Consider the following 53,952-nt stretch of genomic DNA (forward strand, 5'->3'; position numbering starts at 1 on the left):
GCGCACGGCTCGGGGCCGATGTGGTTCGCTATTCCTTCATCGCAGTGGACTTGCACCACCTACTCCTTGCCGGTCTCCCGGCGCACCGACAACTATTCTGACGCGGGGGGAGTTCGCGAAGGCTGAAGAAATTCGGACAGCCGTACGCAGAGGACGCAAAGGCTCCGCGAAAGTCGCGAAAGGAACCCCAAATCTTTCTTTGAATTCTTTTGCGACTTCCGCGGAGCCTTTGCGTTCTCTGCGTTCGGCGCCCGCTTTCGCTTTTGAGGCGCAATGAGCCCCACCGAACCCCAAAAGAAAACCTGATTAGGTAGCAAGTTCAGCCGGGCTCACGCAGTGAGCCTGTGATGCTGGACGATCAAGGCATTGCACACGGAGGTGCGTATGCCGATGAATCGAGTCCAGTTCCAGCGAGGGATGCTATCGCACCGCTTGGCTGGTCAAGCACAAGCTCATGCTGGTGATGTTCGAGCAAGAGCGCGACCGACGGCTTGGCGACCTCGTCCAGATTGACGATGCTTTCATCGGCGGCGAACGTACTGGCGGCAAGCGCGGCCGCGGCTCGGAGAACAAGGCGCCGCTTATCGCGGCCGTCCAGACGACACCTGACGGCCAAGCCATTTACGCCCGGCTGGACGTCTTGCCAGACTGGAGAGTCCCCACGGTAGCGCGCTGGGCAGTAAAGGCGTTGTGGACCTCGACGCACGTCGTCAGCGACGGGCTGTCGGGCTTCGTGGGCGTGAAGTCGGCCGCGTGCAGTCACGAGCCCATCATCCACAACACAGGTACCGCCAAGGCGAACGTCCAACACGCTCGCTTCAAAGCGATCAATACTTTGCTGGGCAACCTGAAGATGTGGATGAACACTACCTTCCGTGGCTTCAAGACCGATCACTACGCCACGCGTTACCTCGCCGAGTTTCAGTACCGCTTCAATCGGCGCTTCGACCTCACCCAACTCATGCCAGCGTTGCTGGCCTCGTGCGCCGTCCAGTTACCGGCTCGTGAGGTCAGTATGCGCACGGCCATGACAGCTGAATTTGCTACCTAATCAGGAAAGAAAAAAGCCCCTGATTCGAAAATCAGGGGCTTTTAAATTGGTTGCGCGAGCAAGATTTGAACTTGCGACCTTTGGGTTATGAGCCCAACGAGCTACCAGGCTGCTCCATCGCGCGGCAAGATGGAATTATATACTATTTATTCGCCGGCTGCCTGATCTTCAGCAGCTTCTTTCACTTCGGGGCGATCGACCAGTTCGACGAGCGCCATCGGAGCGTTGTCGCCCACGCGGAAGCCCATCTTCAGGATGCGGGTGTAGCCGCCCGGACGCGTCGCGAAGCGCGGGCCCAGGTTGTTGAACAGCTTCACCACGCTGTCGCGGTCGCGCAGGCGGTCGAATGCGAGGCGCTTGTTGGCGACCGTCGGCTTCTTGGCCAGCGTGATCATCGGTTCGATGACGCGACGCAGTTCCTTGGCCTTGGGGACCGTGGTCTTGATGGCCTCGTGCTCGATGAGCGAGTTCATCATGTTCTGCAGCATCGCGAGGCGGTGCGAGCTGGTGCGGTTGAGTTTGCGGAGGCCGTGACCGTGACGCATTTTTGATTTCCTTTTTCGAGGTTTGTAATAAAGGCAGCCGTGTCAGGTACTGCCCTTTGCGGTTCAGCGCTGAATCAGCGCTTGTCGAGGCCGGCCGGCGGCCAGCTTTCGAGCTTCATGCCCAAGGTGAGGCCGCGAGAGGCGAGCACTTCCTTGATTTCGTTGAGCGACTTGCGACCCAGGTTCGGGGTCTTGAGCAGCTCGTTCTCGGTGCGCTGGATCAGGTCACCGATGTAGTAGATGTTCTCGGCCTTCAGGCAGTTGGCCGAACGCACCGTCAGTTCGAGTTCGTCGACAGGGCGCAGCAGGATCGGATCGAATTGCTGTGCGCTGCGCGGTGCCGGTGCATCGAATGCAGCCAGTTCGCCGCCCTCGAGCTGCGCGAACACGGCGAGCTGTTCAACCAAGATCTTGGCCGAGGCGCGGACTGCGTCTTCGGCGGTGATCGCACCGTTGGTTTCGATCTCGACCAGCAGCTTGTCCAGGTCGGTACGTTGTTCCACGCGGGCGCTTTCGACCGTGTAGCTCACGCGCTTGACCGGCGAGAACGACGCGTCGAGGACGATGCGGCCAATCGACTTGGTCGGCTCGTCCGCATAACGGCGCATCGTGCCGGGCACATAGCCGCGACCCTTTTCAACCTTGATCTGCATGTCGAGCTTGCCGCCTTGCGACAGGTGCGCGATCACGTGATCGGGGTTGATGATCTCGACGTCGTGCGGCGTCTGGATGTCGGAGGCCAGCACCGGGCCTTCGCCGTCCTTGCGCAGGCTCAGCGTGACTTCATCGCGGTTGTGGAGCTTGAACACCACGCCCTTGAGGTTCAGGAGGATGTTGACGACATCTTCCTGCACGCCGTCGATCGACGAGTACTCGTGCAGAACGCCAGCGATGGTGACTTCGGTTGCCGAATAGCCAACCATCGACGAGAGCAGAACGCGACGCAGCGCGTTGCCGAGCGTGTGGCCGTAGCCGCGCTCGAAAGGCTCGAGCGTGACCTTGGCCTTGTTCGGCGCCAGTTGCTCGACCTGGATGGTCTTGGGTTTCAGCAGGGTGGTTTGCATGCAGGACTTCCTCTCAATACCCCCGGTTCGTTACACCGGTAAGGCTGGTGAAGCGCCCGGCGCACTGTGCGGGGCACGCCGAGAACGGGATAACTAAAAAACAGCAACCCGCACCACACGGTGCGGGCGGGGGCTTAACGCGAATACAGTTCGACGATCAGCGATTCGTTGATGTCGGCTGCGAATTCGTCGCGATCCGGCACCTTCTTGAACGTGCCTTCGCCCTTGTCGGCGTTCACTTCGACCCATGCCGGCATGCCGACTTGCTGGGCCAGTTGCAGTGCTTCGGCGATACGCGTCTGCTTCTTCGACTTGTCGCGGACAGCGATCACGTCGCCGGTCTTGACCAGGTACGACGGGATGTTGACCGACTGGCCGTTCACCGTGATCGCCTTGTGCGACACGAGCTGACGTGCTTCAGCGCGGGTCGAGCCGAAGCCCATGCGATAGACGACGTTGTCCAGGCGCGATTCGAGAATGAACAGCAAGTTGGCGCCGGTGTTGCCACGTCGACGGTCGGCTTCTTCGAAGTAGCGGCGGAATTGCTTTTCCAGCACGCCGTACATGCGCTTGACCTTCTGCTTTTCGCGCAGTTGCAGGCCGAAGTCGGAAGTGCGCTGACCCGAGGTGCGACCGTGCTGGCCGGGCTTCGAGTCGAACTTCGACTTGTCCTGGATCGAACGACGTGCGCTCTTCAGGAACAGGTCGGTGCCTTCACGGCGGGAAAGTTTGGCCTTGGGGCCGAGGTAGCGTGCCACGTGATCTTCCTTTGTGTCATCTGCCGCAGTGGTTTCCTGCGGGAGCCGTCAGCGGCGTGCCAACGGCGGTGGGCTTGTTGAAAAAACAAAATGCGCAGCCGCCGTGAAGCGGGCTGCGCCGGGCGTCAGCGCTTAGATGCGACGACGCTTTTGCGGACGGCAGCCGTTGTGCGGCACGGGCGTCACGTCGGCGATCGAGTTGATGCGAATGCCCAGTGCGGCCAGGGCGCGCACCGACGATTCACGACCAGGACCGGGGCCCTTGATCTCGACGTCGAGGTTCTTGATACCTTGCTCGACCGCAGCGCGGCCAGCGACTTCCGAAGCGACCTGGGCTGCGAAAGGCGTCGACTTGCGCGAGCCCTTGAAGCCTTGGCCACCCGACGAAGCCCACGACAGGGCGTTGCCCTGGCGATCGGTGATCGTGATGATGGTGTTGTTGAACGACGCGTGCACGTGGGCGATACCGTCGGCAACGTTCTTGCGAACCTTCTTGCGGACGCGCTGTGCAGCGTTGTTTGCAGGTGCTTTAGCCATGCTGTTCTATCCTTATTTCTTCAGGGACTGCGCAGCCTTGCGCGGACCCTTGCGAGTACGGGCGTTGGTGCGCGTGCGCTGGCCGCGCATCGGCAGGCCACGGCGATGACGGAAGCCGCGATAGCAGCCGATGTCCATCAAACGCTTGATGTTCATCGTCGTCTCGCGACGCAGGTCACCTTCGATCGTGAAGAGAGCGATCTGGTCGCGGATCTTTTCGAGATCGCTGTCCGTCAGATCCTTGATCTTCTTGGAGTAGTCGATGCCGGTTGCTTCGCAGATCTTGCGAGCGCGCGTGCGACCGATGCCGAAGATGGCCGTCAGGCCGATTTCAGCGTGCTTGTGCGGCGGAATGTTGATGCCAGCAATACGTGCCATGTGCGTCCTCTTGTGTTTCTCTAATCAACCCTGGCGCTGCTTATGGCGCGGGTCGGTACAGATCACACGCACCACACCCTTGCGGCGGATGATCTTGCAATTGCGGCAGATGGTCTTGACCGAAGCCGAAACTCTCATTTGAATTCTCCTAAAACTTTTCGTTAACCTGGCTTACGACGTCTTGAAGTTGGCCTTCTTCAGCAGCGATTCATACTGCTGGGACATCAAGTAGTTCTGCACCTGGGCCATGAAGTCCATGGTCACCACAACGATGATCAAGAGCGACGTGCCGCCGAAATAGAACGGCACGTTGTACTTGAGGATCAGGAACTCGGGCAGCAGGCAGACGAAGGTGATATACACCGCGCCAGCCAGCGTCAGGCGGACCAGGATCTTGTCGATATAGCGAGCAGTCTGGTCACCCGGGCGGATACCCGGAATGAACGCGCCACTCTTCTTCAGGTTGTCTGCCGTTTCGCGGCTGTTGAAAACCAACGCCGTGTAGAAAAAGCAGAAGAACACGATGGCTGCTGCGTACAGCAACACGTAGATGGGCTCACCGGGGCGCAATGCACTGGCCACGTCCTTGATCCAGCGGAAGCCGCCTTCACCGGTGCTGAACCAGCCGACCACCGTTGCAGGCAGCAGGATGATCGACGAGGCGAAGATCGGCGGGATCACGCCAGCCATGTTCAGCTTCAGCGGCAGGTGCGACGATTGACCGCCATACACCTTGTTGCCAACCTGTCGCCGCGCATAGTTCACGAGGATCTTGCGCTGGCCGCGTTCGACGAACACCACGAAGTAGGTCACCAGCACGACCACTGCCACGATGAACAGGGCCACCAGCGGATTCATCGCACCCGTCGACACCAACGAAGCCAGGCCACCGATCGCACCCGGCAAGCCGGCCGCGATACCCGCGAAGATCAGGATCGAAATGCCGTTGCCCAGGCCACGTTCAGTGATCTGTTCGCCGAGCCACATCAGGAACATCGAGCCAGCCGTGAGGCTGACCGTTGCCGTGATGCGGAAGCCGAAGCCCGGATTGACCACCAGGCCAGCGGACGATTCGAGCGCCGTGGCAATGCTGAACGACTGGAACAGCGCCAGGCCCAACGCACCATAGCGCGTGTACTGCGTGATCTTGCGGCGGCCTGCCTCGCCTTCCTTCTTCATCTGCTCGAAGGTCGGCAACACGTAGGTCATCAATTGCATGATGATCGACGCGGAGATGTACGGCATGATGCCCAGCGCGAACACGGTGAAGCGCGACAGCGCCCCGCCCGAGAACATGTTGAACAGGCTCAGGATGCCGCCTTGCTGGCCCTGGAACAACGCCGCCAACTGGTCCGGGTTGATGCCCGGAACAGGAATGTGCGCGCCGATCCGATAGACCACAAGTGCGAGCAGCAAAAACACGAGCCGGCGACGCAGGTCACCGAACTTGCCAGTCTTTGCGAGCGTTGCCGCGTTGGTTGCCACTACAGCCTACTTTCCAATGCCGTATTAAGCGACACTGCCGCCGGCTGCTTCGATCGCAGCCTTGGCACCCGCCGTTGCACCGATGCCGGTCAGCTTGACGGCCTTGGTGAGTTCGCCCGTCTTGATGATCTTGACGACCTTGGCGATCTGGCCGACGAGGCCCGCTTGCTTCAGTGCCAGCAGGTCGACTTCGGCCAGGCCGAGGGCTTCCAGAGCAGTCAACGTGACTTCGGCGTTGTACTTGAGCGTTTGCGACTTGAAGCCACGCTTCGGCAGGCGACGCTGCAAAGGCATTTGACCGCCTTCGAAGCCCACCTTGTGGAAACCACCTGCGCGCGACTTCTGGCCCTTGTGACCGCGACCTGCGGTCTTGCCGATGCCGGAGCCGATACCGCGGCCGACGCGACGCTTGTAGTGCTTCGCGCCGTCTGCCGGCTTGATGCCATTGAGTTCCATATCAGTCTCTCTTACAGAACCTTGACCAGATAACTGATCTTGTTGATCATGCCGCGCACTGCGGGCGTGTCCTGCAACTCCGACACGGAGTTGAGCTTGCGCAGGCCGAGGCCGCGCACGGTGTCGCGGTGAGCCTGCTTGGTGCCGATCGGGCTCTTCACCAGCTGCACCTTGACGGTTTGTTGTTGCGTCATCATGAGCTCCTTAGGCGAACAGCTCTTCGACCGTCAGGCCGCGCTTTGCAGCGACTGCCGAAGCGGTGGTCGAGTTCTTCAGGCCGTCCAGAGTGGCGCGGACCATGTTGTAGGGGTTCGACGAACCATGGCTCTTGGCCACGATGTCGGTGATGCCCAGGACTTCGAAGACAGCGCGCATCGGGCCGCCGGCGATGATGCCGGTACCCTTGGGGGCCGGGTACATCACGACCGACGAGGCACCGTGGTGACCGGTCACCGCGTGGTGCAGCGTGCCGTTCTTGATCGAGATCTTGAACAGGTTGCGACGGGCTTCTTCCATCGCCTTCTGCACGGCAGCAGGCACTTCCTTCGACTTGCCCTTGCCCATGCCGACCTTGCCGTCGCCGTCACCGACCACGGTCAGTGCTGCGAAACCGAGGATACGACCACCCTTCACCACCTTGGTGACGCGGTTGATCGCGATCATCTTCTCGCGCAGACCGTCCTCGGGTCCTTCGTTCTGCGTTCTTGCTTGAATCTTTGCCATTTTGTAATTCCTTAGAACTGCAGACCGGCTTCGCGAGCCGCATCAGCCAGCGCCTTGACGCGGCCATGGTATGCAAAACCTGCGCGGTCGAAAGCGACCTTCTCGACGCCGGCAGCCTTCGCCTTTTCAGCGATGCGCTTGCCGATCAGCGTGGCGGCGGCGGCATTGCCACCCTTGCCCGACGCGCCGAGCGAACTGCGGACTTCGGCTTCGGCCGTCGACGCAGAGGCGAGCACCTTGGCGCCGTCGCCGGAGATGACGGTGGCGTAGATGTGCAGGTTGGTCCGGTTCACGGTCAGGCGTGCGACGCCTTGGGTTGCGATCCGGATGCGGGTCTGGCGCGAGCGGCGCAGACGTTGTGCTTTTTTGGTCAACATCATTTTGCTGCCCCTTACTTCTTCTTGGTCTCTTTGATCACGATCTTCTCGTCCGAATATCGGATCCCCTTGCCCTTGTAGGGCTCGGGCGGACGAACAGCGCGGATCTCGGCGGCGATCTGGCCAACGCGTTGACGATCGGCACCCTTGATCAGGATTTCCGTCGGCGTCGGGGTGGCGACCGTGATGCCTTGCGGCATGTCGATGTTCACCGGGTGCGAGTAGCCGACCTGGAGGTTCAGCTTGGCGCCCTGGGCAGCGGCCTTGTAGCCCACGCCGACCAGGTTCAGCTTCTTCTCGAAGCCCTTGGTGACGCCGACAACCATGTTGTTGACCAGCTGGCGCAGCGTGCCGCTCATCGCATTCGCTTCACGCGAATCGTTGGCGGGCACGAAGCTCAGCTTGCCTTCTGCGTTGGTGACGTTGACCAATGCGTTGCGGGTCAGTGCGAGCGTGCCGCCCGTGCCCTTCACATTGATCTGGTCATCCTTGATCGACACATCCACGCCTGCGGGGATGACGACCGGTGCTTTACCTACTCGGGACATTTGTTCAGCTCCTCGATCAGGCGACGTAGCACAGGACTTCGCCACCAACACCGTTGGCGCGGGCCTTGCGGTCCGTCATCACGCCTTGGGGCGTGGTCACGATGGCGACGCCAAGGCCGTTCTGCACTTGCGGGATCGCAGCGCTGGCCTTGTAGACGCGCAGGCCGGGGCGGCTCACGCGCTCGATACGCTCGATGACCGGGCGGCCAGCGTAGTACTTCAACGAGATTTCAAGCTCGTTCTTGCCGGCTTCGGTCTTGACCTGGAAACCGTCGATGTAGCCTTCGTCCTTCAGGACTTGTGCGATCGCGACCTTCACCTTGGAAGACGGGACCGACACGGTGGGCTTCGCCACCATCTGCGCGTTACGGATACGCGTCAGCAGGTCGGCAATGGGATCACTCATGCTCATGTTGTTTGCTCCTGCCTGGCTTACCAGCTGGCCTTGGTGACACCGGGGATGTCGCCGTTGAATGCCAGTTCGCGGATCTTGGCGCGGGCCAGACCGAATTGGCGGAAGGTGCCACGGGGACGACCGGTGATTTCGCAACGGTTGCGCTGGCGCGTGGGGTTCGCGTTGCGCGGCAGCTTTTGCAGGCCGAGGCGTGCAGCGGCGCGTTCTTCGTCGCTCTTCTTGAAGTCGTTCGCGATCGCCTTCAGTTCGGCGTGCTTTGCAGCGTACTTGGCGACCAGGTTGTCGCGCTTGAGTTCGCGCTGGATCAGGGATGCTTTAGCCATGGTCGCCTCAGTTCTTGAACGGGAAACGGAAGCCAGCGAGAAGCGCCTTGGCTTCTTCGTCGGTCTTGGCCGTCGTCGTGATGCTGATATTCAGACCGCGCAGGGCATCAACCTTGTCGTACTCGATCTCGGGGAAAATGATCTGTTCCTTGACGCCGATGTTGTAGTTGCCACGGCCGTCGAAAGCGCGACCGGAGATACCACGGAAGTCACGGACGCGCGGCAGGGCCACGGTCACGAAACGGTCCAGGAATTCATACATCTGGACGCCACGCAGCGTGACCATGCAGCCGATGGGCTGTTGTTCACGGATCTTGAAGCCGGCGATGGCCTTCTTCGACTTGGTGACGACGGGCTTCTGGCCAGCGATCTTGGTCAGGTCGCCGACGGCGTTGTCCAGAACCTTCTTGTCGGCGACAGCTTCGCCCACACCCATGTTCAGGGTGATCTTGGTCAGGCGAGGAACTTGCATCGGCGACTTGTAGCCGAACTTTTCCGTCAGATCCTTGGCGACCTTTTCGCGATAGTGTTGTTGGAGACGTGCCATGTGATTACTCCTCAGGCGATCTTGATTTCTTCGCCGCTGGACTTGTAAACGCGCACGCGCTTGCCGTCCGTGACCTTGATGCCCACGCGATCGGCCTTGCCGGTCGCGGCATTGAAGATCGCCACGTTGGATTGATGAATCGGCATGGTCTTCTCAACGATGCCACCGGTCGTACCCTTCATGGGGTTCGGCTTGGCGTGCTTCTTGACGATGTTGATGCCGTCGACGAGCAGATGCGAGTCGTCCTTGCGCGACGACACGACGCCGCGCTTGCCCTTGTCACGACCGGCCAACACGATGACCTGGTCGCCTGTGCAAATCTTGTTCATGGCGTTGATCCTTTAGAGAACTTCGGGAGCCAGCGAGACGATCTTCATGAACTTCTCGGTGCGCAGTTCGCGGGTCACCGGTCCGAAGATGCGGGTGCCGATCGGCTCCAGCTTGGCGTTGAGCAGCACGGCGGCATTGCCGTCGAACTTGACGAGCGAACCGTCGGCGCGACGGATGCCCTTGGCGGTGCGAACCACCACGGCGCTGTAGATTTCGCCCTTCTTGACGCGGCCACGGGGTGCAGCTTCTTTGATGCTGACCTTGATGACATCGCCAACGCTGGCGTAGCGACGCTTCGAGCCGCCAAGCACCTTGATACACAGGACGGATTTCGCGCCCGTGTTGTCGGCCACTTCGAGCCGGGATTCAGTTTGGATCATTGTTCGTAGTTCCCAACTTGTACCGTTGCTTCACCAGGATGGTTCAGCGCCAGTCAGTCTTGGGCCCGTCGTCCGCACCTCAAACCACTTGAGATGCATCCGTATGGGCGGAAAGCCTCGCCTTTTCAAGCGAAGCCCATGATTGTGCCATGGCCTGATTGGGCTGTCAACTCACCTGCATCGAGAGTTTTGAGAACCCCTAAACTTGCGGGCGTGCCGTCGCATCCAGATCTTCCCTTGCTCACGCGCCGGCGCCTGCTGGGCGGGGCCGCGGCGCTGGCGGGAGCGCTGGCCGGGTGCAAAGCCGACGCCATCCAAGCCACCCAGGCACCGGCAGGAACGCTCGCCCCGCGCCTGAGATTGCGGGCCGAAGCCCGGCTCGCGCATTGGCAACGCTTCGACGGCACCACCATCGGCGGACTCTCCGGGATCGACTTCGATCCAGTACGAGGTGAGTACCTGCTTCTGTCGGATGATCGATCAAATCTGGATCCCATTCGATACTACAGTGCGAGTTGGGCGGTCGACATTGCCTCCGCGCCCGTGATTTACAGAATCACCACCCTGTTACAGGCTGACGGATCAACCTGGCCGAACCGCCGCAACGCCCGCAGCGGCGTGCCGGTGTCCGATCCCGAAGCATTGCGCCTGCGGCCCGACACCGGCACGCTGCTCTGGGCGTCGGAGGGCGACGAGGCACGCGGCTTCGGCCCCGCGCTCTACGAGAGCCGGCGCGACGGCAGCCTGCTCCGCCAGTTCGCGCTGCCCACGATGTTCGAGCCCGGCAACGACGGCCGGCGCGGCGCGCGCGACAACCTCGCCTTCGAAGGGCTGGCGCTGACGCCGGACCACCGCACGGCCTGGCTCGCGATGGAAGGCCCCCTGATCCAGGACGGCGCGATACCGACCCTGGCTTCGCCGGGCGGCCCCTGCCGCTTCACGGCGCTCGACGTGGACAGCGGCCGGGTGCTGCGCCAGCTTGCCTACCTGAACGATGCCGTCCCGGTACGGCCGCTGGTGCCGGGAACGCATGCCGAGAACGGCGTGAGCGAGATCCTGATGCTGGATGCCCACCGGATGCTGGTGCTGGAACGCGCCTGGGCGGCGGGCACGGGCAACTCGCTGCGACTCTATGAGATCGATACGCGGGGCGCCACCGACGTGCTCGCCATTGAAGCGCTGGCGCCGGGCAATCACCGGCCGGTGGCCAAGACGCTGGTGGCCGATTTCTCGACCCTGGGTCTTTCGCGCCTCGACAACACCGAAGGCATGTGCTGGGGGCCCACGCTGCCCAATGGCCATCCCCTGCTGGTCGTGATCAGCGACGACAATTTCAATCCGCTGCAGATCACGCAGTTCGCCGCATTCGAGTTCATTGACCGACCATGACCCTCCAATCCACCCCCACCTCCAACACCGCTCTGCCGCCCATCGGCTTCATCGGCGGCGGCAACATGGCCAGCGCGATCCTCGGCGGCTTGATCCGCCAAGGCGTGCCGGCCTCGGCGTTCGAGGTGGTCGAGCCTTTCGAGGAAGCGCGCGAGCGGTTGGCGCGTGACTACGGGATCGCGGCGATGGCCCAGGCAGGCGCGGCGCTGGCACGCTGCGAATTGCTGGTGTGGGCCGTGAAGCCACAGATGTTCGCCGAAGCCGCGCAACCTGTGCGCGCGCATGCCGCGGGCGCGCTCCACCTAAGCGTCGCGGCTGGCATTCCCTCGCAGAGCATCGCGCGCTGGCTGGGCAGCGAGCGCATCGTCCGCGCCATGCCCAACACGCCGGCGCTCATCGGCCAGGGCGTGACCGCCCTCTACGCCCGAGATGCGGTCGCAGGCGATGCGCGCGCGACGGTGGAGCAGGTGCTGGCACCCACCGGCCAGTTGCTGTGGGTCGACGCAGAGTCGGACCTGGATGCGGTGACGGCGATGTCTGGCTCCGGGCCGGCCTATGTGTTCTATTTCATCGAGGCGATGACGGAGGCCGGCATCGACATGGGCCTGACGCCGGCGCAGGCGCACACGCTGGCGGTCGGCACGTTCAGCGGCGCTTCCGCACTGGCGAGCGGGTCGAGCGAGCCGCCGTCGGTGCTGCGCCAACGGGTGACTTCGAAGGGCGGCACCACCTACGCCGCGATCACCTCGATGGAAGGGGCGCAGGTCAAGGAGAAGTTCAAGGACGCCATGCGCGCAGCGCAGGCGCGGGCGCGGGAGCTGGGCGAGGAGTTCGGCAAGTAATTCGCCGGATGCGCCCGGGCTCTCCGCCCGGCGTCGGAATTCGCGCCCTTTTCAGCGCAATGCGTAGCCGACTGCGATGCCGGCGAACACCGAGAAGCCCAGCCAATGGTTCAGGCGGAAGGCCTTGAAGCAACCTTCCCGTGTGCGGGTGTGAATCAGTCGCCAGTGCCAGAGGGCTTGCCCCGCAGCCACGGCGATCGCAAGGAAGAAGGCGACGCCGAGTTGATGGCTGTAGCCGATCCACCCCCAGATCGCGATGAACACCGCATAGCTGATCATGACCGCCGTCACGTCGAAGCGGCCGAAGGTGATGGCCGAGGTCTTCATGCCGATCTTCAGGTCATCGTCGCGGTCGACCATCGCGTATTCGGTGTCGTAGGCCAGTACCCAGAACAGGTTGCCCGCGAGCAGCCACCAAGCCAGCGCCGGCACGCTGCCCTGCACAGCCGCGAAGGACATCGGAATGCCGAAGCTGAAGGCAATGCCCAGCACCGCCTGCGGAATCGACACGAAGCGCTTGGCGAATGGGTATATCAGCGTGATCGCCAGCGCGCCGAAGGACCAGAGCACGGTGATGCGGTTGGTCGTGAGCACCAGCGCGAACGCCGCCAACGCAAGCAGCGCGCCGAAAATCAGCGCCTGCTTGACCGAGATCGCGCCGCTGGTCACCGGGCGCCGCGCGGTGCGCTTCACATGCCGGTCGAAGTCGCGGTCCGCCACGTCGTTGACGCAACAACCCGCGCTGCGCATGAGGATGGTGCCAAGCACGAACACGATGAGCAGGTGCCAGCCCGGCCAGCCATCCGCTGCGAACCACAGCGCGCCCAGCGTCGGCCAGAGCAGCAGCAGCCAGCCTGCGGGGCGGTCCCAGCGGATCAGGTCCAGGTAGAGAGAAAGGCGACCACGCGCCGGCGGAGGTGACGACATCTCAGTCATGGCGCAGGACGCTACGACAGTCGCCGCACGCCCGGCAGCTCGCATGCATAGATCGCATTGCGCACGGCGGCGATCGCCTCGTAGCGCGTGAAGCTGCGTCGCCAGGCCAGCACCACGCGCCGTGTCGGCGGTTCGCCACCATGGGCATCGACGATGGGCAAGTAGCGCACGATGGGGTTGAGGTCCCGGGCGCGGGTCTTGCCCTTCGCGGGCAGTGCATCGGCCGGCACGGACAGGCGCGGCACCAGCGTCACGCCCATGCCCGCGGCCACCATGTGCTTGATGGTTTCGAGCGAGGAGCCCTCGAAGCTCTTGCGGATGCCTTCGGCGTTGCTCGAGAAGCGCGCGAACTCGGGGCACACCTCCAGCACATGGTCGCGAAAGCAATGGCCGGTGCCGAGCAGCAGCATGGTCTCGTTCCTGAGCTCGTCCGAGGTGATCGATGCGCGCGAGGCCAGCGGATGGTGCGCCGGCAGCGCGGCCATGAAAGGCTCGTCGTAGAGCTGCGCCATGGCCAGGCCGGTGTCGGGAAAGGGCTCGGCCATGATGGCGCAGTCGATCTCGCCGGCGCGCAGCATCTCCAACAACTTCGCGGTGAAGTTCTCCTGCAGCATCAGCGGCATCTGCGGCGTGCGCGCGATGTTCTGCCGGACCAGGTCGGGCAGCAGGTAGGGGCCGATGGTGTAGATGACGCCCAGCGTCAGCGGGCCGGCCAGCGGATCCTTGCCGCGCTTGGCAATCTCCTTGATGCTGGCCGCCTGGTCGAGCACGCTCTGCGCCTGCTGCACGATCTGCTCACCCAGCGGCGTCACGGTCACTTCGCCAGCGCTGCGCTCGAAGAGCTTGACCTCCAGTTCGTCCTCCAGCTTCTTGATCGCCACCGACAAGGTTGGCTGCGACACGAAGCAGGCCTCCGCCGCCTTGCCGAAATGCCGCTCGCGCGCGACGGCGACGATGTACTTGAGTTCTGTCAGGGTCATGGGTCTCGCGATTATGCGCAGGGCACGGGGGCCGGAATTCGGACAGCCGGGCGCAGAGGACGCGAATGAACAAGCGAAAGAATTCCTTGGTATTCCTTTCGCGACCCGTTACGCATCCTCGCGTCCGGTCAAGTCCTGTCGCGTGACTCGCGACGCATGAGACCAAGGCGAGCATGGCCTGTTCGCGGGCACCAGCGGAACCGGCTGCGCCGGCCGCTGGGTGCGCCCCTCGAAGGGGGAGCGCCGCAGGCGCTTGGGGGTGGGGGTGATTTCACGCCTTGAGGTACTCCGACTTGCTGCCCAGCCAACGATCGACGTGCCGCTGCGCCAGCTCGGGGTGCTGGTCGAGCATGCGGGGCGCCAGTTCGCGCGCCCAGTCGAGCAGCAACGCGTCCTGCGTGAGATCGGCGAAGCGCAGCAGCGGGGCACCCGACTGGCGGGCGCCGAGGAATTCACCCGGGCCGCGGATCTCCAGGTCGCGTCGGGCGATCTCGAAGCCGTCGCTGGTCTCCGCCATGGCCTTGAGTCGCGCACGCGCGGCCTCGCCGACGCGGCCGCCCTCGTTGGGCGCATAGAGCAGCACACAGGCCGATGCCGCCGCGCCACGGCCGACGCGGCCGCGCAATTGATGCAACTGCGAGAGGCCGAAGCGCTCGGCATGCTCGATCACCATCAACGACGCGTTGGGCACATCGACGCCGACCTCGATCACCGTGGTGCTGACCAGCACCTGCATCTCGCCCTTGGTGAAGGCCTCCATCACGGCCTGTTTCTCGGCCGTGGGCATGCGCGAATGCAGCAGGCCCACGTTGGCGCCTTCGCCCAGCGTCCCAGCGAGTTCGTCGCGCGTCTCGGTGGCATTGCGCAGGTCGACGGCCTCGCTCTCCTCGATCAGCGGGCAGACCCAGTAGACCTGCCGGCCCTGCTCCAGCTGCGCCTGGATGCGCGCGATGACCTCGTCGCGACGGTGGTCGGCCACGAGCTTGGTGACGATGGGCGTACGGCCAGGCGGCAGCTCGTCGAGCGTCGAAACATCGAGGTCGGCGTAGTAGCTCATCGCGAGCGTGCGCGGGATCGGGGTGGCGCTCATCATCAGCAGATGCGGCTCCTGCCCTTCGACTGCCTTGCCGCGCAACGCCAGTCGCTGCGCCACGCCAAAGCGATGCTGCTCGTCGATGATGGCCAGCGCGAGGTTCCTGAAGCGGACCTTCTCCGATATGACCGCATGCGTGCCGATGACCAGCGCGGCCTCGCCGCTCTCGACGGCGGCGGCCATGGTGTCGCGTTCCTTCTTCTTCTGGCTGCCGGTGAGCCAGGCCACGCGCATGCCGCGTTCGAGCAGCAACGGATCGAGCCAGCCGACCAGCTTGCCGAAGTGCTGCGATGCGAGGATTTCGGTGGGCGCCATCAGCGCGCATTGATGGCCGGCGTCGATGCACAGCGCGGCGGCGAGCGCGGCCACCACGGTCTTGCCGGAGCCGACGTCGCCTTGCAGCAGGCGGTGCATCGGCACGGAGCGGGTCAGGTCCCTGGCAATCTCCTCGCCGACGCGGGCCTGCGCGCCGGTCAGGGCAAAGGGCAGCACGCCCATCAATTGCGCATGCAGCGACGTGGGCGACTGGACGGCATCGAGCTTGGGCGCGCGCTGCGATGCACGTTCGCGCCGGGCCTGCAGTTGCGACAGTTGTTGCGCCAAGAGCTCCTCGGCCTTGAGCCGTTGCCAGGCGGGATGGCTGTGGTCTTCCAGCGTCGCCATGGCCACGTCGGGTGTCGGGTAGTGCAGGAAGGTCAGCGCATCGCGCAGGGGCCAGGCGCGATGCGGCAGGTGGTGGTGCGGAACGGTCTCGTCCAGCACGGCCCGCGCGAGCCCGGAACGCACTTCGCGCCGCAGCACCGGCTGCGCCAGTCCGGCGATGGTGGAATAGACCGGCGTCAGCGCCTGCGGCAATTCGGTGCCCGCAGCCTTGACGTTGGGCTGCATCATCTGCCGGCCGAGGAAGCCGCCCTTCATCTCGCCGCGCACGCGCACACGCGCGCCGACTTCGAGCTGCTTCTGCTGCGAAGGGTAGAAGTTGAAGAAGCGCAGGATGCAGGTCTCGCTGCCATCGTCGAGCGTGACCAGCAACTGGCGGCGTGGTCGATAGGTCACTTCGCTCGCGACCACCGCGCCCTCGACCTGCGCCAAGTCGCCTTCGCGGGTGTCGACCAGGCGCACGATGCGCGTCTCGTCCTCGTAACGCATCGGGAGGTACAAAGCGAAGTCGATGTCGCGCAGGAGGCCGAGCTTGCGCAGGGCGCGCTGCACGGCGCTCAGGCCGGAACCCGGCGGCGCGGCAGCGGGCAACGGAGCGGTGACGGACTTGGCGGCGACGGGCATGGGACAATTCTGCCCTTCACTTGGAACGGGCTTGTCCAGCCCTCAAGCGCATGCGCAATTTCACCCTCTCCCACTTCGATTTCCATCTGCCACCCGACTTAGTGGCACAACACCCCGCCTCTGAACGCACGTCTTCGCGACTGCTTGATGGCACCGGGCCAGAGCCCGTCGACCGCATCTTCAAAACCCTGCCCTCGCTGTTGCGCGAGGGCGACCTGCTGGTATTCAACGACACGCGCGTAGTCAAGGCACGCCTCTTCGGCGAGAAGCCGACCGGCGGCAAGCTGGAACTGCTGGTCGAGCGTGTGCTGACCGGCCACGAGGTCGTTGCCCACATGAAGGTCAGCAAGAAGCCGCCAATCGGCACAGTGCTGCAGATGACTGGCGGCTTCCACGCCACTCTGATCGGACGCTGGCCCGATGCCAACGGCGCGCTGTTCCACTTCGTATTCGAAAGCGACGCGGGCGAAGACCCGTACGCGTTGATGGGCCGCTGCGGCCATGTCCCGCTGCCGCCCTACATCACGCACACCGATTCGTCCGAGGACGAGAGCCGCTACCAGACCGTGTTCGCGCGCGTGCCCGGTGCAGTGGCCGCGCCGACCGCCGCGCTCCACTTCGACGAGGCCCTGCTCGCCGAACTCGATGCATGCGGCGTGCAACGCGCGAGCGTCACGTTGCATGTCGGCGCCGGCACCTTCCAGCCGGTGAAAGTCGAGGACATCGCCGAGCACGAGATGCATGCCGAGCGCTATGAAGTGCCGCTGTCCACGCAACAGGCCATTGCCGATTGCAAGGCGCGCGGCGGCCGCGTGGTCGCGGTCGGCACCACGACCGTTCGCAACCTGGAGTCGTGGGCGAAGAGTGGCGAGGCCACTGGCGACACGCGCATCTTCATCACGCCGGGCTTTGCCTTCGCGCATGTCGACCTGCTCATCACCAACTTTCACCTGCCCAAGAGCACGCTGATGATGCTGGTCAGCGCCTTCGCGGGCTACGAACGGGTGATGGGGCTCTATGCGCATGCCATCCGCGAACGCTATCGCTTCTTCAGCTATGGCGACGCGATGCTGTTGGCGCGCGAAGCCACGCTGCCGCAATCATCCACGACGCCCGCGGTCGCGCCGGCTCGCACGCCTGGAACACAACCATGACAGACACCACCACCTTGCCGCGCCTGAAGTTCGACCTGCTGAAGACCGACCCCGACAGCCACGCGCGCCGCGCCACGCTCACGCTCAACCACGGCGTGGTGCAGACGCCGATCTTCATGCCCGTGGGCACCTACGGCACCGTCAAGGGCGTGATGCCACGCAGCCTGGAAGAGATGGGCGCGCAGATCATCCTGGGCAACACCTTCCACCTGTGGATGCGGCCGGGCCTCGACGTGATGGCCAGCTTCGGCGGGCTGCATCAGTTCGAGAAATGGGACAAGCCCATCCTCACCGACTCGGGCGGCTTCCAGGTGTGGTCGCTCGGCGCGATGCGCAAGATCAGCGAAGAAGGCGTGAAGTTCGCGTCGCCCGTCAATGGCGACAAGCTCTTCCTCACGCCCGAGGTCTCGATGCAGATCCAGACCATCCTCAACAGCGACATCGTCATGCAGTTCGACGAATGCACGCCGTACGAAACCAAGGGCCACCTCACCACCGAGCGCGAAGCACGCACCTCGATGGAACTCAGCCTGCGCTGGGCCCAACGCTGCCAGCACGAGTTCGCGCGGCTCGAGAATCCGAATGCACTGTTCGGCATCGTGCAAGGCGGCATGTTCGAGAACCTGCGCGAGGAGTCGCTCGCGCAGCTGGTCGACATGGACTTCCCCGGCTATGCCATCGGCGGCGTGAGCGTCGGCGAGCCCAAGGAAGAGATGCTGCACATCATGGCCCACACGCCGCACAAGTTGCCCGCGAACAAGCCGCGCTACCTGATGGGCGTCGGCACGCCGGAAGACCTGGTGCAGGGCGTGGCCGATGGCGTCGACATGTTCGACTGCGTCATGCCCACGCGCAACGCGCGCAACGGCACGCTGTTCACGCGCTTCGGCGACCTGAAGATGCGCAATGCGCGCCACAAGAGCGACCCGCAACCCATCGATCCCAGTTGCACCTGCCATGCCTGCGCAGGCGCATCCGGTGTGTCATGGAACGATGGCGGACGCGAGGGCTTCAGCCGCGCCTACCTGCATCACCTCGATCGCTGCGGCGAGATGCTCGGCCCGATGCTCACGACCATCCACAACCTGCACTACTACCTGAACCTGATGAGCGAAATCCGCGCGTCGCTGGAGGCTGGAGAGTTCACCGCCTTCCGTGTCCGCTTCAAGGCCGAACGAGCGCGCGGCGTTTAGCCACCTTTGCAAGACACAAAAAAGCCCGGGCCGCGCAAGGCGAACCGGGCATCGACGTCGCAGCGTCAGTGGACTGCGATCAATCGCGCAATTCAGCCGGCACGGTGCCGCCGTTGGCCGCGAGCTTGGTCATCACCTGCCGATGCAGCCAGATGTTCATCTTGGCGCTGTCGCTGGTGTCCTCGGCGTAGCTGAGTTCGGCCGCGAGTTCCTTGCGTGCGGCCAGGCTGCTATCGAGGCCGAGAAGCTTCATCAAGTCGACGATGGAGGTGCGCCAGTTGAGATTGGCTGCTCCCGGCATGGCATCGAGGATCGCGGGCACGTCGCCCAGCGAGATCGCGGGCGGCGGCGCAGGCACGGCGGGTGCCGGCGGTGCGCCGGGCGCGGGCGCCGCTGCAGCAGGCGCGGGCGGCGGCGCTTCCGCGGCCTTGGCGGAGGGAAAGATCTTGGAAAAGATGCTGCCGAAAATGCTCATGGGTAGGTTCCCGGAAATGGTTGGTCAAGCAGTTGAGCGCCGCGGGTCTTGGCGCCCCCGGTTCGAGTTGCGCGCGTCTCGTCTTGCGCGCACACCAAGGTTCTATCACGCGATGGCCGGCACGGATGTGACGGGATGTGATGGCGGCCCGGGCGGCTGCGCCGATGTGCCACAGGCGTGGCAGTAACGCGAGAACGCGCTCTTGCGTGTCTCGCACGCGCGGCAGTTGTTGAACAGGCCGATGCCACAGTGGGAGCAGAAATCGATCTTGGGATCGTTCAGGTCGACGGGACGCTCGCAGCCGGGGCACACGTTCTTGGCGAGGCGCACCAGTGCCGTGTCATAGCTCAATTCTTCGCGCCGAACCTGGTCGGGTTGCGCCTCGGCCAGCTTCTGCCGTGCGAGATAGCGATTCAGCGCGAGGATGGCATGGCGCCCGACCAGCACGGTGATCACGACGCCCACGATGTAGCGCACATAGCCGCCGTAGCTGGGCAGGTAAGGCACGAGCTCCACGAAGAACGCGAACAGCGCGAAGAAGATGAAGCCCCACACGAAGGGCCAGTACGTGCCCTTGCGCTTCTTCGCGAACAGCCAGCCGGCCACCACCAGCAGGGGCAACGTGAGCGCCAGCCGATAGCCGAACACCCGCAGTTCGACGCGGCGGTATTCGGCGTGGAGCTTCGAGCGCGCGTCTTCTTCCAGGATGCCAAGCTTCTGGCGCTCCTGCTCATGCGCCTGACGCGCGTTCAGTGCGATCTGCCGCTGCGCATCCACCCTTTGCTGCTCTTCATCGACCTTGGCCTTGAGCGCATCGAGCGACTTGGTGCGCGCAATGAGTTCTGCATCCTGATCCGGCTGCTGCGTCGCATGCCGCGTGGACAGCCAGTTGGAGAAGGTCTCTCGCGCATTCGAGTTGGCCTGGTCTGCGGCGTGCAACTTGAGTTCCGCCTGTTCCAGGTCTCGCCGGGATTGCTGGCCCGCACGGTCGGCCTCCTCGATCGCCGCGCGCAACGGCTCGGCTGCAGCCTTGTCGATGAAGTCCTCGGTGGTGAGTTGGCGCTCGACATTCGGCAGGTCGCCAACAAGCGTTCCGCCCAGCCCGATCAGGAAGCCCGCGAACACCAGCGCCACCAGCCACAAACCCCGGCGAAACCATTTTTCCGACAAACGCAATGACTTGCTCATGAACCCTCTGCTCCTGTTGTGTTGTGATGAATCAAAGCTTCAGCCGCACCGGCTGCGAGCCAAGTCCGGCCCGCGGCAGCCAGGCGAACACTGAATCCACGGTGACCGTCTCGATGCGGTCATTGAAGCGCTTCTCGTTGGGGTGGTCATCGAATGCCACGTTGGCCGAACTCAAACGGCCACCGAGCCGCGTCAGCGCGCCCAGGCGCAAGGTCGTCGGCTCATAGCCCTTGAACTGCAGCCAGGCCTGCGCCTGCGCGCGGCTGCGGATGGTCGCAGGCTCCATCGCCGCAGCGAGCGTCTCGATGGCCCACTGGTTCGACTGCTGGTACTTCTGCCCCCACGCGTAGCTCACGATGCTGTAGGCCGGCGTGTTCAGTCGCAAGATGTCGGCCGACGGCCCTTGCAGCAGCGCCAGCAGTTGCGCCTGCACGGCGGGCGTCGGGATCTCCCAGGCGGCTTCATGGCGCCAGAGGTCGTCAAGAAAGAACTCGCCAAGGCCTTGACGGTAGAGCGTCGCGACAGCGGTGCCGCAGTGGTTGAGCTTGTGCACCACGCGCCAGGCGCCATCTTTCGTCTTGTAGGCCAGCCCGAGATGCGAGTACTGCAGGCCATGGCGTTGGAGGTCCTGCCCGGCCCGGGCCAACAGCACTGCGCGCGCCCCGCTGGCGTCCAGCGCAGCGGAAGTGCGCTCGGCCAGTTGCATGCCCCGGGTGATGACGTCGGGGGTCGGCTTGCGCGATTCGCATGACCGGCCGGCATGGGCATGCAGCGGGAACAGCAGCAACGCCACGACCACGGTGATCGCCGCGATGGCGGCCCAGTTGGCGAGACGCATGAAAACAGAGCGCGCAAGACGCGGCTGGTTCGGGGGCACCTGCGGAGCCGGTTTTACCGGGCCGCTGGGTGCTCCCCCTCGAGAGCTGAGGGCCACGGCTCCAAGCCTGCCTGCGAAGGCTTGGACGGCCCGCCAGAGCAGCCGCCTCTGGCCGCCGCCAGGAGCGCCGAAGGCGCATTCAGGGGTGGGCTTCACTTCAGCTCATCCTCTCGTTGTAGAGCAGGGCTCGCCCCAGCGCATTGGGCACGAAGGCCAGAACTTCGCCCGCGGCGGAGAGCACCACGCCACTGGCGATCACCGTGACGACAACCGTGCTGCCCACCACCAGCGATGCGCCGCCCACCACACGGCCCGTCACCTTGACGCTGGCACGCGCACCGTCGGCGGCGCGCTCAAGCAGGTAGACGGTGCCGTCCACCGAGGCTTCCACAGCCACCACCGTCAGCACGGCGCCACTGACCGACAGCGCCACCGGCACCGCGACCACCGCGGCGGCAGCCGTGCTGGCCACTGACGCGGTGCCGACCACTGAGGCGATCGGCAGCATCGACAGCGCCAGGGAAGCTTCGCTCTGCGCATGTGCTTGCACCGGTGCGGCCAATGCAGCAAGGGACACGCAGGCAGCTGCCGCCAAGGTCACGACGGACTTGTGGAGCCTGGACAAGGGGAGGAGATTCATGAGGGCCTCGCGGCGTAGTGAAGGTGTGCGGATGTTGTTCCGCACGAACTTCAGAAGCTGCAAATTACTGCACCGGTGGCGCAGCTCTGCGCCAGAGGTATCGCTTTTCGATACCCATGCTCAAAGCTTCCACCGCCTGGATTCAGCCAGGTTTGAAGCGGCTGCGACGCGCACTGCCGGATGGCCGGAAGTACCGCCAAGCCACCGCCAGCGAGACAAGAAAAGTCAGGGCGAGCGAAGAGGCGATCCACCACCAGAGCCCCGCGAACATGGCGGGACCGTCAAGGATGTTGGCGTAGTACGTGCGATCAAGGAGCGTCAAGCCGTGCGGCACCAGCACGGTGATGATCGGCGTTGGAACTGGCGCAACGCAAAGCGAGAAAGCCAATGCAAGCGCTGCAATGGCCCAGGCAGAGCGAACCGACCTGCGGCGCATGGAGCGCGCCATCAAGAAGAATGCCAGGACCATGGGGGATGCAATGACGGCCCAAAGGGGCAGCAGCACCGGGTACATCACGCCGCTTCAACGCCCCTGCAGCAGGTGCTCCCGCGTGTACACCTGATCGGTACCGGCCATCCACTTTGCAATGACCTCGAGCGCATCTTGCGTGGGTGCAGGCGTGCCGGGCGACAGCATGGTCAGCGGCAAGAGCAGGCCCAGCGCGATGAGGACTGCCGGAATGCGCGAGTGCGGCCGCCCCTCCTGCAACAGCAGGAAGGCCGCGCTGGTCGCGACGCCCAGCATCAACCCCGCAATCACTTCGGAGGCCGAGTGCGCGAACAGCGCCAGGCGCGACACGCCAATGGCGAAGGCCAGCCCCCAGCCGGCAAACGCCGCCGCGACCCGCACCGGGTGACTGCGGCGCGACGCCATCAACCAGAACACCACGGGCCAGACACTGCCCGACAGCGACGTATGGCCGCTGAAACCGGTGAAGTTGAAACGCGCGCTGCCGATGCCCCAGCCCATGAAAGCGAGCTTGGAGCACATGACGATGAAGCCCGCCGTGCCGAACAGCAGCACCCACAGCCGCGCGGTCGGCCAGGTGCGGCGTGACAGCGACAGCCACAGCGTGACCGACGCTGCTGCCGGTAGCAGCAAGCCACTGTCACCCAGCCAAGTCAATGCAAGCCAATACGATTGGGGAATCCGTTCGATGAACGCCCAGGTCAGATCACGAAGAAAACCCATCAGGTAGCGAGCAGCGCGCGGACGCGTTGCTGAAGTACGTCAGGCTGCACCTCGGCAGCCACCATGGCGGGACCCACATTCAGGCCCACGCTGCTGAAAAACCCTCGGCGAAACGGCTTGGCCATCGCGATGGGCTTGCCGCCGCGCTGCTCGACACGGCTGAAGAAGGAACCCCAGAGATTGCTGAGCGCCATCGGGATCACCGGCACCTCGATGCCCTCCGAACGCGCACGCTCGACGATCTTCACCACGCCGCCCTTGAAGGGCGCCATCTCGCCGTCGCGCGTGAGCGCACCCTCCGGGAAGATGGCGAGCAGGTCGCCCTCGCGCAGCACCTGCGCTGCCTGGTCGAAGGCCCGGTCATAGGCTGCCGGGTCTTCCTTCTGCGGCGCGATCGGGATCGCCTTGGCCAGCTTGAACAGCCAGCCCAGCACCGGCACCTTGAAGATCTGGTGGTCCATGATGAAGCGGATCGGCCGCGGGCTGGCGGCCATCAGCAGCACCGCATCGACCATGCTGACGTGGTTGCAAACCAGCACCGCGGCGCCTTCGCCGGGGATGTGCTGCTGGCCGCGCACCTTGAAGCGATAGATCAAGTGCGACAGCACCCACGACACGAAGCGCAGCAGGTACTCCGGCACCAGCAGGAAGATGTAGGCAGCGACCAGCGCGTTGGCGATGCCGGTGAACAGGAAGATCTGCGGAACGGTGAAGCCGGCCTTCAAGAGCGCGCCGGCGATGAGCGAACTGCCGATCATGAACAGCGCATTCATGATGTTGTTGGCCGCGATGATGCGGGCCCGGTGCGTCGCCTGGCTGCGCAACTGGATCAGCGCGTACATCGGCACGCTGTACAAACCTGCAAACAGGGAGAGCAGCCCCAGGTCGGCCAGCACGCGCCAGTGCGCATGGATGTGCATGAAGGCGCCCAGCCCCATCTCCGCGACCGGCGGCAGGGACCGCGAGGCGAAATACAGGTCGATCGCGAACACGCTCATGCCGATCGCGCCGAGCGGCACCAGGCCGATCTCCACCTGCCGGCGCGACAGCGTCTCGCACAACAGCGAGCCCACGCCGATGCCCACCGAGAACACCACCAGCAGTATCGAGGCCACATGCGCGTCGCCATGCAACACGTCCTTGGCAAAACTCGGGAACTGGCTCAGGAAGGTGGCGCCGAAGAACCACATCCAGCTGATGCCGAGCAGCGAGCGGAACACCACGATGTTGCCGTGCGCCAGCTTCAGGTTGCGCCAGGTCTCGCTGACCGGGTTCCAGTTGATGACCAGGTTCGGGTCGGTGGCGGGCGCCTTCGGAATGGCCTGCGCGATGCCGCGGCCGATCAAGGCCACCAGCACGCAGCCCACTGCCACCGTGGTGTGGCCGATGCCGGGGATCGCGACCAGCAGGCCACCCGCGACCTGGCCCAGCAGGATCGCCACGAAAGTCCCCATCTCCACCATGCCGTTGCCGCCGGTCAGCTCGCGCGAATCCAGCACCTGCGGCAGCAAGGCGAACTTGACCGGGCCGAACAGCGTGGAATGCAGGCCCATCAGGAACACGCAGCCCAGCAGCACGACGGCATCGGCCCGCATGAAGCCCCAGGCCGCGATCAGCATGATCACGACCTCGAAGTTCTTGACGAAGCGGATGATCTTCGTCTTGTCGAACTTGTCGGTGAGTTGCCCCGCCGTGGCCGAGAACAGCAGGAAGGGCAGGATGAACAGTGCGCCGATCACGAGGCCGGCCAACGCCGGCGACATCCAGCTCAGTTGCAACTGGTAGGTCACCATCACGGTGAAGGCGAACTTGAACAGGTTGTCGTTCGCGGCGCCTGCGAACTGCGTCCAGAAAAAGGGCGCGAAGCGACGCTGGCCGAGCAGTGCGAACTGGTTGGTGTGAGTTTCTGCCATGGCTGAGCCGGCAGGCGTGGCGGTAGCGACGGATGTGGTCATGCAAATGTCCCTTCCGGGCTTTTCAGGCCGTCGACACGGCGGCGCCCGGATTGTGCCGCACGGTTTGCATTCCCACTGCCTGCAAAGCCATCAGCACAGGCAAGCCAGCCAGCGCTGCCGTGAAGTGTTTCAGGGTGTGACCGGAAATCAGGTGATGCGTGGCCTCGTAGATGGCGTGGTCGCCCAGTTCGAACAGCTTGGCCAGCGCATAGAAGAAGATGACCCAGCCCAGCTTGAGGCCGACGGCATGCGCCATCGGCTTGGCCAGCGCCAGCGTGAGCACCAGCGCCATGCCACCGAACTGGACCACGGCCCAGGGTGTGACGTTGCCGGTTTCGTGCCATGTCGTCACCGCCAGCAAGCCTGATGCCAGGGTCGCCCAGGCGGCCACCCAGCCGGCGCGCGGGCTCACCTTTTCGCAAACCGCAAGACCCATCAACCCGGCGAAAGCGATTGCCATGCCGGCCCGGTCGGCGGCCAGTCGAAGAACGTCGGGTTGCAGGTGATAGAAGGCCGAACCCGCAGCGCAGGCCACCAGTCCGGCGAAGAAGATCCAGGCACAGTCCAGGGCGTTGGCATGCGGTTCCTGCGCGACACTAGCGGCGGGATCATTCGAGCGATCGAGCTGATGCAGCCAGCGCAAGCCCCACAGGCCGATGGCCAGGAAGGGCAGGTTGCTCAGCACATCCATGGCGTTGGGCAACTGGTGCCAGGCGCGGTCGTCGGCGAACTGCGCCACGCCGGCCTCGGCACCGGTCAGTGCAGGGGCGAAGATCGCAACCAGCAGGAGCAAGAGATAGACGGACAAGAGTCCGCGTTCGCGTCGACTGAGGGTGGGCAGGTGCATGGCAAGCTCCGGGGTGGTGGCAGAGGTGCGCAATTTAGGTTGGCAACCGCCCCCGGGGCATCGAAAATTGATACGGAGCATTTTCGCACGCCCATCGGTACCAGATTCCTATACCTATCACTGAGCATGAGCACGACTGTCGACCTGGTCCTCGCCCTGAAGGCCGAACTCAAGAGCGCCAAGATGACCTACGCCGACCTGGCGCGGTCCCTGGACATGGCTGAATCCAGCGTCAAGCGCATGTTGGCCAAGGGCGACATGCCTCTCTCGCGGGTGGATGCGATCTGCCGCGCACTGAAGCTCGACTTTGCCGAGCTGGCACGCCGCGTGGCCGATGCGCAACCGCTCATCAAGGAGCTGACGCACGAGCAGGAAAAGGCCGTCGTTAGGGACAAGAAGCTGCTGCTGGTGGCCATCAACGTCCTGAGCCAGTGGACGCTGGAGCAGATCACCAGCGCCTACCGCATCAGCGAGGCCGAATGCATCGGCTGCTTTGCGCAGCTGGACCGCATCGGCATCATCGAACTGAAGTCGATGAACCGCTATCGGCTCAAGCTGGCCAAGACCTTTCGCTGGCGACCGAACGGGCCGTTCATGGAGTTTTTTCGCGACCATGTGGTGCTCGACTACTTCCGCGGCGGCTTCGACGGGCAGGCGGAGGGGTTGATGCTGGTGCACGGCACCGTGAGCCGGGCGCTGGCGCCGTCGTTCCGCGAGCGCCTGCAGCGGGTGGCGCAGGACTTTGCACAGCAGCACCAGATGGACCAGAAGCTGGCCGCGAAGGACCTGGAGGGTTACACGCTGGTGCTGGGAATGCGCAACTGGGAGTTCGAGGGGTTCACGCGACTGCGTCGCTGAGGTAAACCCACCCCGCAGCGCCTGCGGCGCACCCCCTCCAGGGGGCGCACCCAGCGGCCCCGCAAAGGTTCTATGGTTTCTGTCCAGCACCCGGGCTGAATCGATGAGCCTCAAAAGGTTTCTCAGAGCGCCAGACGGCAAAGGCAATGCGCAACAGCTTGCGCGCCGGGATCACCAATGCCTCCGTGGCCTGCAGTCCTCGCGCGCGCTGCACCTGGTAAGTCGGCGCAAAGGTTTTGGTTGTGGGTCTTCGCGAATGCCTGGCCGCTCGTTCCGGGGTGGGCGCAGCTACTCTGTCGTGAAGACCGTCAGCACGCCGGTGTAGCCATACAGGTGATGCCGGGCGATTTCGCCGGCGGCGAAGAAACCGACCAGCGGGACGTCGCCGAGCGCGTGCCGCACGATCTGCAATTCCGCGCCAGGCGCGCCGAAGTGCGGGCCGCCGCGCCCCGAGCAACTGACGTACACCGCGCCCGCAATGCCGCGCGCCGGATGCGGTGCGGCGTCGGCCTCCCCGGCCGCAATGGCGGTGGCGGTTTCGAGCGTCTGTTCCTCGGGTTCGAGTTCTTCGCGGATTTCCGCGCAGATGCGCATCAGGTCGGCCCGGGCCGCCTGAGCGCTGCGGCGGCAGAAGCTCATGCGCATGCCCGCCTCGACCTGGTCGGCCACGGCTATGCCGCGGCGGCTGGGGTCGAGCCCGATGATGTGGCGCACCACCACGTCCGCTCCGAGGTCGCCAGTGCGGCGCACGCCGTCGCTGCCCGCGTCGACCAGGCCGACCAGCGTCGCGCGCACGGCGTCGATGGCCTCCTGCGGCTGGTCCAGCGACACGGCGAGTTCGGCCAGCAACACGTCGAGCGCCGGCTCGCCGTCGAGCATGAAGATCACGTTGCCATCGGCCTTGGTGATCTCGCGCTCACGTCCGGCGCCGCCGCCCAGTGGCTGGCAGCCTTGCGTCACGCGCGACACCACGCGCACGCCCTGGCCGAACACCACGCCGGACAGGCCGCCGCTGAACACGCCGCCCGCCGCGCCGTGGCCCTTGATGTTGCCATTGCCACTGATGGCGAATTGGAGCGAGCCGGCGCGACCTGAGGACAGGCCGCCGAACAGATAACCCGTGTCGGTGCGAACCGCGAGGTCACCGATCAGTTCGGGCAGGTCGGGCGTCTCGGGGTCGGCATGCACCAGCGCGGTGTGCGCCTCGAAGCCGGCCATCTCGGAGCCGGCCAAGGGCGCCACGCCGGAGAACACCCGGTACTGGTCGCTGGGTAACTCGCACAGCATCACGCTCAGTGCCGGTTCATCGAAGTACTCGGCGTTGTTGGCCGAAATGCCGACGCCGACGGTGCCAGCCCAATCGGTGACCTCGGGCAGTTCGGCGCCGAGGTGATCGAGGATGTCCTGCGCCTCGGCGCTGTAGTGGTCAGTGATGTAGAGCAGGCCCAGCGTCGGCGACTGCGCATAGTCGCCGAGGGCCATCTGCGCGCGCACCTGGGCCAGTACGAGGCCGGCCGCCATGCGCCATTGAGGGTGGGTCGCGTGACCGGATGGAAAGAGCTTCATGTCAGTGCTCCACGACGCCGAGCGTCATTCGCAACGCCTGAAACCCACTGCCGAGGTGAACCCCATTCGCAGGCACCCGCGAAACCGGCGTTGCCGGGCCGCTGGGTGCGCCCGCTTGAGGGGCCCGAGGGCCCCGCGGCGCCTAGGCTGCCTGCGCAGGCTTGGATGGCCCGCAAGAGCAGCCGCCTGTGGCGGCCGCGCAGACGCCGTAGGCGCATTCGGGGGTGGGCCATCCTCGACGCGCGCGGCTTCAGCGTCTGTTGGAGGCAGCGCGCTTGGCAGGGGCCACAGCCTTCTTCTTCGTGGCGGCCTTCTTCGATGCGACGGCCTTGCCGACACCCGCAGCTTTCTTTGCCGCGCCGGTGGCCAGGTCGACCGTCGACTGCAGCGTGCCAGGCACCTTCATGTTGGAGGCCTCGCGCATGGCGCTGCTGGCAATCTGCTCGAACTGCTGCGTGAGCGCACCCCACCACTGCAACGGGTCGACAACGCCGACAGATGGCGTGGCCGCCTTGGCCTTGGTCTTCCGGGCGGGGGCCGCGTCCTCTGCTTCTTCTTCCACGTCCTCCTCGAACTCTTCCTCCTCAGGTTCGGGCTCCGGTGCGGCCCTCTGGGCGGGGGGCGGCGGCGGGGGCGGCGCGGAAGGCGTGGGGGCCGGCGTCATCGAGGGAGTCATGGTGGCGGCGCGTGTGAAAGCGCTGGTCAGGTCCTCCATGCGCACATTCATCCCGCGCAGGGTCGACAAGGTCATCTTCTGGACTTCAAGCGCCTGGATCGTGGCCTTGAGTGCGGTGAGGTTCTGTTCGAGCCAGAACTGCACCGTCTTCAGTTCCCGGATGCGCTTGTCGACTTCCTCGACGCTCAGCGTGGGCGCGACCCAACTCGCAAGGCCTTGCAATCCGGGCACGGCGCTGGACGCAGTGCTCGCGCTGCCGGCCGCGAGGCTCTTGAGAAAGTCGAAACCGGGAACAAAGCTGCCGAAGTTGAAGGGCTTGCCTGCGTCGCTCATTGGGGCATCTCCTGAAGATGGTTTTCTTGTGTGGCGTCAGCTTACTCCAAGCAAGGCGCGAATTGGCCGCGCGTCAGTGCTTGTGCCCTGGCGACTCCGCCCCGGCGCCAGCGGCTCCAGCCGGCACGCCGACGGGTACCTGCAGCATGAGGCTGCTTTTCGCGCCCTTGGCGTCCTCGAACTGCAGCGTCATCGGCACGACGCTGCCGGCGGCAACCGGCTGCTTCAGGTCCATCAACATCAGGTGGTAGCCGCCGGGCTTGAGTTCGACGGTCTGGCGCGCGGGCAGTTCAAGGCCGCCGGCCACGGCGCGCATCTTCATCATGTCGCCTTCCATCTTCATCTCGTGGACCTCGGCGACGCCGGCCACGGCCGTTTGCACGCCGACCAGGCGCGCGCCCGACGGTGCGCTGAGCTTCATGAAGGCGCCGGTGCCGCTCTGGCCGGGCACCGCCGGGCGCACCCAGGCGTCCTTGACGTCGACGGCGGCGACGCCGGGCGCGAGCACGTCGAGCCGCGCGGCCGGGTATTCGAGCTTCTCGCCCGCAGCGCCGGTGGGCAGCTGGGCCCAATCGGCGCTGCCGTTGTCGCAGGTCTGCAGCACCTTGAAGTACAGCGGGCCGGGGGCGGCGGCGAGCTTGCCGCGCAGGATGAATTCGGTGCGCTCGGCGGTCGGCAAGGCGGTGTCGGCGCTGTCGGCCGTCCAGCGCACTTCGGCGTCGCCGGACTTCTGCACGTCGAGCTTCCAGCCCTTGCGCGCCTGCGCATCGGAAAGCGTAAAGCCCTTGGGCAGGCGCACCGTCACGCCAGTGGTGGCCTTGGCGCCGGCGCAGGCATGGCCGACGCGGAAGGCGGCCTCGTAGTCGCTGCCGGCGGTGGCGCCGCCCGGCGGCAGGGTGACATGTGCGAAGGACGCCGAAGCGCCGGCGAGGGCCGCGACGGCGGCGAATGTCTTGAGGGTGAAAGTGGTGTTCATGATGGCCTTTCTTGCGAATGTCAGAGGTCGAACTTCAGTTCGGCCACGAAGGTGCGTTGCGGGTACGGGTGGAAGGCCCAGTACTTGTTGTTGTTGAGGTTGTCGATGCCGACGGCGGCGCTCCACTGGCGGTCGATGCGGTAGTGCACACGGATGTCGGCGACGAAGTACTTGCTGAAGCCGGTGTAGGTTGCGCCGTTGGGGTCGCTGTTGTCCAGCGTGCCGTATTGCTTGCCGCTGTAGCGGGCGCCGAGGGTGTAGGCCCAGCGGGCATCGGGCTTGTAGGTGGCCAGCAGCGCGGCACGCACGCGGGGCACGCGCGGCTGCTGCTTGCCGACGCTGGCCGGGAAGCCGGTGTTGGCGACGATCTTCGAATCGGCCAGCGTGAGGCTGCCGCTCAGCTCCAGGCCCTTGATGCCGACGTCGTAACCGTTGGCCGCCAGCTCCAGTCCCTTGGTGTGGATGGCGTCGACGTTCTGGATCGTGGTGATGTTGTTGGCCGAGGTCTGGCTGTAGAGCGCATCCTGGGTGCGCTCGAAGAACAGCGTGGCGCGCAGCAGGCCGTCGACGCCCCAGGTGCGGGTGTCGCGCTCGGCGGTCAGCTCGGTGGTCCAGGACTTCTCCGGCTTCAGCAACGGGTTGTTGTTGATGATGGTGTTGCCGAGGATCTGGCCCTGGTAGAGCTCGCTCACCGTGGGGTAGCGGACGGCGCGGCCGACGGAGGCCTTGAGCAGCCAGTCGCCCGTGGCCTGCCATGCGATGGCGGCCTTGGGGGAGATGTCGTTTTGCTTGCGCTCTCGGAAGTCGAGCACGGTGGTGGCGTTGCCGAGTTGGCCGTCGTAGGCCTTCCAGTGCTCGTAGCGCAGGCCCAGCGTGGTCTTCCAGTCGGGGGCGAAGCGCCAGGTGTCCTGTGCGTAGAGCGATTGGAGCCGCGTGTTGCCGTTGAATTGGGAGAAGGGCGTGAGCGCGGGGCCGGAGAACCAGTCGGCCGTGTTGCTCGCCTGCGTGCGCAGCTTGGCGGTGTCCTGTTGCGCGCCGAAGTCGACCACGTGCGCGCCTACGCCTTCGGCGCTGCCGGTCGGCCGCCAGGTGCCGGCGAGCTTGAGGGTGTTCCAGCCGGTGCCGTTCATGTCGGTGGTGCGGCCGGGGGCGCCGAAGGTGCTGGTGGGTGCTCCGAGCGGGAGCCAGTACGGCGCGGCCGTGCTCGGATTCGTCGACACGGTGGGCGTGCGCAACTTGTCTTTGGCATAGTCGTAGAGGCTGCACGATACCTCCCAGTCGAACACACCGCCGGTGTGGCTCTTGACCGACAGGCCCTGCATCGTGTGCGTGAGGTCGTTCTGCGTCGGCGCCAGCGCGGGGCTGGGCGAATCGAGGTTGTAGACGCGGCCGGCGATGTTCACGCGCCCCCCGTACACCGGCAAGCCGTTGCGGTCGCGCAGGTAGCTGTCGACCGCGCCGTAGGTGCTGTTGTTCCAGGCGCCCAGCACGTAGGTGGCGCGCACGGTGGGCGTGAAGTCGTAGGCCAGCTTGAGCTTGGCCTGCTCCTGCGTGGTGTCGTAGATCGTCGCGCCGCCGACCAGCCACCAGGGCTGGTTGCTCGGGTTCAGGTCGAGCACGGCGCCGGTGACGGGCGTGCCCGCGTTGCCGACCGTGCCCGCGCTCAGCAGGCGGTTGCCGAAGGTCAGCGCCTGCCCCTTGCTGTGCGTGCGGCTGGCGCTGAGCCACCAGGACCAGTCGCCATTGCGCCCGCCGAGCGACATGTCGAGCTGGTTCGCCGTGGGCGACGAACTGCTGCTGTACTGGTCGAACTGGCTGTACGCGCCGCCGAGCTTGATGTGCGCCTCGAACTTCGTCGGCATCCGCGTCACGTAGTCGACCACCGCGCCGACCGAGTTGCCCGGATAGGCGGCGGAAAACGGCCCGTAGAGGACGTCGACGCGATCGATCTCCTCCGGCGACACCATGCCCCAGCGCGGCGCGAAGGTGGCGCCGTTGCCCAGCAGGTTGGACAGCGGGATGCCGTCGGCATAGACCATCGATCGCGCGCTGTTGCCGGTGCCCGAAGCGCGCGTGGCCAGCACGGCATGGTTGTAGTCGCCGATGTAGCGCTTGCGCACGACCAGGCTGGGCAGGTACTTGAGCGCGTCCTCGGCGTCGGTGGCGTTGACCGTGGCTTCGATCTGCTCGCGCGTCGTGCCTTCGATGACAGTCGGTATCTGGGTCGGCAGGGAGGTAGGCCGGCCGCCGGGCACGGTGATGGTGCCGAGCATGCGGGCGGTGTTGTCCTCGCCGAGTTGGTGGTCGGCCCAGGCGGGCGCAGAAAGGGCCATGGCCGCGGCAATGGCGATGCGTGTTCTTTTCACTCTGTTTTCCCTCGATCTCCTGGCCAGGACGGCCGGCAGCGCCCGCAACCTGCGTGCGGACGACTGCGACTTGAATCAAGTCCCGGGTCGACGTGTCTCGACTGGATCCCCCGCAGGGAGACGGGCGCGCGGCCCGGACTTGTGGCTCAGGAGAAAGCGGGAGGTCCGCGCGCCGGCAGCGGCGCACGGGTGGCCGCGGCAAGGCGCGCGGCGGGGATGGGCTGGGCGGCGAGGCCCAGCGGCTGGATGACCGGGAGGTTGGCCAGCGCAGCGACAGGCGGCGGCGCGCCGGTCAGCACGCAGAGCGGGCAGTCCATGTGGCTGGCGCCGAGTTCCTGGGCACCGTCGTCGGTCTGCACGATGACCTTGATGGCGCCGGCGCTGGAGCACACCAGTTCCATCGCCTGCGGATGCACGATGGGCGAGGCGATGGCCGCGCCCATCGACAGCATGAACCACAGCAGCACACCGCGACCGACGAGGCCGAGGGAGCGGGTGTGGCGAAGCAGGCGGAACATGGGAGCCGGGATTATGGCTCGGGCAGCACCCGCGTGACGGTGAAGCCGCGCGCCGCCATCAGGGCAGGCAGGCCATTGGGGCCGACCATGTGCAATGCGCCGACCGCCCCGAACACGCGCTGACCGAGCTTGTGCAGCGTGGCGATGCCGTCGGCCAGGCCGGGGTTGCGGTCGTCGAGGTAGCGGCGCATGCGGCGCTTGTCGTCCGGGCGATCCACGCACTTGCACCATTGGAAATAGGTATCGAGCCGGGCGGCGTCGCTGCGCGCCCAGGCGTCGGCCAGCGCGACGGTGCTGGCGCGTGCCTCGCCGCGTTCGAGGTCCTCCAGCGAAGCGTCGATGTCCTCGGCTTGCTCCGCCTCGGAATCGCCTTCGAGCATGCGCAGTTGGCCGGCGGCGGTTTCCAGCGCGATCACGGGCTTGCCGGCGCCGCGTGCGATGCCGGACAGCACGCCTTCGATGCCGAACTCCGGGTACAGGCCGTCCGCGCGCATCGACAGCGAGCCCAGCGCGGCGACCTGGATGACCGGGCGCAGCTTGCGTTGCGTTTCGCTGGGCAGGCAGGCCAAGGCGCGCTGACGCTCGATGCGACGCAGGCGTTCGGGCGTGAGCAGGCGCGCGGCGGCGCCCGGGTCGGGTGGCGACAACAGCGTGCGCAGCGTTTCGGGGTCGCTCAGGTCCAGCTCCAGTGCGACGGTGTCGCTCTGTTCGAGGGCCTGCGTCACCTTGGGGCCCGGAAACAGCCAGGTTGGCTTGCCGAGGTGCAGGGTGCCGTAGAGCCACGAGACGCGGCCGTCGCGCTCGATGCGCCACAGCACGCCCCGGTCGGACGCACGCTTGGCCGCGCGCTCGGCACCGCCGGGCACGAAGGTCGGCACCTGCGCCGGTGGCGGGCAGACGATGGGCTGCTCTTTCGTCGGCGGCACTTTCGCCGGCGTGACGGCGCCTGCCGACGCCGCCGCGAACAGTGCGCAGGCCGCGACGAGCAGGAGCCGCCGGATCACGCCAGCGCCGCCTTGAAATCTGCGATGAGGTCGCTGGCACGCTCCAGCCCGACCGACACGCGGATGAGGCCTTCCGCCACGCCGACCTCTGCACGCTTGGCCGCGCCCATTTCCCAGAAGATCGTTGGCGCCACGGGAATGATCAACGTGCGCGTGTCGCCCAGCCCGGTGGCCTTGATCGGCAGTTGCAGCTTGTTGATGACCGGAACGAGGGCATCCGCATCTCGCAACTCGAAGGAGAACAGCCAGGAGCCGGCGCTGAAGTACTGCTTGGCGAAAGCGTGCTGGGGATGCGAGGGGAGCATCGGGTAGTAGACGCGGGCCACGGCCGGGTGGCTTTCAAGGAAGCTTGCGAGTGCCAGCGCCGTCGCACTGGTCTGCGCGATGCGCAGCGACAGCGTTTCCGCGCCGACCGAAATGCGATGCGCCGCATCGGAACTCAGCGTGCCGCCCATGTCGCGCAACGCCTTCTTGCGGATCTGCGTGAGGCCCCATTGCTTCACGTCGCCCTGGCGGTAGCCGGCGAAGATGTTGGGGTAGCCCGTCCAGTCGAACAGGCCGGTGTCGGTGACCGCGCCGCCCAGCGTGTTGCCGTGGCCGGCGATGGTCTTGGTCAGCGAGTTGATCGACAGGCTGGCATCCACGCGCTTCGGCAGGAACAGCGCCGGCGAACTGATGGTGTTGTCGACCACATAGACCAGCCCGCGTTCCTTGCACAACGCGCCGATGCCGGCGAGGTCGGGGATCTGCGTGCCGGGGTTGGCGATGGTCTCGACGAAGACCATGCGCGTGGCCGGCGTGACCGCGTCGGCCACGGCCTGCGCCGAGGTCGGATCGACCAGCGTCACGCCCACGCCCAGGCCCTGCAGCGTGGCCAGCAGGCTCAGCGTGTTGCCGAACAGGTAGCGGCTTGCGACCAGGTGGTCGCCCGCGCGCAGCAGGGTGAAGAACACCGCCGTCACGGCCGCCATGCCGGTGGCGAAGCAGACCGTGCCGACGCCCTCCTCCAGTTGCGTGATCTTGGACTCCAGCGCCGCGGTGGTCGGCGTGCCCTGGCGTGCGTAGTTGAACTTGCCCTTCAACGTGCCCTGGAACACGCCGATGAGGTCTTCCACGCGCTCGTAGCCGTATTGCACCGAGGTGTGGATGGCCATGTGCACGCCGCCCTGCTCTACACCGAAATGGCGGTCCGCATGGACGAGGCGGGTGGTGGGATCGGGCGTGGTGGTGTCTTCGGGGGTCATGGTGGTTCCGTCGGTGCGGCGCGGCTATGCTGCGCGGATGCACAGCATATTTCACCTTGCCTTCAACGTCCGCGACCTCGATGCCGCGCGCCGCTTCTACGGCGGCCTGCTCGGCTGCACCGAGGGCCGCAGCACCGACACCTGGGTCGACTTCGACTTCTTCGGCCACCAGATCTCGCTGCACTTGGGCGAGCCCTTCGCCACCGCGCCGACCGGGCGCGTGGGCGACGTGATGGTCCCGATGCCGCACTTCGGCCTCGCGCTCGCGCTGCCCGACTGGCGCGCCATGGCCGACCGGCTCGAAGCGGCCGGCACGGACTTCGTGCTGAAGCCACAGTCGCGCTTCGAAGGCCAGCCGGGCGAGCAATGGACCATGTTCTTTCGCGACCCGTTCGGCAATCCGATCGAGGTGAAGGGGTTCCGGTCACTGGAGACGGTCTACGAGAAGTAGACCGCGTCGGCTTATTTGCCGGCGTCGATCCGCTTCTGCATGCGCGCCGCACGCTCGGCTGACGGCGGGTGTGAGCTCATCATGGAGCTGCCCGAGCTGCCGCCGAGTTTCGCGAGCTTCTGGAAGGCGGTGACGAGCCCCTTTCGTTCCAGCTTGGCCTGGGTCAGCAGGTCGAAGGAATAGTCGTCGGCCGCGCTCTCCTGCGTTTGCGAGAACTGCGCGTTGATGAACTTCTCGGCCAGTTCGCCGGCTTGCGATTGCGAGAGTTGGCCGATGACGCCACCCGCCGAGCCAGACGCGCCGCGCAATGCGGACGCAGCGGCGGCGGCCTGCATGGCGCCCTTGGTGTGGCCGAGCGCCACGTGGCCGATCTCGTGGCCGATGACGCCGCGCAGTTCGTCGTCGTTCATCAGGTCCATCAGGCCGCTGTAGACGCGGATGCAGCCGTTGGCCATGGCCCAGGCGTTGACTTCCTTGGTCATGTAGACCTTGTAGTCGGCCTTCTTGCCGTTCACCGTGTCCGGCATGCCGCGGATTGCGCGGGTCAGCCGCTGCGTGTATGGGCTGCTGGCCGGTGCGACCTGGCTCTGCTTGTCCATGGCGGCGCAGGACTCGTTGGACATGGTGACGACATCCGCATCGGTGAGCGACATGGCCTGGTAGGCCGAGCCGCCCGCGCCCATGAGGGCGTCCGTGTCCATTTTCGAAACGGCTTTGCAGCCCATGAGGGCACAGGCCGCGGCCAAAGCCGCAGCCAGAGGTACGAAACGCATGGAAGCTCCCTATCTTGTGAAGTGAGGACAGGCCGACGGTGCCGGCCTGTCGCTGTCGGCGGATCGGTTGTCCGCTGCGGCAGCGCGGCGATCTTAGAGGATCGGCGCAAGCCCTCGCCCCGCCTTGGCAGCGGGATCGGGGAAAAGTCCGGGCTTCAATCCAGCTTGATGCCTTGGGCCTTGATGATCGGCCCCCAGCGCTTGGCCTCGGCGCGTGCCAGCGCCTGGAACTGCGCCGGCGTGCCCGGCAGCGGTTCCATGCCGAAGTCCTCGAAGCGCTTCTGCACGGCGGGGCTGGCGAAGGACTTGTTGAGTTCGGCGTTGAGCCGGGTCACGACGGGCGCGGGCAGGCCGGCCGGGCCGAGTACGCCCTGGAAGGCGAACACCTCCGTGTTGGGCACACCCACTTCGGCCAGCGTCGGCACGTTGGGCAGCAGCTTGCTGCGCTGCGCCGAGCCGATCGCCAGCACGCGCACCTTGCCGCTCTGCATGATCGGCAGGCCGGAAGCCAGGTCGAGGAACATGCAGGGCACCTGGCCGCCCATCACGTCGGCCATGGCCGGCGCGGCGCCGCGGTACGGGATGTGGGTGATGAAGGTGCCGGTGCGGTTCTTGAACATCTCCATCGCGAGGTGATGCGGCGAGCCGTTGCCGGGCGATGCGTAGTTGAGCTTGCCGGGGTTGGCCTTGGCATAGGCCAGGAACTCCTTGAAGTCCTTCGCCGGGAAGGCGGGGTTGACGACCAGCGCCATCGGGAAGCGGCCGATCGCACCGATGTAGCTAAAGTCCTTCTCGGGGTTGAAGGGCAGCTTGCTGAACAGGAATTCGTTGAAGGCCAGCACGGCGTTGTCGGCCGACATGATGGTGTAGCCATCCGCCTTGCTCTTGGCGACGATGTCGGCGCCGATGTTGGTCGATGCGCCGGGGCGGTTGTCGATGACGATGGACTGGCCGAGCGGCACGCGCATCGCTTCGGCCAGCGTGCGCGCGATGACGTCGGTGCCGCCGCCGGCTGGATAGGGGACCACCCACTTGATGACTTGGTCTGGATAGTTCTGCGCGTGCGCCCACGGTGCGAGCGTGGTGGCGCCGGCAGCGGCCAGGCCGGTGAGGAGGGTTCTGCGTTGGATGTTCAAGTTGCGGTCTCCGGGAGAGGAACAGGGGTCAAGGGGAAAGGGATTCCGACAGCGAAGGCATCGGCAGTTCATGCAGCGCATCGGCCAGTGCCTGGCTGCAGCGGTCCTCGTCGCCGACCTGCTCGAACAGGAGCAGCGCGAGGCGGGAGAGGAACAAGGATTCGCGTGCGGCGCCGGCTTCGGTGATGGCCCGTGCGCATTCGGCGTAGAGGCGGTCGCGGGCGTCGGCGGGCAAGGCTGGCATCGGGGCCGTGGTTGTTGTCATGTCGTCTCCAGGATGTCGGCGCGTGCGTTGGCTGCGCGAGCCAGCGCCTTCGAGATGGCGTCCGTCGAGGGATGGCGCCAGCGTGCGGCGACGTGGCCGTCGGGCCGCAGCAGGTAGACCGCACCGGTCTCGCCGGCACCGAGCGCGGTGAAGGCGGCGGCTGTGTCGTCGGTGCGGCGCAGCTTGTGGCGCACCAGCGGCAGGTTGTGCGTTTCGATGTCGAGCGTGGCGTCGGTCGTGGCGCCGGCAGGTTGCAGCACCAGCAGCGTGAAGGCCGGCTTCGTCAGCAGGTCGCTCAGGTGCAGGTTGGGGCCGAGTTGTTGCTCGGGCATCGCCTCGCCGGGCTTCGGACCTGCGCCAAGGTCGTCGCTGTCGCTGGACAGGGCCGAGTCGTCGTAGCGCACGGCCTGCGTCTGGCGCGGGTTGATCAGGTTGGCGATCTCGCGGTGCTTGCCCGACAGCGACAGCGCCGCCTCGCGCAGCAGGTCGAAGCCACGCGAGGGCGGCGACATGAACTCGGTGCTGCGCATCGCGCTTTCCGCGTTGATGTGGAAGGCGGCGATGCGCTCCTCCGAATAGCTGGCCAGCAGCGCCGGTTCCGACAGGCCCTTGGCCACCAGCGCCAGCTTCCAGGCGAGGTTGTCGGCATCGTCGAAGCCCGAGTTGAGCCCGCGCACGCCGAAGATCGGCATCGCATGCGCGGCATTGCCGGCGAACACGATGTGGCCGTGGCGGTAGTTCTCGAGCGTCATCGCACCGGCGCGGTAGACCGAGGTCCAGACCGTGTGCCACGGCAGGTCGCCTTCGCCGATCGCTTCGAGGTGACGCTGCACAAACTCGGTCACGGCCTCGGGCTTGAGCGCCTCCTCGGTGCTCTGGCCGGCGCGCAACTGGTAGTCGATGCGCCAGATGTCGTCGGGCTGGCGATGCATCAGCACGGTGGAGCCCGGGTTCCACGGCGGGTCGAACCAGGCGCGGCGCTCGGTGGGGTGCTTGCTCTGGAGCTCGATGTCGATGATGACGTAGCGGCCTTCGTAGCCGGTGCCCTTCAGGTCCAGGCCGAGCGCCTTGCGCACGCTGCTCTGGCCGCCATCGCAGGCGGCGAGGAACTGGCCGTGCAAGGCATAGCTTCCCTCCGCGTTGCGCACCTGCACGGTCACGCCGGCATCGTCCTGCGCCAGCGCCACCAGTTCGGTGCCCCAACGGATGTCGATGAGGCCCGGCGTCGCCGCGTTGCGCCGCACGATCGCATCGAGCAAATATTGCTCGATGTAGTACTGCTCCAGGTTGATCATGGGCGGCAGCTTCTGCGTGTCGTCGTGCGGCATCTCGAAGCGGAAGACCTCGTCGGTCTTGTAGAAGCTGCGACCGCCCGTCCATGGCAGCCCCTTGGCCAGGAAGGCCGGCAGCGCGCCGAGGCGTTCGATGATCTCCAGGCTGCGGCGCGAGATGCAGGCGGCGCGGCTGCCGACGCAGACGGTGTCGTCGGCTTCGAGGATCACGCTGCGCACGCCGTGGTTGGCCAGGCCGAGTGCCAGCGCCATGCCGACGGGTCCGCCACCGGCGATGACGACCGGATGGCGGCCCGGTTCCATGCCGTGTTCCAACGGCGGCGTCCACGGCCGGAAGCGGGTGTAGTGGAAGGCGCCGACCGACGGTGGCAGGTCTTCATAGGGCGCCGGCGGCAACGGGCCCGAGCCGGCGCTGCCGAGGGATGCGGAAGGAGGGTTCTCAGTGCTCACGACGACCTCTCAGATTTTTTGCAGCCACGCTTCCATCGCGTCGGCGGATTGGCGGATCAGGTCGGGCTGGCCGGCGAGGTAGTGATTACCGCCCTTCACCGGCACCTCGGTCAATCGGTTGCCACCCGCCTCGCGCCACAGGGCGGCGGTGCTGGGGAAGGTGGAGCCGTCGGCGGTGTGCGTCATCAGCAGGACCGGTACTGAGGTGCGTGCGAGGCAGGCCGGGCCATCGGCCTGCGAGCCCGAGGACCATTGCGACAGCCATGAGCGCAGCGTGTTGAAGCGGCCCATCGCGTTGGCGGCGTAGTTGACGGTGCGCGCGTCGCCCCAGATCGAGCCGACCGGGCGATCGTTGGCGTCGAGCGTGGCGTCGAGGAAGCGCGGGTCGCTGTGCGTGCGGTAGACGAGGAAGGTCTGGTCCGACGGCGCGCCGGGCGTGCCGCGCAGCATGCGAAGGCGGGCCCAGACCCAGGCTTCGATGCGGTCGCGGCGCGCCAGTTGCGCGGCGCGGAATTGCGCAACGAAATCGGCTGCGAAGGGCACGGGTTCCTTCGTTGCGTAGAGGTCGAAGGCCGGATCGGTCGCAAGTGGATCGGCTTCGTCGATGACCGACGGGTCGAGCCACTCGGCCAGCAGGCGCGAGCGGCCCGGATGCGCGGCCGACAGCATGAGGCCATCGACCGGCGGCAGGTCCGCCACCGACAGGTGCGTGGGCAGGCCATCGACGAAGTGCGTGGCGGTCAGCGATTCGGCCTGCGACTGGTAGAACGAGGACAGCGCCGCGCCGCCCGAATTGCCGATCAACACGACCTTCTTGTACCCCTGCGCACGCAGCCACTTCACGCCGGCGCCGAGGTCCTGCAGCACGGTTTCCATGAGGAGCATGGTGTCGTTGCCTGCATAGCGCGAGTTGAGGCCCATGCAGGCGATGCCGCGTTCGGCGAGCGGCTCCAGCAGGTAGTGGCCCATGAAGTTGCTGGTCGGGTGCATCACGATCGCAGCTACGCCCGTGCCCTGCCCCTTCGGCCGCCTCAACGCGCCGAAGATGCGCGGGCGCAGCGCCTGCAGGCCCGACTGGCTTTCCATGGTGACGCCCGGCTGGACGTCGATGACGACGAGTTCAAGATCAGACACGGGCGGCCTTCCTGAAGGTCGTCCACTCGGCGAGCGCGGCGTGTGCGTCGCGCTTGTAGCCGTCGAGTTCGCGTTGCGTCGCGAGTTCGGTCGTCAGTTCGAGACGGAAGCCGTTCGGGTCGAAGAAGTAGATCGAGTGGATGTAGCCGTCGTGGTCTGTCACGCCGATCACCTCGATGCCGTTGGCCTGCAATCGCGCCTTCATGTCCTCCAGCGCCTGGTCGGAATCGACCCGCAGCGCGATGTGGTTGACCCAGCCGGGCGTGTTGGGCGACGGCTCCGCGGCGGTGTCATCGCCGAGGTCGAAAAAGGCCATGTGCGAGCCATCGGCCATGCGGAAGAAGATGTGGACGTAGGGGCAGTGCTCGCCGGTCGAAGGCACGGTGTCCTTCTTGATCACATGCGTGAGCGGCAGGCCGAGGATGTCCTCGTAGAAGTGCCGGGTCTCTTCGGCGTCGCGGCAACGCCAGGCGAAGTGGTGCAGGCCGTGGATGGGATGGAGGGGTGTGGGCGTCATGGTGGAGGGATTGTCCCGATGCCTCCGGATGCTGCGTGTCGTAACTTTGTACGAGGGGATTACCCTATCCACTCCCCATGAAGCGTCACCGCATCCACCCCGCCACCCAACCCGAAGCCGTGTCGGCCACCGTCGCCGTCGGTATCGTCGCGGGCATCGGTACGCCGCACCTCGCCGACGGCTTCCTGGTCGCGATGCAGAAGGTGTTGCCGCTGACCTTCTGCACCGTGTTCGCGCTCGGCGCCAACGGCCGCGTGGTCACCGTCTCGACCGCCAGCAATTACGGCGATACGGCGCTGCAGACCTCCGAGCGCTACATCGAGAACCGCTTCGACCTGCTCGATCCGAACATGGTGTGGCTGTCGGCGCGCAAGTTGCCGAAGCACGCGCAGTTGTGGCTGAGCCACCAGCACGCGGACGAGGTGGCCGACCCGGCTTATCGCGCGGCCTGCTATGGGGAGGTGGGGATTCGCGAGCGCACTTCCGTGCTTCTGTTGCTCCCCGGTGGGCAGCGGGCGGCGGTGAGCTTCTATCGGAGTCTGGCGCTGCCGGAATTTGCCGAAAGGGACTTCGCTGCGATCGAGGCCCATGCGGCGCTGCTGGCGGAGGCAACGGCGGCGCACAGCCGCGGGTTGGTGGGAGCGGCGTCACGGGTTTCGGGGGCGGCAGCGTCCTCGCAACTCCTGTCGCTGAGCCTGCGAGAACGCGAGGTGATCGACCATCTGCTGGCCGGCCGCACGGCCAAGCAGGCGGCGCGTGAGATGGGCGTAGAACTCAGCACCGCGCGCACGCATCAGTACCGGGCTTTCAGGCGATTGAGCATCGGCAGCTTGAAGGAGCTGCTGGTACGCGAGGACTTCAGGCCGTCTTGAACTCGAAGCCATCCGGCGCGGCGAGGAGTTCTCTGCCTGAGCATGCCTGGGCGAACATGCGACGGGCCTATATGTGTCGCGAAACCTCTACAAACGCGACACATTCTTCAGTCATGTCGCCGAGAGCGACATGCAGAGAAAACGTGTCGCCAAAAATAGGAAATCGCAACACGTTTTCTTGACATGTCGTCGCGGACGACCTAACCTGAAAACATGTCGCAAAAATATGATTTTGACAACACGACAATGCCAGCGGGCGCTCCCTGGCAAGCAGACCGCCCCTATGACACGCTCCCGCCACTGCCCCCGGCAATCGACCTCGAAAGCAAGCCGATCCTCAAACAGTGCATCACGGCCCGAGCCGCGTTGGCAGAACTCAAGCAAGCCACCGAGTTGATCCCCAACCCGACGGTCCTCATCAACATCATTCCCTTGCTGGAGGCCAAGGACAGTTCCGAGATCGAGAACATCGTCACCACCACCGACAAGCTTTTCCGTCATGCCGATGGCCACGACAGCCAGGCCGACCCGGCCACCAAGGAAGCGCTGCGCTATCGCACCGCCTTGCACCAGGGATTCCAGTCCTTGGGCAGGCGCCCGCTCTGCACCTCAACGGCGGTGGAAATCTGCACGGCCATCAAAGGCGTGGAGATGGACATCCGGAGAACGCCAGGTACCCAATTGATGAACGAGCGCAGCGGCGAAAGCATCTACACACCACCGGAAGGCGAGGCACTGCTGCGCAAGCTCCTCGCCAACTGGGAGCGCTTCCTGCACGAGACGATCGACCTCGATCCGCTCATCCGCATGGCCGTGGGGCATTACCAGTTCGAGGCCATCCATCCCTTCACCGACGGCAACGGCCGCACCGGGCGAATCATCAACATCCTCGTGCTGATCCAGGAACACCTGCTGCCGTTGCCGGTGCTGTACCTGAGCCGCTACATCATTGCAAACAAGGTCGACTACTACCGCCTGCTGCAGGACGTGACGCGTCTGCAGTCGCCGGAAGGATGGGAGGCCTGGGTGCTCTACATGCTGCGCGCGGTAGAAGACACGGCACGCTGGACCACGCAAAAAATTGCGGCGATCCGCATACTGGCCGAGCACACCACCGAGTACGTGCGCGAAAAGCTGCCCAAGATCTACAGCCGCGAGTTGATCGAGACCATTTTCGAGCAGCCTTATTGCCGCATCGGCAACCTGGTCGACAAAGGCTTGGCCGGTCGACAGGCGGCTTCAGTTCATCTCAAAAGCCTTGCCACGCTAGGCGTGCTGAGCGAAATGCAGGCGGGCCGGGAAAAGTTGTTTGTGCATCCGAAGCTGATGCAATTGCTGATGCGGGATGGCAATGGGTTTGCACGGTACAACTGACGGGCCGTCGTGGCCGATGCACCGCGCATCGCGTGACCTGCAACGCGTCGCCGATCAATGCTCGCTGCGGCGATCGGCGTCCCTCTTGTTCACGACGTTCATGGCCGGCGCCACGATCTCCTGATCAATCGCCCCGAACACCGAGTGCCCATCCCTGCCCTTCATCTCGATCCTGATCGTATCCCCGAACTTCATGAACTCCGTCGCCGGCTGCCCATCCAGGATCGTCTCGATGCAGCGCTTCTCCGCGATGCATGAATAGCCCTTCGGCCAATCCATCTTCCCGTTCTTCTCGACGCCCTTGTTGCTCACCGTGCCGCTGCCGACGATGCTGCCCGCGCGCACGTTGCGCGTCTTGGCGATGTGGGCGATGAGCTGGCCGAAGTGGAAAGTCATCTCCTCGCCCGCGTCGCAGAGGCCGACCTTGCGGCCGTTCCAGGTGCTTTGCAGCGTCAGGTGCACCCGCCCGCCGATCCATGCTTCGCCGAGCTCATCCGGCGTCACGGCGACCGGGCTGAACGCCGTCGCCGGCTTGCTCTGGAAGAAGCCGAAGCCCTTGGCCAGTTCGGCCGGGATCAGGTTGCGCAGGCTCACGTCGTTGGCCAGCATCAGCAGGCGGATGCCGTCGAGCGATTGCTCGGCTGACGCACCCATCCGCACGTCGCCGGTGATGACCGCGATCTCGGCCTCGAAGTCGATGCCGAAGGCCTCGTTCGCCACCACCACCGGGTCGCACGGGCCGATGAAGTCGTCGCTGCCGCCCTGGTACATCAGCGGGTCGGTGTAGAAGCTCTCGGGCACTTCCGCATTGCGCGCCTTGCGCACCAGCTCGACGTGGTTGATGTAGGCCGAGCCATCTGCCCACTGATAGGCGCGTGGCAGCGGGGCCATGCACTGGGCCGGGTCGAAGGGGAACGGATGGCGCGTGCGGCCCGCATTCAGTCGCTCGCTCAGGTCCTGCAACTGCGGGCTCAGGAAGCCCCAGTCGTCCAGCACGTCCTGCAAGCGGTTGGCGATGCCGGTGGCGTAGTGCGCGGTGCCGAGGTCGCGCGAGACGACGATCAGTTGACCGTCGCGCGAGCCGTCCTTGTATGTGGCGAGTTTCATGGCGTGTGCGAGACGATGCGGAACGCAACTCGATCCAGATCGCTCTACTAAACTGATTGAACGGGCGGCAGTGTACCGATGTACCCCCACGGCGCTGGGTGCCCCGCCCGCCTTTCCACCCCGCCATGACGCCCTTGCCGCCGCCGCGCAACCTCGACGCCGCATCTTTGCCGGCGGATGGGTCGCAGCATGCGCGGCGCATGCTTGCGCTGTTGACGCTGGGCGTGCTGGCCGCGCATCTACTGGTGCTGGGGTTGATTCCAACCGGCGTCGGGCCGGAGCAGTTGCCGCTCGAGAACAAGTTCATCACGCGCACCATCGTCATCACGCCCCCGGCCGCCAAGGCCGAGGCGCCCGCCCCTGCCGCGGCCAGTCCGCCCCCGCCGCCGCGCGTGGCAAAGCCCACACCGCCCAAACGCCCGCGCGCGATCACGCCACCGCGCACCGAACCCGCACCCGCGCCGCCGCCCGTGCTCGCCGCCCAGACTTCCGCCGATCCGCTTCCGGTCGAGCCGGCACCTGACGTACCCGTGGCCGCAGCGTCGCCGGCACTGGAAGGTGCGTCGGCGGGCGAGGGTTCCGGCACGGCGCCGGAGGGCGGCACGGCCGATGGCAGCGCAGGCGGCGTAGGGAGCGGCGCGGGCGAGGTCACGACCGGCGCAACCCAGCCGCTGGTGCTGCCGGGCTCGGTCAAGCTCTCGTTCGAAGTCGGCGGCCAGCGCGGCGCGCAGCCCTATTCCGGCGGCTACGGCGAACTGGTCTGGCTGCAGGACGGCGACGAATACAACGCGCGCCTGTCGATGAAGGCGCTGTTCATGACCTTCCTGAGCCAGACCAGCGTGGGCCGCGTCGACGCCAGCGGCATCGCGCCCACGCGCTACTCCGAGAAGCGCAGGAGCGAAGTGGCCTCGCACCTGGTGCGCGACCAGGGCAAGGTGGTGTTCAGCAACAACTCCCCGACGGTGCCGCTGCTGCCCGGCGCGCAGGACCGCCTCAGCGTGGCGATGCAGCTTGGTGCATTGCTCGCCGGCGACGCCAGCCGCTTCCCGCAAGGCAGCAAGATCCGCATCCAGACGGTCGGACCGAAGGATGCCGAGGTGTGGGTCTTCAACGTCGAAGGCGAGGAGACCATCGAGGTGATTGCCGGCGAATTCAAGGCGCGCAAGCTTTCCCGCGCCCCGCGCCGCGATTTCGACTACCAGCTGGAGCTTTGGCTGGCGCCGGAAATCGGTTACCTGCCGGTACGAATCCAGCAGAAGCAAGCCAATGGCGACATCATCGACATGCGACTACGCGCAAAAACCACGCCTTAGATGCCTAATTGATCACACTCTTGTGGGCAAACCGCCCGCAAGATCTCGGCCATCTTGAAACTGGCGCGTTGATTGCTATCTAACCATCATGAATGCAATCGACTACCGGAGCCACCCTGCCATGCAAATGCTCTATGACTCGGAATCCTTCGTTGTGGTGCACATGCACTCCAATGAGGACGATGCACCCGCGGCGCCGAACATCCCCGCCTTGGCGCGGCACGGCTTTGAAATCGTCGACAAGCGCTCCGGCAAGGAGGTTTACCTCGACGGCTCCTGGGCTGAACTGTTCCAGCAGAAGATCACTGCATGGCAGTTGAACACGCCCACGCAGGAAGAAGTGGAAGACACGCTCGAAGGCTATGCTGAACTGGCGCAGAACCCGGTGCTGATGCACTGAAGGTGTCGTCGCAGTCTCATTGGCTGAAAGCCGCGTTTCGACGCGGCTTTTTTTTGTCTGGGCGGCGCGCAAGCCGCCTTTCTCCGACAGTCTGAAGCGCCACAACATGGGGCGCTCATTCATCACCCTCGCGTAGTATTCCGCGATGCGAATGGCGCGAACCTGTTACCTCCCGATGTCGCTGCTTGCCGCAGCCACGCTCATGCTGGGCGCATGCACCGGCATGCGCCCAGCGGCAGATGTTCCCATCGCGGCTCGCGTCGCGGCACTGGCGCCGACCGATGCCTTGTTGCTCGGTGAACAGCACGATGCCGCCGACCACCACCGTATCGAGCGCGAGACCGTGCAGGCGCTCGTCGACAGCGGCAAGCTCGCTGCGCTGGCGCTGGAGATGGCCGACGACGGCACCAGCACGGCCACCCTCCCCGCCAGCGCGACCGAGGCCCAGGTACGCACCGCATTGGGCTGGCAGGAAAAGGGCTGGCCCTGGGAGAACTACGGTCCCGCGATCATGGTGGCTGTGCGCGCCGGCGTGCCGGTGCTCGGCGCCAACCTGCCGCGATCGCACATGAAGGACGCGATGGCCGATGTCTCGCTCGATGTGCAACTGAGCGAGAAGGCGCGCGCGCAACAGGAGGAGGCGGTGCGCAGCGGCCATTGCGACCTGCTGCCGGCCGCGCAGATCGGGCCGATGACGCGCATCCAGATCGCGCGCGACCGCTCGATGGCGCAGGTGGTGGTGAAGGCGCGGCAGCCCGGCAAGACCGTGTTGCTGATCAGCGGCAATGCGCACGCGCTGCGGACGCTGGGCGTGCCGCAGCACATGCCGACTGATGTGAAGGTGGTGTCGGTGCAGATGCTGGCTTCGGCGACCGTTCCGCTCCGCGCCGCGCCGGAGTACGACGCGATCTGGCAGACGGCTCCGCTGCCCGCGAAGGACTACTGCGCGACGCTGCGCAGCAAGTAGCGGAATTGCGTGAAACACCGCGGAACCGGCTTTGCCGGGCCGCTGGTGTTGCCCCCGGTAGGGGGTTGGAGGAGCGCCACGCAGTGGCGCCGATCCTGGGGGCGAGCTAGTTCCTTTTGATGGCGTCAGCCAGCGTATTGACCAGCTTGTCGATGTGCGACTTCTCGACGATGTATGGCGGCGCGATCACCAGCACGTCGCCCGCCGGGCGCACCAGCGCGCCGTTGTGGAAGCACTCCAGGAAGATGTCGTAGGCCCGCTTGCCCGGCGCACCTGCGATCGGCGCCAGTTCCACCGCCGCGGCCAGGCCCAGGCTGCGGATGCCGATGACGTTCGGCAGGCCCTTGAAGGTGCTGTGGAATGCATCACCGAGCACCTTGCCCATCTCGCCGGCACGCGAGAACAGGGCTTCCTGCTGGAACAGGTTCAGCGTGGCGATGGCCGCGGCGCAGGCCACCGGATGACCCGAGTAGGTGTAGCCGTGGAAGAACTCGACCACATGCTCGGGCGCGTCGGTCTTCATCATCGCGTCGTACAGCTTGTCGCGGCAGATCACGCCGCCCAGCGGGATGACGCCGTTGGTCACGCACTTGGCGAAGTTCAGCATGTCGGGCACCACGCCGAAGTAGTCCGACGCGAAGTTGGTGCCCATGCGGCCGAAGCCGGTGATGACCTCGTCGAAGATCAGCAGGATGCCGTGCTTGTCGCAGATGGCGCGCAGCTTGGTGAGGTAGTCCTTCGGCGGGATGTACCAGCCGGCCGAGCCAGCGATCGGCTCGACGATGATCGCGGCGACGTTGCTCGGGTCGTGCAGCGGCAGGATGCGCTGCTCCAGGTCGGCCAGCGGATCGTCGTTCCATACCGGTTGTTCGTTGTGGACGTAGGCATGGTTCACCGGGTCGTGGATGAAGCGCATGTGGTCCACGCGCGGCAGGAAGGCCGAGCCGAACACCTTGCGGTTGCCCGGGATGCCGCCCACCGACATGCCGCCGAAGCCCACGCCGTGGTAGCCCTTCTCGCGGCCGATGAACAGGTTGCGATGGCCTTCGCCGCGGGCGCGATGGTAAGCGAGCGCCACTTTCATCGAGGTGTCGGCGGCTTCGCTGCCGGAGTTGCAGAACAGCACCTTGTTGAGGTCGCCGGGCGCCATCGCCGCGATCATTTCGGCGGCCTTGAAGGCCTTGTCGTTGCTGACCTGGAAGGCGGTGGCGTAGTCGAGCGTATCGAGCTGGGCCTTGATGGCCTCATTGATGGGCTTGCGGTTGTGGCCGGCGCCGACGCACCACAGCGACGAGATGCCGTCGATGACCTTCTTGCCGTCATGCGTGGTGAACTCCATGCCGTCGGCGGCCACGAAGACGCGCGGGTCCTTCTTGAAGTGGCGGTTGGGCGTGAAGGGCAACCACTGGTTGTCCATGTTGAAGTCGGTGTAGGCCATGTGTCTCTCCTGTACGGCATGCGGGTTTCATACGACTTCGCAATCAAGCGCATAACTGCGTTGGATCGCCTTGCCGTGCTACAGCACTGTCTGCGGCACTCCGCCTTGTTCTGCGCTTGATTGCAAAGTCGTATCAGCCGCACATTCTGGCACTTCGCACCGCTTCGCATGGGGGGCGAGGGCATCGGCCGTTTGGCAGGAGTCAGGTCGTTGCGGCGATGACGATGTGCAGGTACTTGGGGCCGTGCGCGCCCAGCACCAGGCTGCCTTCGATGTCGGTCGTGCCGCTGGCGCCGGTGATGATGTTCACGTTGCGCGGCGGCGGGCGGCCGGTGGACTGGGCGGCAGCGGCATAGTCCTCCAGGTAGCGCACGATGGTCGCTGCGCGCACCAGCACGATGTGGTGCAGCGGCAGGAAGTTGGCGAGGATGGGTGTTTCCGGGCCGGAGTGGAAGACGAGCGAACCTGTCTCCGCGATGCCCCAGAGCGCCATGCCGACGCCCACCGGCTCGTTGGCCGTCAGGGTATCGGGCAGTTCAAAACCGGACCAATCCAATGCGCGCAGCGCCACCGCGGGTTGCAGGGCGATGCGCTGGGGCAAGCCCTTGGCATCGAGGTAGCGGGCGACGGCGGCGGGCATGTCCTGCAGCTGCGCGACGTAGTCGATGGAGGCGGAAACCTTGGGCGAAGTCACGCGGGCGGCGAACAGGTCGACGACGGGGGCGGTGGCTGCGTATGCAGGACGCGCGGCTTCGGAGCCATCGAGCAGGCTGGCCGCTTCGCGACGCACGCGCTCGGCATCGACGGTCTGGCCGCCGAGGCCGCCACGCACGGCGGCGAGGATGGTGTCGCGAGAATTCATTGACGTGTCTCCATGCTGCGTGAAGCGGCACGAGCGCCTTCGGTCGAACGGGCGGCGCGCACTCGGAAACCTCTGCGCTTTTGCGCTGCGGCGCAAGCGCCTTGGGGTCGTCGGGCTTCGCTCATGGTCGCGCCTCCGGCTTTTGCATTGCGTCGCGGTCGCGCATCATTTCAAGGAAGGTGCGCTGGGCCGGCGCCGGGAAGTCCCGGTACTGCGTCCAGCCGCCCACCAGCGGCAGGCCGCGCAGCTTGCCGTCGCGCTTGAATGCGCGCATGGCTCGCACCGCCACCGCGGTTCCAAACCGGTACAGCCAGGGCCGAGATGTGACGAAGGTGTAGACCCACAGGCCGGCCCGCACCGACGCCGGCTCCAACCCCTCGCGCCACGACTTGTCGCGCCAGCCGCGCAGCAATGTGGGCAAGGGAATGTCGACCGGACACACCTGCTGGCAACGGCCGTTCATGGTGCAGGCATGCGCCAGCTCCCGGCCTTTTTGCAGGCCGTCGAAGACCGGCGTCAGCACGGCGCCCATCGGGCCGGGATAGGTGCCGCCATACGCATGGCCGCCCACCTGCCGGAACACCACGCAATGGTTCATGCAGGCGCCGCAGCGGATGCAGCGCAGCATCTCCCTGAGGCCTTCCTTCAGCATGCGCGAACGGCCGTTGTCGACCAGGACGATGTGGAACTCCTCCGGTCCGTCGCGGTCGCCGGGCTGCTTCGGGCCGCAATGGAAGGTGGTGTATTGCGTGATGTCGCCGCCGGTGGCCGAGCGCACCAGCAGGCGCAGGAGCGCGAAGGCGTGCGTCGTGCTGGGCACGAGTTTCTCGATGCCGGCCGTCACGATGTGCACGCGCGGCGGCGTGGTCGTGAGTTCGGCATTGCCCTCGTTGGTGACGGTGCAGGTCGCGCCGGTGTCGGCCACGAGGAAGTTGGCGCCGGAGATGGACACGTCGGCCGACAGGAACTTGTCGCGCAACTCGCGCCGCGCGCTGTCAACCATGGCCTCGATGGTCTCCTCCCGGTGTGGTGCGCGGTGCGACTTGTGGAACATCTCCGACACCTGCTCTCGCGTGCGGTGCATGGAGGGCCAGATGATGTGCGAGGGCGTGTCGCCGCCGAGTTGCACGATGTGCTCGGCCAGGTCGGTCTCGACGCGCTCGATGCCGGCTTCGTCGAGCGCGTGCGGCAGGCCGATCTCCTCGCCGAGCATCGACTTGACGCGCGTCACGCGCTGGGCGCCGGCCGCCTTGCACAGGTCGACCACGATGCGCGATGCCTCGCTGGCCGTCGCCGCCCAGTGCACTTTCGCGCCGGAAGCGATGGCGTTGCGTTCGAACTCGACCAGGTAGTGGTCGAGGTTGGCGATCACATGGTCCTTGATGCGCTTGCCCAGGCGGCGCGCGACTTCGAACTCGGGGAAGCTCTCCAGTGCCAGTGCGCGCTTGCGCTCCGCCGTGCCGGTGGTGCGCTCGATGGCGGTCTTGAGCGTCGGGTCGGCCAGCGCTGCCGCGGCGCGGGCCTTGAAGTGGATGGGCTGGGCTTGCATGGTCAGGACCGCGCTTCTGCTTCGCCGATGGCCGGCGCATCGGCCATGCCGGCGAGCACCTCGACGGTGTGCATCACGCGCACGTTCGACTGCCGCCGGCTCAGCTTGCCGGCCATGTTCATCAGGCAGCCAAGGTCGCCGCCGAGCAGCATGCCGGCGCCGGTGCGTTCGACCGCCACGGCCTTTTCATCGACGATGCCGTTGGAGATGGCCGCGTACTTCACGCAGAAGGTGCCACCAAAACCGCAGCACACGTCCGAGCCTTCGAGCTTGCGCATCTCCAGCCCACCCACCTGCTGCAGCAGCGCGCGGGGCTGGTCGTGGACGCCCAGCTCACGCAGACCGGAACAACTGTCGTGGTACGTGGCCGTGGCCTGCAGCGAGCGGCCCTTGGGCGCGAAGCGCATCACGTCGGTGAGAAAGCTCGTGATCTCCCAGGTGCGCGTGGCCAGTTGACGGGCGCGCTCGGCCCAGGCCGGGTCGTCGGCCAGCGCTTCCTCGTAGTGCGCCTTCGTCATGCCCGCGCAGGAGCCGGACGGGATCACGACGAAGTCGAAGGGCTCGAAGGTCTCGATGAACTGTCGCGCCAGCCGCGCCGCACCGCGCGTGTCGCCGCTGTTGAACATCGGCTGGCCGCAGCAGGTCTGGGCCAGCGGCACTTCGACGCGGCAGCCGGCTTCCTCCAGCAACTGCAGGGAGGCCATGCCGATGCTCGGGCGCATGATGTTGACCAGGCAGGTGGCGAACAGGCCGACGCGGGGATTCACAGGGGGCGCTTGCATGGCTGCTCCTTCTCCGGGGACGAGATCAATGAACGACCATCAAGGTGAACGGCCACACATAAGCCTGCAAGGTCACGTACAGCCCCACCAGCGCGGCCAGCGCGATCGAGTGGAAGAACACGTAGCGCAGGATGTCGCCTTCACGGTCGAACCAGCGCGTGGCGGTGGAGGCCACCACGATCGACTGCGCATCGATCATCTTGCCCATCACCCCGCCCGAACTGTTGGCCGCGCCCATCAGGTTCGGGCTCAGGCCGAGCTGTTCCGCCGCCACCTTCTGCATGCCGCCGAACAGCACGTTCGAAGCCGTATCCGAGCCCGTCATCGCCACCCCGATCCAGCCCATCAGCGTGCCGAAGAAGGGATAGAACGCACCGGTGTTCGCAAAGGCCAAGCCCAGCGTGGTGTCGGTACCGGAGAAGCGGGTCAAGGTGCCCAGCGCCAGCATCAGCACGATCGTCAGCAGCGAGTAGCGCACCAGCCACAGCGTGCGGAAGAAGGTGCGCACGATCTCGACCGGGTTGTACTTCATGAACAGCGCGCTCACGATCGCTGACAGCAGGATGCCGGTGCCCGTGGACGACAGCAGGTTGAGCACATAGACCGCCGATTCCTTGTGCGGCGTGGGCACCACCGGCGGCATCTTGTCGATCATGTTGTGCAGCCCGGCCATCGGGAAGGACGGCGCGAAAATGCCGTTGAGCGCGGCCTTGACCGGCGGCAGGCCCCAGACGAAGACGAACACCGACAGGATCAGCCACGGCGTCCACGCACGGATCAGCTCCGCACGCGGATGCACCACGATGGGCGCGGGCGGCTTGGCTTCATGGGCGCTCACGTCCTTGCCGCGCAGGGACGGCGAGTGCCAGATCTTCTTGGGCTGCCACACGCGCAGGAACAGCACGAGGCTCACCATCGAGACGATGGCCGCGATGATGTCCACCAGTTCCGGGCCGATGAAGTTGGAGACCAGGTATTGCGGGATGGCGAAGGACAGGCCCGTCACCAGGATCGCCGGCCAGATCTCCATCATTCCCTTGCGCCCCGCGAAGGCCCAGATGAGCCAGAAGGGCACCAGCAGCGAGAAGAAGGGAAGTTGCCGGCCGATCATGGCCGTGACTTCCATGAGGTCGTAGCCGTGCACCTTGGCCAACGTGATGACCGGCGTGCCGAGCGCACCGAAAGCCACGGGGGCAGTGTTGGCGATCAGCGAAAGTCCGGAGGCCGCCAGCGGCGAGAAGCCCAGCCCGATCAGGATGCCCGCCGTCACCGCCACCGGTGTCCCGAAGCCCGCCGCACCCTCGAAGAACGCGCCAAAGCAGAAGGCAATCAGCAGCAACTGGATGCGCCGGTCCTCGGTGATGCCCGAGAGCGAATCCTGCAGCACCTTGAAGCTGCCGTTCTGCTCGGCGAGCTGCTGCAGGAAGATGATGTTGAGCACGATCCAGCCGATGGGCAGCAGCCCGGTGAAGCCGCCGAACAGCGCCGCGCGTCCGGCCATGTCGGCGGGCATGCCGTAGGCGAACACGGCCACCAGCAGTGCGGCCAGCAGGCCCAGCCCTGCAGCGATGTGCGCCTTGATGTGGAAGAAGCCCAGGCAGGCCAGCATCACCACCACCGGAATCGCGGCCAGCGCGGTGGAAATGATCATGTTGCCGAACGGGTCGTAGATCTGCTGCCAGGTCATAGGGTTGTGTCTCCTCGAAGGTTCTTCTGCTGGGTCCCGCGCGCCGGAACGCCGGGCGGGGCGCTCCGCAACTGTAGGAA

At 65.7% G+C, this 53,952-nt stretch carries 59 protein-coding genes and 1 tRNA gene; 12 read left to right on the top strand and 48 right to left on the bottom strand.

Annotated features, from left to right (window positions below; all coding sequences use genetic code 11):
* Positions 1–394: 394 nt before the first annotated feature.
* Positions 395–1,051 (top strand): IS1595 family transposase, encoded by a 657-nt coding sequence (locus WKW82_RS35555; protein ID WP_340347927.1) that lies wholly within the window; start codon positions 395–397, stop codon positions 1,049–1,051.
* A gap of 47 nt (positions 1,052–1,098) precedes the next feature.
* On the opposite strand, the gene WKW82_RS35560 is transcribed toward WKW82_RS35555, so the two are convergent.
* The 18 genes from WKW82_RS35560 to rplN form a co-directional block, all read right to left on the bottom strand.
* Positions 1,099–1,175 (bottom strand) — tRNA-Met (locus WKW82_RS35560).
* A 22-nt stretch (positions 1,176–1,197) separates the two neighbouring features.
* Positions 1,198–1,596, bottom strand: a complete 399-nt coding sequence (gene rplQ / locus WKW82_RS35565; protein ID WP_340347851.1) for a 50S ribosomal protein L17 — start codon at positions 1,594–1,596, stop codon at positions 1,198–1,200.
* Positions 1,597–1,670: 74 nt separating this feature from the next.
* Positions 1,671–2,660, bottom strand: coding sequence for a DNA-directed RNA polymerase subunit alpha (locus WKW82_RS35570; RefSeq protein ID WP_093059385.1), 990 nt, complete (start codon positions 2,658–2,660; stop codon positions 1,671–1,673).
* Positions 2,661–2,794: 134 nt separating this feature from the next.
* Positions 2,795–3,418, bottom strand: coding sequence for a 30S ribosomal protein S4 (rpsD, locus tag WKW82_RS35575; protein WP_340335069.1), 624 nt, complete (start codon positions 3,416–3,418; stop codon positions 2,795–2,797).
* Between the two features lie 132 nt (positions 3,419–3,550).
* On the bottom strand, positions 3,551–3,955 hold the full coding sequence (gene rpsK, locus WKW82_RS35580; RefSeq protein WP_009124825.1) for a 30S ribosomal protein S11: 405 nt from the start codon (positions 3,953–3,955) through the stop codon (positions 3,551–3,553).
* A gap of 12 nt (positions 3,956–3,967) precedes the next feature.
* Positions 3,968–4,333: a 30S ribosomal protein S13 gene (rpsM, locus tag WKW82_RS35585; RefSeq protein WP_340335070.1), complete on the bottom strand. Its 366-nt coding sequence runs from the start codon at positions 4,331–4,333 to the stop codon at positions 3,968–3,970.
* 24 nt (positions 4,334–4,357) lie between these two features.
* A complete protein-coding gene (gene rpmJ / locus WKW82_RS35590) occupies positions 4,358–4,471 on the bottom strand; it encodes a 50S ribosomal protein L36 (RefSeq protein WP_038201958.1) in 114 nt (37 codons plus the stop codon).
* A 33-nt stretch (positions 4,472–4,504) separates the two neighbouring features.
* On the bottom strand, positions 4,505–5,818 hold the full coding sequence (secY, locus tag WKW82_RS35595; protein ID WP_340347852.1) for a preprotein translocase subunit SecY: 1,314 nt from the start codon (positions 5,816–5,818) through the stop codon (positions 4,505–4,507).
* Positions 5,819–5,842: 24 nt separating this feature from the next.
* Positions 5,843–6,274, bottom strand: coding sequence for a 50S ribosomal protein L15 (rplO, locus tag WKW82_RS35600; RefSeq protein WP_213958256.1), 432 nt, complete (start codon positions 6,272–6,274; stop codon positions 5,843–5,845).
* An 11-nt stretch (positions 6,275–6,285) separates the two neighbouring features.
* A complete protein-coding gene (gene rpmD, locus WKW82_RS35605; protein ID WP_213958257.1) occupies positions 6,286–6,468 on the bottom strand; it encodes a 50S ribosomal protein L30 in 183 nt (60 codons plus the stop codon).
* 10 nt (positions 6,469–6,478) lie between these two features.
* Complete coding sequence (gene rpsE, locus WKW82_RS35610; RefSeq protein WP_340347853.1) at positions 6,479–6,997, bottom strand: 30S ribosomal protein S5; 519 nt, start codon at positions 6,995–6,997, stop codon at positions 6,479–6,481.
* A gap of 11 nt (positions 6,998–7,008) precedes the next feature.
* Positions 7,009–7,374, bottom strand: a complete 366-nt coding sequence (gene rplR, locus WKW82_RS35615) for a 50S ribosomal protein L18 (RefSeq protein ID WP_213958300.1) — start codon at positions 7,372–7,374, stop codon at positions 7,009–7,011.
* A gap of 14 nt (positions 7,375–7,388) precedes the next feature.
* Positions 7,389–7,922 (bottom strand): 50S ribosomal protein L6, encoded by a 534-nt coding sequence (rplF, locus tag WKW82_RS35620; protein ID WP_213958258.1) that lies wholly within the window; start codon positions 7,920–7,922, stop codon positions 7,389–7,391.
* Between the two features lie 16 nt (positions 7,923–7,938).
* Positions 7,939–8,334, bottom strand: coding sequence for a 30S ribosomal protein S8 (gene rpsH, locus WKW82_RS35625; protein ID WP_213958259.1), 396 nt, complete (start codon positions 8,332–8,334; stop codon positions 7,939–7,941).
* Between the two features lie 20 nt (positions 8,335–8,354).
* A complete protein-coding gene (rpsN, locus tag WKW82_RS35630; RefSeq protein ID WP_213958260.1) occupies positions 8,355–8,660 on the bottom strand; it encodes a 30S ribosomal protein S14 in 306 nt (101 codons plus the stop codon).
* A gap of 7 nt (positions 8,661–8,667) precedes the next feature.
* Complete coding sequence (gene rplE, locus WKW82_RS35635) at positions 8,668–9,207, bottom strand: 50S ribosomal protein L5 (protein WP_340347855.1); 540 nt, start codon at positions 9,205–9,207, stop codon at positions 8,668–8,670.
* Positions 9,208–9,218: 11 nt separating this feature from the next.
* A complete protein-coding gene (gene rplX, locus WKW82_RS35640; RefSeq protein ID WP_340347856.1) occupies positions 9,219–9,536 on the bottom strand; it encodes a 50S ribosomal protein L24 in 318 nt (105 codons plus the stop codon).
* Positions 9,537–9,548: 12 nt separating this feature from the next.
* A complete protein-coding gene (rplN, locus tag WKW82_RS35645; RefSeq protein WP_009124801.1) occupies positions 9,549–9,917 on the bottom strand; it encodes a 50S ribosomal protein L14 in 369 nt (122 codons plus the stop codon).
* A 237-nt stretch (positions 9,918–10,154) separates the two neighbouring features.
* On the opposite strand from rplN, the gene WKW82_RS35650 reads away from it, so the two are divergent.
* Both WKW82_RS35650 and proC read left to right on the top strand, forming a co-directional pair.
* Positions 10,155–11,306, top strand: a complete 1,152-nt coding sequence (locus WKW82_RS35650) for an esterase-like activity of phytase family protein (protein WP_340347858.1) — start codon at positions 10,155–10,157, stop codon at positions 11,304–11,306.
* Positions 11,303–12,148 (top strand): pyrroline-5-carboxylate reductase, encoded by an 846-nt coding sequence (gene proC / locus WKW82_RS35655; protein WP_340347859.1) that lies wholly within the window; start codon positions 11,303–11,305, stop codon positions 12,146–12,148. The genes WKW82_RS35650 and proC overlap by 4 nt, the downstream gene beginning before the upstream one ends.
* A gap of 51 nt (positions 12,149–12,199) precedes the next feature.
* Here proC and ubiA read toward each other — a convergent pair whose 3' ends face one another.
* The 3 genes from ubiA to recG all read right to left on the bottom strand — a co-directional run bounded on the left by ubiA (position 12,200) and on the right by recG (position 16,441).
* A complete protein-coding gene (gene ubiA / locus WKW82_RS35660) occupies positions 12,200–13,075 on the bottom strand; it encodes a 4-hydroxybenzoate octaprenyltransferase (RefSeq protein ID WP_340347860.1) in 876 nt (291 codons plus the stop codon).
* A 20-nt stretch (positions 13,076–13,095) separates the two neighbouring features.
* Entirely contained in the window at positions 13,096–14,064 is a 969-nt protein-coding gene (locus tag WKW82_RS35665; RefSeq protein WP_340347862.1) for a LysR substrate-binding domain-containing protein, read from the bottom strand.
* Positions 14,065–14,335: 271 nt separating this feature from the next.
* Positions 14,336–16,441: an ATP-dependent DNA helicase RecG gene (gene recG / locus WKW82_RS35670; RefSeq protein ID WP_340347863.1), complete on the bottom strand. Its 2,106-nt coding sequence runs from the start codon at positions 16,439–16,441 to the stop codon at positions 14,336–14,338.
* Between the two features lie 50 nt (positions 16,442–16,491).
* On the opposite strand from recG, the gene queA reads away from it, so the two are divergent.
* The gene (queA, locus tag WKW82_RS35675; RefSeq protein WP_340347864.1) at positions 16,492–17,595 is read left to right on the top strand and encodes a tRNA preQ1(34) S-adenosylmethionine ribosyltransferase-isomerase QueA; all 1,104 of its coding nucleotides are present in this window, start codon (positions 16,492–16,494) and stop codon (positions 17,593–17,595) included.
* Positions 17,592–18,788 (top strand): tRNA guanosine(34) transglycosylase Tgt, encoded by a 1,197-nt coding sequence (gene tgt, locus WKW82_RS35680; RefSeq protein ID WP_340347865.1) that lies wholly within the window; start codon positions 17,592–17,594, stop codon positions 18,786–18,788. Before queA ends, tgt begins: the two co-directional genes overlap by 4 nt.
* A gap of 79 nt (positions 18,789–18,867) precedes the next feature.
* Here the strand turns inward: tgt and WKW82_RS35685 are convergent, their stop codons facing one another.
* The 8 genes from WKW82_RS35685 to WKW82_RS35720 all read right to left on the bottom strand — a co-directional run bounded on the left by WKW82_RS35685 (position 18,868) and on the right by WKW82_RS35720 (position 25,962).
* Positions 18,868–19,263, bottom strand: coding sequence for a DUF3597 domain-containing protein (locus WKW82_RS35685; protein ID WP_340347867.1), 396 nt, complete (start codon positions 19,261–19,263; stop codon positions 18,868–18,870).
* A gap of 105 nt (positions 19,264–19,368) precedes the next feature.
* A complete protein-coding gene (locus tag WKW82_RS35690; protein ID WP_340347869.1) occupies positions 19,369–20,451 on the bottom strand; it encodes a serine endopeptidase in 1,083 nt (360 codons plus the stop codon).
* A 31-nt stretch (positions 20,452–20,482) separates the two neighbouring features.
* Positions 20,483–21,289, bottom strand: a complete 807-nt coding sequence (locus tag WKW82_RS35695) for a DUF2145 domain-containing protein (RefSeq protein WP_340347870.1) — start codon at positions 21,287–21,289, stop codon at positions 20,483–20,485.
* A gap of 196 nt (positions 21,290–21,485) precedes the next feature.
* A complete protein-coding gene (locus WKW82_RS35700) occupies positions 21,486–21,968 on the bottom strand; it encodes a hypothetical protein (protein ID WP_340347871.1) in 483 nt (160 codons plus the stop codon).
* Between the two features lie 142 nt (positions 21,969–22,110).
* Positions 22,111–22,437 carry a hypothetical protein gene (locus tag WKW82_RS35705; RefSeq protein ID WP_340347872.1) on the bottom strand — a complete coding sequence of 109 codons (327 nt, stop codon included), beginning with the start codon at positions 22,435–22,437 and terminating at the stop codon, positions 22,111–22,113.
* 54 nt (positions 22,438–22,491) lie between these two features.
* Positions 22,492–23,160 carry a phosphatase PAP2 family protein gene (locus WKW82_RS35710; protein WP_340347873.1) on the bottom strand — a complete coding sequence of 223 codons (669 nt, stop codon included), beginning with the start codon at positions 23,158–23,160 and terminating at the stop codon, positions 22,492–22,494.
* Positions 23,160–25,115: an MFS transporter gene (locus tag WKW82_RS35715; protein ID WP_340347874.1), complete on the bottom strand. Its 1,956-nt coding sequence runs from the start codon at positions 25,113–25,115 to the stop codon at positions 23,160–23,162. Before WKW82_RS35715 ends, WKW82_RS35710 begins: the two co-directional genes overlap by 1 nt.
* 22 nt (positions 25,116–25,137) lie before the next feature.
* Complete coding sequence (locus tag WKW82_RS35720; RefSeq protein WP_340347875.1) at positions 25,138–25,962, bottom strand: hypothetical protein; 825 nt, start codon at positions 25,960–25,962, stop codon at positions 25,138–25,140.
* Positions 25,963–26,088: 126 nt separating this feature from the next.
* Between WKW82_RS35720 and WKW82_RS35725 the strand changes: the two genes are divergently transcribed.
* The gene (locus WKW82_RS35725; protein ID WP_340347877.1) at positions 26,089–26,820 is read left to right on the top strand and encodes a helix-turn-helix domain-containing protein; all 732 of its coding nucleotides are present in this window, start codon (positions 26,089–26,091) and stop codon (positions 26,818–26,820) included.
* A gap of 288 nt (positions 26,821–27,108) precedes the next feature.
* Here the strand turns inward: WKW82_RS35725 and WKW82_RS35730 are convergent, their stop codons facing one another.
* From WKW82_RS35730 to WKW82_RS35760, 7 genes are all read right to left on the bottom strand, one after another.
* On the bottom strand, positions 27,109–28,386 hold the full coding sequence (locus WKW82_RS35730; RefSeq protein WP_340347878.1) for an FIST signal transduction protein: 1,278 nt from the start codon (positions 28,384–28,386) through the stop codon (positions 27,109–27,111).
* Between the two features lie 250 nt (positions 28,387–28,636).
* Positions 28,637–29,395, bottom strand: coding sequence for a PhaM family polyhydroxyalkanoate granule multifunctional regulatory protein (locus tag WKW82_RS35735; RefSeq protein WP_340347879.1), 759 nt, complete (start codon positions 29,393–29,395; stop codon positions 28,637–28,639).
* A 73-nt stretch (positions 29,396–29,468) separates the two neighbouring features.
* On the bottom strand, positions 29,469–30,371 hold the full coding sequence (locus WKW82_RS35740) for a copper chaperone PCu(A)C domain-containing protein (RefSeq protein WP_340347880.1): 903 nt from the start codon (positions 30,369–30,371) through the stop codon (positions 29,469–29,471).
* A 20-nt stretch (positions 30,372–30,391) separates the two neighbouring features.
* Positions 30,392–32,704 (bottom strand): TonB-dependent receptor, encoded by a 2,313-nt coding sequence (locus WKW82_RS35745; protein WP_340347928.1) that lies wholly within the window; start codon positions 32,702–32,704, stop codon positions 30,392–30,394.
* 179 nt (positions 32,705–32,883) lie between these two features.
* Positions 32,884–33,255, bottom strand: a complete 372-nt coding sequence (locus WKW82_RS35750; protein ID WP_340347881.1) for a DUF2946 family protein — start codon at positions 33,253–33,255, stop codon at positions 32,884–32,886.
* An 11-nt stretch (positions 33,256–33,266) separates the two neighbouring features.
* Positions 33,267–34,259 (bottom strand): TraB/GumN family protein, encoded by a 993-nt coding sequence (locus WKW82_RS35755; protein WP_340347882.1) that lies wholly within the window; start codon positions 34,257–34,259, stop codon positions 33,267–33,269.
* Positions 34,256–35,503 (bottom strand): cystathionine gamma-synthase family protein, encoded by a 1,248-nt coding sequence (locus WKW82_RS35760; protein ID WP_340347883.1) that lies wholly within the window; start codon positions 35,501–35,503, stop codon positions 34,256–34,258. Before WKW82_RS35760 ends, WKW82_RS35755 begins: the two co-directional genes overlap by 4 nt.
* A 37-nt stretch (positions 35,504–35,540) precedes the next feature.
* On the opposite strand from WKW82_RS35760, the gene WKW82_RS35765 reads away from it, so the two are divergent.
* On the top strand, positions 35,541–35,954 hold the full coding sequence (locus WKW82_RS35765; RefSeq protein ID WP_340347884.1) for a VOC family protein: 414 nt from the start codon (positions 35,541–35,543) through the stop codon (positions 35,952–35,954).
* An 11-nt stretch (positions 35,955–35,965) separates the two neighbouring features.
* Here WKW82_RS35765 and loiP read toward each other — a convergent pair whose 3' ends face one another.
* From loiP to WKW82_RS35795, 6 genes are all read right to left on the bottom strand, one after another.
* Complete coding sequence (gene loiP, locus WKW82_RS35770) at positions 35,966–36,727, bottom strand: metalloprotease LoiP (RefSeq protein ID WP_422823670.1); 762 nt, start codon at positions 36,725–36,727, stop codon at positions 35,966–35,968.
* 155 nt (positions 36,728–36,882) lie between these two features.
* Positions 36,883–37,857 carry a Bug family tripartite tricarboxylate transporter substrate binding protein gene (locus tag WKW82_RS35775; protein WP_340347931.1) on the bottom strand — a complete coding sequence of 325 codons (975 nt, stop codon included), beginning with the start codon at positions 37,855–37,857 and terminating at the stop codon, positions 36,883–36,885.
* A 34-nt stretch (positions 37,858–37,891) separates the two neighbouring features.
* Positions 37,892–38,128 (bottom strand): hypothetical protein, encoded by a 237-nt coding sequence (locus WKW82_RS35780; RefSeq protein WP_340347885.1) that lies wholly within the window; start codon positions 38,126–38,128, stop codon positions 37,892–37,894.
* Complete coding sequence (locus WKW82_RS35785) at positions 38,125–39,723, bottom strand: FAD-dependent monooxygenase (protein WP_422823671.1); 1,599 nt, start codon at positions 39,721–39,723, stop codon at positions 38,125–38,127. Before WKW82_RS35785 ends, WKW82_RS35780 begins: the two co-directional genes overlap by 4 nt.
* Before the next feature lie 156 nt (positions 39,724–39,879).
* Positions 39,880–41,004: an alpha/beta hydrolase gene (locus WKW82_RS35790; RefSeq protein WP_340347887.1), complete on the bottom strand. Its 1,125-nt coding sequence runs from the start codon at positions 41,002–41,004 to the stop codon at positions 39,880–39,882.
* Positions 40,997–41,521 (bottom strand): VOC family protein, encoded by a 525-nt coding sequence (locus tag WKW82_RS35795; protein WP_340347888.1) that lies wholly within the window; start codon positions 41,519–41,521, stop codon positions 40,997–40,999. Before WKW82_RS35795 ends, WKW82_RS35790 begins: the two co-directional genes overlap by 8 nt.
* A gap of 77 nt (positions 41,522–41,598) precedes the next feature.
* Between WKW82_RS35795 and WKW82_RS35800 the strand changes: the two genes are divergently transcribed.
* Both WKW82_RS35800 and fic read left to right on the top strand, forming a co-directional pair.
* A complete protein-coding gene (locus tag WKW82_RS35800) occupies positions 41,599–42,393 on the top strand; it encodes a helix-turn-helix transcriptional regulator (RefSeq protein WP_340347889.1) in 795 nt (264 codons plus the stop codon).
* A 246-nt stretch (positions 42,394–42,639) separates the two neighbouring features.
* The gene (gene fic / locus WKW82_RS35805) at positions 42,640–43,767 is read left to right on the top strand and encodes a protein adenylyltransferase Fic (RefSeq protein WP_340347890.1); all 1,128 of its coding nucleotides are present in this window, start codon (positions 42,640–42,642) and stop codon (positions 43,765–43,767) included.
* Between the two features lie 54 nt (positions 43,768–43,821).
* On the opposite strand, the gene WKW82_RS35810 is transcribed toward fic, so the two are convergent.
* Positions 43,822–44,874 (bottom strand): fumarylacetoacetate hydrolase family protein, encoded by a 1,053-nt coding sequence (locus tag WKW82_RS35810; protein WP_340347891.1) that lies wholly within the window; start codon positions 44,872–44,874, stop codon positions 43,822–43,824.
* A gap of 125 nt (positions 44,875–44,999) precedes the next feature.
* Between WKW82_RS35810 and WKW82_RS35815 the strand changes: the two genes are divergently transcribed.
* The 3 genes from WKW82_RS35815 (at position 45,000) to WKW82_RS35825 (ending at position 47,554) form a co-directional block, all read left to right on the top strand.
* Positions 45,000–46,187 carry a DUF3108 domain-containing protein gene (locus WKW82_RS35815; RefSeq protein ID WP_340347893.1) on the top strand — a complete coding sequence of 396 codons (1,188 nt, stop codon included), beginning with the start codon at positions 45,000–45,002 and terminating at the stop codon, positions 46,185–46,187.
* A 121-nt stretch (positions 46,188–46,308) separates the two neighbouring features.
* Positions 46,309–46,587: a BTH_I0359 family protein gene (locus tag WKW82_RS35820; RefSeq protein WP_340335108.1), complete on the top strand. Its 279-nt coding sequence runs from the start codon at positions 46,309–46,311 to the stop codon at positions 46,585–46,587.
* A gap of 175 nt (positions 46,588–46,762) precedes the next feature.
* Positions 46,763–47,554, top strand: a complete 792-nt coding sequence (locus WKW82_RS35825; RefSeq protein ID WP_340347895.1) for a ChaN family lipoprotein — start codon at positions 46,763–46,765, stop codon at positions 47,552–47,554.
* Positions 47,555–47,660: 106 nt separating this feature from the next.
* On the opposite strand, the gene aptA is transcribed toward WKW82_RS35825, so the two are convergent.
* The 5 genes from aptA to WKW82_RS35850 all read right to left on the bottom strand — a co-directional run bounded on the left by aptA (position 47,661) and on the right by WKW82_RS35850 (position 53,872).
* Positions 47,661–48,992 carry an omega-aminotransferase AptA gene (gene aptA, locus WKW82_RS35830; protein WP_340347896.1) on the bottom strand — a complete coding sequence of 444 codons (1,332 nt, stop codon included), beginning with the start codon at positions 48,990–48,992 and terminating at the stop codon, positions 47,661–47,663.
* Positions 48,993–49,194: 202 nt separating this feature from the next.
* Entirely contained in the window at positions 49,195–49,854 is a 660-nt protein-coding gene (locus tag WKW82_RS35835) for a LutC/YkgG family protein (RefSeq protein ID WP_340347898.1), read from the bottom strand.
* Positions 49,855–49,975: 121 nt separating this feature from the next.
* Positions 49,976–51,403, bottom strand: coding sequence for a lactate utilization protein B (locus tag WKW82_RS35840; protein ID WP_340347900.1), 1,428 nt, complete (start codon positions 51,401–51,403; stop codon positions 49,976–49,978).
* 2 nt (positions 51,404–51,405) lie between these two features.
* Positions 51,406–52,185, bottom strand: a complete 780-nt coding sequence (locus WKW82_RS35845) for a (Fe-S)-binding protein (protein ID WP_340347902.1) — start codon at positions 52,183–52,185, stop codon at positions 51,406–51,408.
* 25 nt (positions 52,186–52,210) lie between these two features.
* Entirely contained in the window at positions 52,211–53,872 is a 1,662-nt protein-coding gene (locus tag WKW82_RS35850) for an L-lactate permease (RefSeq protein ID WP_340347903.1), read from the bottom strand.
* Between the last annotated feature and the right edge of the window lie 80 nt (positions 53,873–53,952).

It is taken from the genome of Variovorax rhizosphaerae (genome assembly GCF_037889975.1).
Lineage (GTDB): Bacteria > Pseudomonadota > Gammaproteobacteria > Burkholderiales > Burkholderiaceae_C > Variovorax > Variovorax rhizosphaerae.

Excerpts from the sequence above, each read along its gene's own strand:
- WKW82_RS35810 (WP_340347891.1), bottom strand. The coding sequence starts at position 44,874 with ATGAAACTCGCCACATACAAGGACGGCTCGCGCGACGGTCAACTGATC.
- WKW82_RS35685 (WP_340347867.1), bottom strand. The coding sequence starts at position 19,263 with ATGAGCATTTTCGGCAGCATCTTTTCCAAGATCTTTCCCTCCGCCAAG.
- rpsN (WP_213958260.1), bottom strand. The coding sequence starts at position 8,660 with ATGGCTAAAGCATCCCTGATCCAGCGCGAACTCAAGCGCGACAACCTG.
- rpmD (WP_213958257.1), bottom strand. The coding sequence starts at position 6,468 with ATGACGCAACAACAAACCGTCAAGGTGCAGCTGGTGAAGAGCCCGATC.
- WKW82_RS35665 (WP_340347862.1), bottom strand. The coding sequence starts at position 14,064 with ATGACCCTGACAGAACTCAAGTACATCGTCGCCGTCGCGCGCGAGCGG.
- rplF (WP_213958258.1), bottom strand. The coding sequence starts at position 7,922 with ATGTCCCGAGTAGGTAAAGCACCGGTCGTCATCCCCGCAGGCGTGGAT.
- rpsH (WP_213958259.1), bottom strand. The coding sequence starts at position 8,334 with ATGAGCATGAGTGATCCCATTGCCGACCTGCTGACGCGTATCCGTAAC.
- queA (WP_340347864.1), top strand. The coding sequence starts at position 16,492 with ATGCGCAATTTCACCCTCTCCCACTTCGATTTCCATCTGCCACCCGAC.
- WKW82_RS35695 (WP_340347870.1), bottom strand. The coding sequence starts at position 21,289 with ATGCGTCTCGCCAACTGGGCCGCCATCGCGGCGATCACCGTGGTCGTG.
- WKW82_RS35700 (WP_340347871.1), bottom strand. The coding sequence starts at position 21,968 with ATGAATCTCCTCCCCTTGTCCAGGCTCCACAAGTCCGTCGTGACCTTG.
- WKW82_RS35825 (WP_340347895.1), top strand. The coding sequence starts at position 46,763 with ATGTCGCTGCTTGCCGCAGCCACGCTCATGCTGGGCGCATGCACCGGC.
- WKW82_RS35815 (WP_340347893.1), top strand. The coding sequence starts at position 45,000 with ATGACGCCCTTGCCGCCGCCGCGCAACCTCGACGCCGCATCTTTGCCG.
- WKW82_RS35690 (WP_340347869.1), bottom strand. The coding sequence starts at position 20,451 with ATGAGCAAGTCATTGCGTTTGTCGGAAAAATGGTTTCGCCGGGGTTTG.
- WKW82_RS35740 (WP_340347880.1), bottom strand. The coding sequence starts at position 30,371 with ATGAACACCACTTTCACCCTCAAGACATTCGCCGCCGTCGCGGCCCTC.
- WKW82_RS35785 (WP_422823671.1), bottom strand. The coding sequence starts at position 39,723 with ATGGAACCGGGCCGCCATCCGGTCGTCATCGCCGGTGGCGGACCCGTC.
- WKW82_RS35710 (WP_340347873.1), bottom strand. The coding sequence starts at position 23,160 with ATGGGTTTTCTTCGTGATCTGACCTGGGCGTTCATCGAACGGATTCCC.
- rplN (WP_009124801.1), bottom strand. The coding sequence starts at position 9,917 with ATGATCCAAACTGAATCCCGGCTCGAAGTGGCCGACAACACGGGCGCG.
- rpsM (WP_340335070.1), bottom strand. The coding sequence starts at position 4,333 with ATGGCACGTATTGCTGGCATCAACATTCCGCCGCACAAGCACGCTGAA.
- WKW82_RS35820 (WP_340335108.1), top strand. The coding sequence starts at position 46,309 with ATGCAAATGCTCTATGACTCGGAATCCTTCGTTGTGGTGCACATGCAC.
- rpsK (WP_009124825.1), bottom strand. The coding sequence starts at position 3,955 with ATGGCTAAAGCACCTGCAAACAACGCTGCACAGCGCGTCCGCAAGAAG.
- WKW82_RS35720 (WP_340347875.1), bottom strand. The coding sequence starts at position 25,962 with ATGCACCTGCCCACCCTCAGTCGACGCGAACGCGGACTCTTGTCCGTC.
- proC (WP_340347859.1), top strand. The coding sequence starts at position 11,303 with ATGACCCTCCAATCCACCCCCACCTCCAACACCGCTCTGCCGCCCATC.
- rpsE (WP_340347853.1), bottom strand. The coding sequence starts at position 6,997 with ATGGCAAAGATTCAAGCAAGAACGCAGAACGAAGGACCCGAGGACGGT.
- WKW82_RS35760 (WP_340347883.1), bottom strand. The coding sequence starts at position 35,503 with ATGACCCCCGAAGACACCACCACGCCCGATCCCACCACCCGCCTCGTC.
- recG (WP_340347863.1), bottom strand. The coding sequence starts at position 16,441 with ATGCCCGTCGCCGCCAAGTCCGTCACCGCTCCGTTGCCCGCTGCCGCG.
- rplR (WP_213958300.1), bottom strand. The coding sequence starts at position 7,374 with ATGTTGACCAAAAAAGCACAACGTCTGCGCCGCTCGCGCCAGACCCGC.
- aptA (WP_340347896.1), bottom strand. The coding sequence starts at position 48,992 with ATGGCCTACACCGACTTCAACATGGACAACCAGTGGTTGCCCTTCACG.
- WKW82_RS35730 (WP_340347878.1), bottom strand. The coding sequence starts at position 28,386 with ATGAAGCTCTTTCCATCCGGTCACGCGACCCACCCTCAATGGCGCATG.
- rplE (WP_340347855.1), bottom strand. The coding sequence starts at position 9,207 with ATGGCACGTCTCCAACAACACTATCGCGAAAAGGTCGCCAAGGATCTG.
- WKW82_RS35850 (WP_340347903.1), bottom strand. The coding sequence starts at position 53,872 with ATGACCTGGCAGCAGATCTACGACCCGTTCGGCAACATGATCATTTCC.
- WKW82_RS35780 (WP_340347885.1), bottom strand. The coding sequence starts at position 38,128 with ATGACAACAACCACGGCCCCGATGCCAGCCTTGCCCGCCGACGCCCGC.
- ubiA (WP_340347860.1), bottom strand. The coding sequence starts at position 13,075 with ATGTCGTCACCTCCGCCGGCGCGTGGTCGCCTTTCTCTCTACCTGGAC.
- WKW82_RS35795 (WP_340347888.1), bottom strand. The coding sequence starts at position 41,521 with ATGACGCCCACACCCCTCCATCCCATCCACGGCCTGCACCACTTCGCC.
- rplO (WP_213958256.1), bottom strand. The coding sequence starts at position 6,274 with ATGGAACTCAATGGCATCAAGCCGGCAGACGGCGCGAAGCACTACAAG.
- WKW82_RS35715 (WP_340347874.1), bottom strand. The coding sequence starts at position 25,115 with ATGACCACATCCGTCGCTACCGCCACGCCTGCCGGCTCAGCCATGGCA.
- WKW82_RS35845 (WP_340347902.1), bottom strand. The coding sequence starts at position 52,185 with ATGCAAGCGCCCCCTGTGAATCCCCGCGTCGGCCTGTTCGCCACCTGC.
- WKW82_RS35765 (WP_340347884.1), top strand. The coding sequence starts at position 35,541 with ATGCACAGCATATTTCACCTTGCCTTCAACGTCCGCGACCTCGATGCC.
- rpmJ (WP_038201958.1), bottom strand. The coding sequence starts at position 4,471 with ATGAGAGTTTCGGCTTCGGTCAAGACCATCTGCCGCAATTGCAAGATC.
- WKW82_RS35725 (WP_340347877.1), top strand. The coding sequence starts at position 26,089 with ATGAGCACGACTGTCGACCTGGTCCTCGCCCTGAAGGCCGAACTCAAG.
- rplQ (WP_340347851.1), bottom strand. The coding sequence starts at position 1,596 with ATGCGTCACGGTCACGGCCTCCGCAAACTCAACCGCACCAGCTCGCAC.
- WKW82_RS35840 (WP_340347900.1), bottom strand. The coding sequence starts at position 51,403 with ATGCAAGCCCAGCCCATCCACTTCAAGGCCCGCGCCGCGGCAGCGCTG.
- WKW82_RS35570 (WP_093059385.1), bottom strand. The coding sequence starts at position 2,660 with ATGCAAACCACCCTGCTGAAACCCAAGACCATCCAGGTCGAGCAACTG.
- WKW82_RS35800 (WP_340347889.1), top strand. The coding sequence starts at position 41,599 with ATGAAGCGTCACCGCATCCACCCCGCCACCCAACCCGAAGCCGTGTCG.
- WKW82_RS35835 (WP_340347898.1), bottom strand. The coding sequence starts at position 49,854 with ATGAATTCTCGCGACACCATCCTCGCCGCCGTGCGTGGCGGCCTCGGC.
- fic (WP_340347890.1), top strand. The coding sequence starts at position 42,640 with ATGCCAGCGGGCGCTCCCTGGCAAGCAGACCGCCCCTATGACACGCTC.
- tgt (WP_340347865.1), top strand. The coding sequence starts at position 17,592 with ATGACAGACACCACCACCTTGCCGCGCCTGAAGTTCGACCTGCTGAAG.
- WKW82_RS35750 (WP_340347881.1), bottom strand. The coding sequence starts at position 33,255 with ATGTTCCGCCTGCTTCGCCACACCCGCTCCCTCGGCCTCGTCGGTCGC.
- rplX (WP_340347856.1), bottom strand. The coding sequence starts at position 9,536 with ATGAACAAGATTTGCACAGGCGACCAGGTCATCGTGTTGGCCGGTCGT.
- loiP (WP_422823670.1), bottom strand. The coding sequence starts at position 36,727 with ATGCGTTTCGTACCTCTGGCTGCGGCTTTGGCCGCGGCCTGTGCCCTC.
- WKW82_RS35745 (WP_340347928.1), bottom strand. The coding sequence starts at position 32,704 with ATGGCCCTTTCTGCGCCCGCCTGGGCCGACCACCAACTCGGCGAGGAC.
- WKW82_RS35735 (WP_340347879.1), bottom strand. The coding sequence starts at position 29,395 with ATGAGCGACGCAGGCAAGCCCTTCAACTTCGGCAGCTTTGTTCCCGGT.
- WKW82_RS35705 (WP_340347872.1), bottom strand. The coding sequence starts at position 22,437 with ATGGTCCTGGCATTCTTCTTGATGGCGCGCTCCATGCGCCGCAGGTCG.